This is a genomic window from Enterobacter cloacae complex sp. 6730903 (assembly GCF_048283985.1).
Taxonomy (GTDB): Bacteria; Pseudomonadota; Gammaproteobacteria; order Enterobacterales; family Enterobacteriaceae; genus Enterobacter; species Enterobacter hormaechei_C.
Window position 1 is genome coordinate 1 of the sequence record NZ_JBLVXX010000012.1, and the last position, 56,166, is coordinate 56,166.

The following is a 56,166-nucleotide window of genomic DNA, read 5'->3' on the forward strand; positions in this document are numbered from 1 at the left end:
ATTTTACTTTAAAAACAAAAACCGATAGAGATATGCACTAATTTATAATTACAAATTAGTTAAACATTCTAATTAGATCCATTAATCTGGCAGCTTAAGCCAAATTTTTAAGTAAAACATAGCCATAACAACATCCCAAAAAGATACATACATGTTTTTGATGACTGATTAATGCAATATCAATAATCACACGATCAAACTGTTTTTGGATAACATCCCGCACCTGTCCCGATTCCCTTTCCTGCAAAATGCTGTAAACTGCGAGGTATTGCGACATCTTGCAGGATACTGCGCCAATGCATAAAACCGCCAGACAGAAATATGTACTTGATATCATTACTGAACAAGGCCAGGCCAGCATCACCGAGCTGGCAGAGCGATTGCAGGTTTCGGCGGACACCATCCGACGCGATCTGACCGACCTGGAAAAACAGGGGCTGGCGCAAAAAAACCATGGCGGCGCCATCGCGCTTAATCTCTCGACGATGACCCGAGTAAGCAGGAATACCTTGCTGCCTGAAATCAAGCAGCGGCTGGGTAAACAGGTTGCGCAATGCGTGCCTGCGGGCTCGACGCTTTTTCTGGACGCCGGAAGCACACTGCTGGCCGTTGCCGCTTTCCTTCAGGGGCCGCTGACCATCATCACCCCTTCTCTTGATATCGCCCAACAGGTGAGCGATCGGGAAGGTATCGACCTGATCCTGCTCGGTGGAAAGTGGGATCAGAAACAGCGCCTGTTTGCCGGAAGCGCCACCCTTTCCCTGCTCTCTCGCTACCGGGCGGATATTGCCATCCTTGGCGCATGCGCGATCCATGCCGAACTCGGATTGAGCGCCAGTCAGGAGGCGGATGCCGAGGTAAAGCGTGCCATGCTCACCGCAAGCCAGGCGCACTGGGTAGTCGCCGACCATCTGAAACTCAACCAGTGCGAACCGTATCTGGTGTCTGGGTTATCCGAGATTCATCAACTGTTTTTAGATCGTCCCTGGGCAGAGCTCGGGGACCATAGCGCCTTGCAGGTTACCGTTTGCGCGCATTAACGTGGAGAAGGTCATGAATAAAGTGAAGACAATGAATATTGCGCTGATCGGGTATGGGTTTGTCGGTAAGACGTTCCATGCCCCGCTGATCCAGTCCGTCGACAGCCTGAAGCTGGCGGTGGTCTCATCCCGGGATGAAGAGAAAGTGAAACGCGACCTGCCGGACGTCCTCGTTGTCGCCACGCCGGAAGAGGCCATTCAGCACCCGGATATCGACCTGGTGGTTATCGCCTCCCCTAACGCGACCCATGCGCCGCTGGCCACCCTGGCGCTCAATGCCGGCAAGCATGTGGTAGTGGATAAGCCGTTTACGCTGGATATGCAGGAAGCGCGAGATCTGATTGCGCTGGCGCAAGAAAAACAGCGCCTGCTCTCCGTCTTCCATAACCGCCGCTGGGATAGCGATTTTCTCGGCATTAAGCAGGTGATTGAGCAAGGCCGTATCGGCAAGGTGAAACATTTTGAATCGCATATCGATCGTTTCCGCCCGGAGGTTCGTGTGCGCTGGAGAGAGCAAAACGTGCCCGGCAGCGGCCTGTGGTTCGACTTAGGCCCGCACATGATTGACCAGACGCTACAGCTTTTTGGTCTGCCGCAGTCGGTACAGGGCAACATCGCCACCCTGCGTGACGGCGCGGAGATTAACGACTGGGCGCACGTGGTGCTGAACTATCCGGAACACAAAGTGGTCCTCCATTGCAGCATGCTGGTGGCGGGTGGCGTTGCCCGCTTTACCGTCCACGGCGATAAGGCCAGCGTGGTGAAAGCGCGCATCGATCAGCAGGAAGCCCAGCTGCTGGCAGGCGTCATTCCGGGTAGCGAAAGCTGGGGTGAAGACAGCGACGCTATGGTGCTGTTTAATGCCCAGGGTGAAGCCAGCGCTATCCCTGCGCCAAAAGGCGACCAGCGGCAGTACTATATCAACGTGCGCGATGCCCTGAACGGCAAGATTGACAACCCGGTCCCTCCGGTGGAGGCGCTTGCGGTGATGGCGGTGCTGGAAGCGGCGGTAAAATCGTCGGAAACGGGTACAACTCAGGAACTGGACTTAACGGCGCCGGAGCGCACGCAACTGCAATAAGCCGCAAAAAAAAATGCCCTGCGGGTTCGCAGGGCATTATCGGTTACTGACGCTTTTTCGGCATCATGCGCAGCAGCGTGTTGTCCTTCCAGAAGTAGTGATGCATCAGCGCGGCAAAGGCGTGCAAACCAATCACGAAATACCCCAGATTCGCCAGCGTCACGTGCCACTCCTTTAGCGTATCCACCAGGTCAAAATTCCCCTCCGCCGCATGCGGCATCGTCAGGCCAAACGCAAACCAGTCATTTCCCCGGTTATACATCATCACCATGCCGATCAGCGGCAGCGCAATGAACAGCAGGTAGATTACCAGATGCCCGAGATGGGACAGCCCGGTGATCATCGCTTTTGGTTTCGGTTGAATGGGCGGAGCCGGGAATTTAAGGCGGATAAGCAGGCGCGCCACCATCAGCACCAGGATGCTGATCCCGCAGGAAACGTGGATCATATTAATAAGCGGACGATCGGTTCGCGGGAACCACCCTCTGAACTCCATGGCGCAATAGGCCATAATGACTAACAGAAAAACCAGCCAGTGGATGCTAATTTGCAGCCCCGTATATTTTGTGCGCATGTTGTTTCCCGATAAATAACCATTATCGCGCCAACATAACCACCTTTCCTGAAAATGTGAACCCCCTCGCATGGAGGGGGCTCCTGATTACGACTGCAAATAGACCACCTGCGTCTGCAAATACTCATTCAGACCGTGTTTACCATCCGCCCCGCCGATACCGGATTTACGCCAGCCCGCATGGAAGCCCTGCATCGCTTCAAAGTTTTCACGGTTAATGTAGGTCTCGCCGAACTTAAGCCCCTTAATGGCTTTCATGGCGACGTTCAGGTCCTGCGTATAAACAGACGAGGTTAAACCATAGTCGCTGTCGTTGGCCATGTTCAGCGCCTCTTCCAGGGTGTCGAAAGCCACCACCGGCAGCACCGGGCCAAAGGTCTCTTCGTGCATGATGGCCATATCCTGACGCACGTCCAGCAGCAGCGTTGGGGGATAAAAATACCCTTTGCCTTCTGCCGCTTTACCGCCAAGGACCACTTTAGCCCCCTCCTGCACCGCGCGCGCCACCTTCTGCTCCACGCGCTCCAGCGCGGCGGCGTTGATCAGCGGCCCCATGGCAATGTCCGTTCGCTCAGCCGGATTGCCAAACTGGACGGCTTTCATTGCCTCGCCCAGACGATTCACAAAGCGGTCGTAGATCCCCTTCTGGACATAGACACGTTCCGCGCAGTTACACACCTGTCCGGTATTGATGACGCGTGAATCCACAATGGCCTTCACGGCCAGCTCGAGGTCGGCATCGTCCATCACGATGGCCGGGGCTTTACCGCCCAGCTCCAGCCCCACTTTGGTGATGTTTTTCGCCGCCGCAGCCATGATCTTTTCACCCGCCCCGACGCTGCCGGTCATGCTGACCATCGCCACTTTCGGGTTCCCGGCCAGCTCCTGTCCGACGGTTTCACCCCGTCCCAGCACCAGGTTAAAGACGCCTTTCGGCAGGCCAATCTCATCGACGATTTTGGCAAACGCAATAGCGTTGTTTGGGGTAAATTCGCTCGGTTTGATAACGATGGTGTTGCCGGTGATCAGCGCGGGTGCGAGCTTACGGGCAATCAGGAAGAAGGGAAAGTTCCACGGCAGAATGCCGGTGGTGACGCCAAGGGCGCGCTTAAACACCAGAATATTTTCACCCGGACGGTCGCTCTGAATGATTTCCCCTTCATAGCGGCGCGCCCACTCGGCCATATAGTCGATATAGTCAGCGGTAAAGTTCACTTCCACTTCCGCCAGCTGCTGGATCTTGCCGCCTTCGGCCACAATCAGCGCGCTGATTTCACTGACGCGCTCGCGGATCCCGGCGGAAATTTTGCGTAGCCAGCTGGCGCGTTCAATGGCAGGCAGCGCCTCCCAGCCAGCCTGCGCGCGCTCTGCCGCGTCAATGGCCTTGCGGGCGTCCTCGGCGCTGCCGTCGGGAATACGGGAAATGACCTCTTCCGTGGCCGGATTGATCACGTCAATCCATGCATCACCCTGCCAGGCAACAAACTGTCCATCAATATACATAGGATGTTGTACGGGTACTGTCATAACCTGCTCCTGTAATCACACTGTTTTTAACAAGTAAACTTAATGTTAAAAACTATAATTACCGGGGCAATTGCCTACTCTATGGGTCTGTTTTTGTGAGATATCTCATAAAAGAAACGGGTCAGCCCGTTTCCAAAATCACAAATCGGCAACATAGGATGCCCGTTTGCGTAAAAGATGGCGCAAACGGGCAGAGTATTACAGCAGGGAACGGCTCACCAGCGCGTCGGTGAGAATGACGTCGTTTCGCAAGATCTGCCACGCGGCGTCCACTTCTGCAGGGATATCGACATGGGCAATGAAATCACGTCCCGCCGGACCGTAGCCGTTGATGTCGTCCCTGAGTCGCGGAAATTCACCCAGCACCAGCGACAAGTAGCGCTCTACCGGCCATAACCCCTCGACCGGGCCGCTGAACACCAGACCGTCCTCGCTGTTTTGCAGCACGGGCGTCAGGCCGGGATGACTCACCCATGCGGGCGATGCGGCCTCGTCACGGCATACGCGGGCGAACGTAGCCATTGTGCGACGCTGCATCGTCGGGTCCTGCACCACCAGCACCCGGGCGGCGTTCAGTCCGGCTTGTTTCATCAACGCCCGGCTGAAGCGGGCGTTTTCGCCACAGTTGGTCGACTGATCCTCAACGTGAAGATGCTCGGCCGGAATGTTCCAGAATTCACGGGCGATGTCGGCCAGAATAGCCGCCTCAGCACGCCCGGTGGTGGGTATCCTGTTATAGCGGGGGTGTTTCGCAATCGCGGCGTAGAGGAAGGTCGTCGAGTGACCGATCCCGCCGCTGATGATCAGAGGAACACCCTGTTCAGCCGCGATTTTACAGGCAGCATCAATCGCGGGGATCACCGCGTTACCCGCCAGAATCACCAGATCAACGGGCTGGTTGTCCTGATAGTCGTCCTGAGCAAGCCACGCCCCAACGGTATTCACGGCGTCGAGGGTTATGCCAGGCAGACAGGGGAAAAGTGCCATTGTCATCGTTACCTCCTTACAACATACAGAGCCTTCGATTATCCCCCTTTCTGCGCGTCATGCTATGGCATGAATGCTGAAAAAAGAGGGCCGGAACGTTCTCAAAAAGCACTCACATTTGATTAACATGAGAAAATCGTATTCACTTGAATTATGATTTGCGTCAGCCTTAGAATCATTAGCCCGCTCACAATTCAACTTTTAGAAAGATAAACCACGCTATGCGCCTGCCCCAACGCGACCCTTATGCTCCTCGCGAGTGGCAGCCACACGAGAAACCCGCCCTGCTGGGTTCCCCTTCCACCCCGGAACATCCGACGTCGAAACGGATCGCCTATGGCGTGGTCGGCCTGCTGGTGTGTCTGACCGGGGCGCTGGGTAACGCGGTCGTCACCGCCAATCTGCAAAATCTGCAAGGCACCTTTGGCGCCTGGTCGACTGAAATCGCCTGGTTGCCTGCCGTCTATGTCATGACCAACGTCTCCATCAACCTGCTGCTGGTAAAGTTTCGCCAGCAGTACGGTTTGCGCGCCTTTACGGAAGGCTTCCTGGTGCTGTATGTGCTGGTCACCTTTTTCCACCTGTTTGTGAACGATCTCAGCTCGGCGCTGATGGTACGGGCGGCACACGGGATGGTCGCCGCCGCGCTGAGTTCGCTCGGCATTTATTACCAGATACAGGCCTGGCCCGCGAAGCACCGGCTGAAGGCGCTGACCATCGGCATAACCGGGTCGTCGCTGGCGATCCCGCTGGCGCGGCTGTTCTCCACCGAGCTGTTACAGCTTGACGAGTGGCGCGGGCTGTACTTCTTCGAGCTGGGTCTGGCCCTGATCTCCCTGGCCTGCGTGATGGTGCTCAAGCTGCCGCCGGGCGATCGGCGTAAAGTCTTCGAGAAGAAAGATTTCATCACCTTCTTTTTGCTTGCGCCCGGCATGGCGCTGCTGTGCGCGGTTCTGTCGTTAGGGCGTCTGGACTGGTGGTTTGAAGCGCCGTGGATCGGCTGGGCGCTGGCTCTCTCGCTGGTGCTGATTGTCTCCGCGATCGTGTTTGAACATAACCGCAGCAACCCGCTACTCAATACCCGTTGGCTCTCCAGCGGCAGCATCGTACGCCTGGGGCTGATTATGCTGCTGATCCGCATCGTACTGGCGGAGCAGAACACGGGCGTCATCGGCTGGCTGCAATATGTGGGCCTACAGAATGAACAGATGACCCATCTGGCGTGGGCTATTTTCGCCGGGATCGTCTGCGGTATCGTCACCAGCTGTCTGACGATTAAGCCCACTAAACTGGCCTGGCCGATTATCACCTCGCTGGCGCTGATGATCGTTGCCTCGCTGCTGGACAGCCAGTCCAACAACCTGACCCGGCCGGATCAGCTTATATTCAGCCAGTTCCTGCTGGGCTTCGGCAGCGCGTTCTTCCTTGCGCCTGCGATGCTGGCCGCCATTGGCGGGGTGATCGCCGATCCGCGCAATCTGGTCAGCTTTTCCGTGATGTTTGGCATGAGTCAGAACCTTGGGGGCCTGCTGGGGTCCGCCATCCTCGGCACCTTCCAGACCTGGCGCGAGAAGTACCATTCCAGCCTGCTGGCTGACCAGCTCACCACCCTTAACCCGCTGGTGAACGAACGCATACAGCTTTACACCCAGATGTACAAAAGCCTGATTGGCGACAGTTCCCTGCTGGGAACTCAGGCCATTACCCAGCTCCAGACGGTGACGGCGCTTGAGGCAAACATTCTGGCTTACAACGATACTTATCTCCTGACGGCGAGCATTGCCACTGCCACGCTGGTCTGGATTTTATGGCGCTTGCTACGCCTGCGCATCACCGCCCGTATGGCCCTTAAGAACGCCACTGGCAACAAGTAATGACTATTTATCAGGAGAAGTTATGAGTCAGCAGGATGCCGCCAAAGAGCAGGCCAACACCCGCAAAAATGTGCGCGTCGTTTCCATTTTCACCGCCGCGGCTATCGGCATTGTCGGGGTACTGGTGATCCTTTATGCCTGGCAGCTGCCCCCGTTTACGCGTCATGCCCAGTTTACCGATAACGCCTACGTGCGCGGCCAGACCACGTTCATCAGTCCGCAGGTAAACGGCTACATTACCGAGGTCCATGTTCAGGATTTCGCGCAGGTTAAAAAAGGCGAGCTGCTGTTGCAGATAGATGACCGCATCTATCGCCAGCGCGTCCATCAGGCAGAGGCGCAGCTGGCAATGAAAATTGCAGCCCTGAATAACAACCTGCAACAGCGCAAAAGCGCGGAAGCGGTGATTGCCAAAAACGAGGCGGCGCTGAAAAACGCCCGTGCCCAAAGTCTGAAAACCCAGGCGGATTTGAAACGCGTGAAAGAGCTGACCGCGGACGGCTCCCTCTCCATTCGCGAGCGCGATTCGGCGCTGGCCAGTGCCGCCCAGGGGAGCGCTGATATCGACCAGGCGAAAGCAACGCTTGAGATGTCGCGTCAGGATTTACAAACGGTCATCGTCAATCGCGGTTCGCTGGAAGCGGACGTTGAGAATGCGAAAGCCGCGCTGGAGCTGGCGCAGATCGATCTGCAAAACACCCGCATTGTCGCGCCGCGTGACGGTCAGCTCGGGCAGATTGCGGTGCGTCTGGGGGCGTACGTCACCGCCGGGACGCACCTTACCACGCTGGTCCCGCCGCAGCACTGGGTGATCGCCAACATCAAAGAGACGCAGCTGGCGAATTTACGCGTCGGACAGCCGGTGAAATTCACCGTCGATGCCTTAAACGATAAAGCCTATCAGGGGCGCGTGGAGAGCATATCCCCGGCCACAGGGGTCGAGTTCAGCGCTATCACCCCGGATAACGCCACGGGCAACTTTGTTAAAATCGCCCAGCGCATCCCGGTACGCATTGAGGTACTCGGTGAGCCGGAGGCGTACCGGTTGCTGCGTCCTGGCATGTCGGTGCAGGTGACCATCGACACGCGGGAGGCGAAACAATGACGCTTCGCCCGATAGCTGGCCTGCTGATAATGGCTTTCCTGGCGGGATGCCAGTCGGTAGACGTTGAGCCCGCCAAATCGTCCCTGCACATACCGGCCCAGTGGCGCGCGACGTCGGGGCCAGCCAGCCCGACAGAGCAGCTCTGGTGGCGAAATTTTCACGACAGCAATCTGAATCGCTATGTGGATCAGGCGCTGAAGAATAACAGCGACGTGCTGATTGCCCGCGAGCGGATTAACGAGTACCAGGCCCGGGTGTACGCCGCCGACGGCAGCCTGTTCCCGTCGCTTGACGCGGGCGTGACCGGGACGCGCGCGCGTTCGCAGTCCGCCGTCACGGGGCTTCCGGTATACAGTACGTTGTACAAAGGCAGCCTGACCGCCAGCTACGACGTGGATATCTGGGGCGTCAACCGCAGCACCTCCCGTGCCGCTGAAGCGTCGCTGGAGGCACAAAAGGCGGCGGCCGCGGCGGCTGATCTTACCGTCGCATCCTCGGTGGCCTCCGGGTACGTCACCCTGCTGTCGCTGGACGAACAGCTCCGCGTTACCCGGTCCACGTTGAAGTCGCGTGAAGAGGCGTTCAACCTCGCCAAACGACAGTTTGAGACGGGATACAGCTCTCGCCTTGAGCTGATGCAATCGGATTCTGAGCTGCGCGCCACCCGCGCCCAGGTTCCACTGCTTCAGCACCAGATTGCGCAGCAGGAAAATGCGCTTAGCCTGCTGCTGGGCAGCAACCCGGGTGACGTTGCGCGCGGTGAAAGCTTTGATGCCCTGACGCCGCTGAAACTGCCCTCCCAGCTGCCGTCGACGCTACTGAACCGGCGCCCGGATATCGTCCAGGCTGAACGTCAGCTGATTGCGGCGGACGCGACGCTGGCGGCATCGCGCGCCAGCCTGCTGCCGTCGATCAACCTCACGGCCACGGGATCGGTGCAGGATCGCACGCTGTCGGGATTGCTGGATAACCCCCTCCAGCTCTGGAGCGTGGGCGGCAGTATTCTTGCGCCGCTGCTGAACCGTCAGGCGCTGAATGCTCAGGTAGATATCTCCCAGTCCCAGCGGAATCAGGCGCTGTATAGCTACGAAAAAACCGTGCGTAACGCGTTTGCTGAGGTGAATGACAGCCTTGATGCCATCACCCGCTATCAGGAACAGCTTACCGAGCTGCTGGCACAGCAGACGGTCGCGCAGGAGACGCTGCGGATTGCGCAAAACCGCTACCGCAATGGGTACTCTTCTTACCTGGATGTGCTCGATGCGCAGCGCACGCTGTTCTCGGTGCAGACCAGCGTGGTACAGGTGAAAAACAACCTGCTGCTGGCGCAGATTGATTTGTATAAAGCGCTGGGCGGAGGATGGAATTCCCCCCCCCACACAATTATTTAATAAAATCATTAATGAATTTATTTTATTAAAAATCAATAACTCCAAAGTCTCTTTGCCTGAAGATGTTTCAATGCATGGCTAAAATTTGAATCTGGAACCTTTCGATTTATGCTTATATTCGTTGCAACCAATGGGAAATCTCTAAATATTTCCGTACCCTTGTCTATGGTTACTACAAAATTATCAAAACTAATGAAACGTTCATGCGCATGGTCTCTGAATACAGTATCTGGACAAGAACAAATTTTTATTGTTGCTAGGATCTTTTTTACGTTAGGCTTTTCGACAAAACGCCTCATATAATTTACAAGTTCAGTATGCATAACTGAATCGATAACATCTCCAACAGTAAATATCGTAATGCTATATTTTTTATTTTCATCATTTAGTAACGAAACTATCTTTTCAAGAGTGGTTTTCCTTTTGTTAATATCCTCGCAAATATTTACCCCGAAGTAACGATCTATTATAGTAATAACTTTCGAGTGCTTGGCAAGCTTGCTAAATTGGCGTTTCCAAATTAAATCTATATCATCACCTGGGAAGATCCCCTGCTGGGATAAAGTAAAACTATTAGTTACTGAAGGCGATTCTAAAAAACTATCGATCTTGCATAAATCAAACCCATTGGAAATATTGGGGCAGTCATCATTAATACCTAGATTATTAAAGCATTGAGGAACTAAAACCAAATCAACACCAAATTGTTCATACTGTGTTTTCAAGCCTATCAAAGATGGATAATCATTTATCCTTTGGTATCCAGTTATCATGTTGTTAGTAAGGTTCGTACTTAAAGCTGCTAGCCAGCGCTCCCTATATTTTACTGGGACAAATTCTATCCATTCTTTATAATTTTCTAAATATGCTGATGGATATACTAAGCATCCTCTTTCGAACCAAAATTTCAATAATACTGTATTTACTAAATTTGAGCCATTTGATGTAAGATCATCACAACCTAAAAAATCCTCATCGAAATGAAAGTCAACAATCATTTCAACCTCCAAACAAATCATTTAGACGCTCTTCAAAAAAACCCTCAGGCCAGAGCTCAGTAAAGTCCCCCTCATCATCCAATGGTAAATCAATAATTTTAGAACCTTCAGTATCAGATATAACATAATACACTTTCACTAGACTTTTATTTATTCTTTCTTGCCTTATTCTTTTTTGAATCCGAAGCATCAAAGCCTCACTATGAGTTTCAATGATCCACTGGTTGTTATTTTTCTTCGCATTTACAGAATCAATAAAAAGATCGGCAAGATGTGCCTGAAGTTTTGGATGCAAATGTATTTCTGGTTGTTCAACACATATTGTTGTATTTTTTGAAACTACTGCCTCAGTAATAATAGGCATCACTTGACCAATTCCAAAACCAACATCCACAGGTGTAACTATTGTGTTTGTTCTGGTATCTTGCAACGTAAGCGATACAACGTGTCCTGTAGTATAATCACCCAAATTTGAAACATTTATTATATAAGGTATTTCAAAATTACATAACCAATCATTTAGTTTTTCCACTGTCTCAGGGCCAGATTCATAAATCTCACCGCCAAGATTTGTTTCACCTTTAGTTTCTGAGATAGAATCCTTTGCTGTAGAATAAAAACGTTTAGGATGCGTTCTCAGTGGGCCCAGATATTTTACTTTTGAAAACTCATATTTTATTTCTTCACTAATAGACTGCAATGTTTCATTTGGAATATTTGTCATGAACTCGCTTGCAAGCAATAAAGGAAGTGACAGATCTTTTCTTACCTTATATACACCACTTGATAGCGATTCATAGATCCATTTGTTTATATCATCTGTTGCTTCAGCATAAATCCTACTGTTCTTACGTTCAAAATACCCATAGAATGAGTTTATTGTCTTATCGTCAGCATAATAACTCCAGTCAGATGATTTTGTATAACCACTAGCACCCTTAGCTAAGTTTATATATAATTTTGATTGTTTTGAATTTGGAGTCGCAACTGTATATCTGCACTCACTCAAGACATTATCTACTTTTTCAGAAACATTAATACTTTGGAAAACTAGATCCATAGTTCTAATGTCAGAACTTGCAAATATGGGCTTTTCGGAAAATTCATCCTTATATTGTTCAGCAGTTAAACCAATGGAAAATGAAAATGAAAGTCTCATTTTCTTTGATGAGTCATGGCCATTAACTACAGCTAAAAAACCGCCTAAATCAACATTTTTACCGCAAGAAACAAAATTAGCAGTTCCTGAGGCATTAGCTAATGATTGTTTTAAACCAAGAATAGCTTGTATTATGGAGCTTTTCCCAGAAGAATTTTGCCCAAAAATCAGTGTTATAGGTGCGAATTCTATCTCTTGCATGGAACAAAAGGATTTAAAATTCTCCAGTTTTAATTTTGAAAGCATAACTTCTCTCCTAATACATATAAAAAAATCATTATTGAATCTGCTCCATCGCCTGCAAGATACGCTTATCCGAAATGGGATACGGCGTTCCCAGCTGCTGAGCGAAGAAGCTGACGCGCAGCTCCTCGATCATCCAGCGGATCTCCCGCACGTCGTCGTCATCGCGACGCGCCGGCGGCAGTTTGTTGAGCCACTGCTGCCACGCCTGCTGCACGTTTTCGACTTTCAGCATCTGCGCACGATCGCGATGCGGATCGACCGCCATTTTCTCCAGACGCTTCTCAATCGCCTGCAAATAACGCAGCGTATCGCCCAGACGCTTAAAGCCGTTGCCGGTGACAAAGCCGCGATACACCAGCCCCGCCATCTGCGCCTTGACGTCCGACAGCCCCAGGGCCATGGTCATATCCACCCGCCCCTTCAGGCGCTTGTTGATATTGAACACGGCGGTAAGGATCTGCTCAACCTGTCTGGCAATCTCCACCACGGTGTCGTTCAGCTCCGCGCGCACCTTTTCATGAAGCTGAGCAAAGCCCTCTTCCGTCCAGACCGGACCGCCCGCCTCGTGGATCAGCTTATCCACACCGCAGGAGATGCAGTCGTCGATCAGATCCAGCACCTTACCGTACGGGTTAAAGTAGAGCCCCAGCTTGGCTTTGTTCGGCAGCTTCTCGTGCAGATACTTAATCGGCGACGGGATGTTAAGCAGAAGCAGTCGACGCAGCCCGCGCCACATCATCTGCTGTTGCTCCTGCTGATTGTCAAAGAGCTTAATCGCCACGCTGTCGCGCTCATCCACCAGCGCGGGCCAGGCTTTCACCTTATAGTTCCCGCGCTTCTGCTCGTAGCTTTCCGGAAGCTGACCAAAGCTCCAGATGTGCAGCCCGCTCTGCTCAATGCCGTCATCGGCCACCGCAGAGAGCGTCTCCTGGACTTTACCTTTCAGCGCCTCTTTCAGCTCCGTCAGAGAACGGCCTTCGAGCAGCTTTTTGTTTTTATCGTCCACCACGCGGAATGTGATTTTCAGGTGATCGGGCACCTGATCCCAGTTCCAGTCGTCGCGGTCGATGGTGGTCCCGGTCATGCGGCGGAACTCACGCTCCAGCGCGTCCAGCAGCGGCAGCTCCAGCGGCGTGACGCGGCCTAAAAACGCTTCGGCGTAGTTCGGCGCCGGCACAAAGTTACGCCGCACCGGTTTAGGCAGGGATTTGATTAATGCTATGACCAGCTCACGGCGCAGGCCGGGAATTTGCCACTCAAACCCGCTCTCTTCCACCTGGTTTAACAGCGGCAGCGGAATGTGTACCGTCACACCATCGGCATCCGCGCCCGGCTCAAACTGATAGGTCAGACGCAGCTTGAGGTTGCCCTGATGCCAGAAGTTCGGGTAATCGAGCTTGCTGACCGACTCCGCGCCCTCTTTGATCAGCATGCTCTTTTCAAAGTTGAGCAGGTCCGGGGTCTCTTTGCTGGCTTTCTTCCACCAGCTGTCGAAATGGCGCGCCGAGATCACATCGTGACTGATGCGCTGATCGTAAAACTCAAACAGCGTCTCGTCGTCCACCAGAATGTCGCGACGGCGAGACTTGTGCTCAAGCTCTTCCACCTCGGCGCGCAGCTTCAGGTTTTCGCGGAAGAAGGCATGACGCGTCTGCCAGTCGCCTTCCACCAGCGCGTGGCGGATAAACAGCTCGCGACTCAACGCCGGATCGATCTGGCTGTAGTTAACCTTCCGCGCACCGACCACCGGCAGGCCATAGACGGTGACTTTTTCCGTCGCCATCACCGCGCCCTGCCCGCGCTCCCAGTGCGGCTCGCTGTATGAGCGTTTCAGCAGGTGCTGCGCCACCGGCTCAACCCACTCCGGATCGATACGCGCGGCAATACGCCCCCACAGACGGCTGGTTTCCACCAGCTCGGCGACCATGGTCCACTTCGGCGGCTTCTTAAACAAACCGGAGCCCGGGAAGATGGAGAAACGCGCGTTGCGTGCGCCGGTATATTCCTGCTTATCCGCATCCTTCATCCCGATATGAGACAGCAGGCCGGTCAACAGGGCGATATGAATTTCGCGGTACTCCGCCGGTTCACTGTTTACCGGGATGCCCAGCTCTTTCACCACCTGGCGCAGCTGGGTGTAGATATCCTGCCACTCGCGTACGCGCAGGTAGTTGAGGAAATCCACCCGGCACTGACGGCGGAACTGGTTCGACGAGAGCGCTTTTTGCTGCTCGCCAAGGTAGTTCCACAGGTTCACAAAGGCGAGGAAATCGGACTCTTTATCGTGGAAGCGACGGTGTTTTTCATCCGACGCCTGCTGCTTGTCCATTGGACGCTCGCGCGGATCCTGAATGGAGAGCGCCGAGGTAATGATCATCGCCTCGCGCACGCAGCCGTGTTTTTGCGCCTCCAGCACCATGCGCGCCAGACGCGGGTCGACCGGCAACTGGCTAAGCTGGCGACCCAATGGCGTTAGCTTGTAGGCCGTCGCCTGTTCGTCGGTGGTGATGGCCCCCAGCTCTTCCAGCAGCCGCACCCCGTCCTGAATATTGCGCTTATCCGGCGCTTCCACAAACGGGAAGGCGGCGATATCGCCCAGCCCCAGCGCGGTCATTTGCAGGATAACGGATGCCAGGTTGGTCCGCAGGATCTCCGGATCGGTAAACTCCGGGCGCGACAGGAAATCGTCTTCCGAATAGAGACGAATACAGATCCCTTCCGACACGCGGCCGCAGCGACCCTTACGCTGATTAGCCGACGCCTGCGAAATCGGCTCAATCGGCAGGCGCTGAACTTTGGTTCGGTAGCTGTAGCGGCTGATGCGCGCCGTACCCGGGTCGATCACGTATTTAATACCCGGTACGGTCAGCGAGGTTTCGGCCACGTTAGTCGCCAGCACGATGCGGCGTCCGCTATGGGGCTGGAACACGCGGTTCTGCTCGCTGTTCGACAGGCGCGCGTACAGCGGCAGGATCTCAGTATGGCGCAGATCGCGTTTGCTGAGCGCATCGGCGGTATCACGGATCTCGCGCTCGCCGCTCATGAAGATCAGAATGTCGCCAGAACTCTCGTTGCCCAGCTCGTCGACGGCATCAAAGATGGCCTGAAGCTGGTCGCGCTCGGTATCGTCCGCCTCTTCCACAATCGGGCGATAGCGCACTTCAACCGGGTAGGTGCGGCCTGAGACTTCAATGATCGGCGCATTGTTGAAATGTTTTGAGAAGCGCTCGGGGTCGATGGTCGCGGAGGTGATGATGATTTTCAGATCCGGACGCCGGGGCAGCAGCTCTTTCAGGTAGCCGAGCAGGAAATCGATGTTCATGCTGCGCTCGTGCGCTTCATCAATGATGATGGTGTCGTACTGCATCAGCAGACGATCCTGCTGGATTTCCGCCAGCAGGATACCGTCGGTCATCAGCTTAACCATGGTGTTATCGCTGACGTGATCGCTGAATCGCACCTTGTAGCCGATGCAGCCGCCCGGCTCCGTTTGCAGCTCTTCCGCAATACGGTTCGCCACGGTGCGCGCCGCCAGACGACGCGGCTGGGTGTGACCGATCAGCCCTTTCACCCCGCGGCCCAGCTCCATGCAGATTTTCGGCAGCTGGGTGGTTTTACCTGAACCGGTTTCCCCCGCGACGATCACCACCTGATGGTCGCGTACGGCCTCAAGAATGTCCTGTTTCTTCTGGCTGACGGGCAGATTTTCCGGATAGGTAATCTCCGGACGTGCGGCTTCACGCAGCACAACTTTCCCTGCCGCCTGTTCAATCTCGTTGGCCATCTCCTGGTAAATGGCCTGTTGTGCATCAGGATTTTTAACCTTCTTCACGCCGTGCAGACGGCGCGCAAACCGCTGTTTATCGCGCAGCATCAGCGAATCAAGCTTTTGCATCAGCATCGGGAAGGTCAATTTTTGGTGTTCTGTCATAGCGTTAACGGGCAGTGCACTGCCGGATAAAATCTCTTTTTAATGATTGCTATAGAGTACCACATCAGCGCTTTTCGCGCCTTATTCAAAAAATTCGAACATAGGCTTCGATATATTGCGCTATCCCTGTGGCAGGATTGTGAATAAAGTGTCAACAAGCAACGGGGCAACCCCCTCAATCAAATACAAAACAGGAATTTCCCATGAGCAAAGTATTAGTGTTGAAATCCAGTATTCTGGCAGGGTATTCACAGTCTGGTCAGCTGTCTGACTATTTCGTTGAACAGTGGCGTGAACAGCACAGCGCGGATGAAATCACCGTGCGTGACCTGGCGGCAAACCCAATTCCTGTTCTGGACGGCGAGCTGGTTGGCGCGCTGCGTCCGAGCGATGCGCCTCTTACCCCACGTCAGCAGGAAGCCCTGGCGCTCTCCGACGAGCTGATTGCTGAGTTGCAGGCGCACGACGTTATCGTGATCAACGCCCCAATGTACAACTTCAACATTCCTACCCAGCTGAAGAACTACTTCGACCTGGTGGCGCGCGCTGGTGTAACCTTCCGTTACACCGAGAACGGCCCGGAAGGTCTGGTGAAAGGTAAACGCGCTATCGTCCTGACCAGCCGCGGCGGTATTCACAAAGATACCCCTACCGACCTGGTCGCACCGTACATGACGCTGTTCCTGGGCTTCATCGGCATTACCGACGTGAACTTTGTGTTCGCTGAAGGTATCGCTTACGGCCCGGAAGTGGCCACCAAAGCGCAGACCGACGCGAAAGCCGCTATCGACAGCCTGGTCGCTGCCTAAGTTTTCCCCCTCTCACCGCCCGGTGGGAGGGTTTTTCTTTTCCCCCGTATTTCGTTATCATCCGCACCCACTCTCCAGCCCGGCGGCCTGATGTCTGTCATTATCGATACGTTTATTGCACCACCCTGTCACGACGACATTGAGATCCTCTGGCAGGACGAGCATCTGCTGCTGATCAATAAACCTTCCGGTCTGCTCAGCCTGTCGGGGAAAAATCCGCAAAACCGCGATTCCGTCCACCACCGTCTGGTTCAAACCTTTCCCGGCTGCACGCTGGTGCATCGTCTTGATTTTGGCACTTCGGGTCTGATGGTCATTGCGCGTAACAAAGCGATCAACGCCGCGCTTTGCCACCAGTTCAGCCAGCGCGCCGTGAACAAGGTTTACACCGCCCTGCTGTGCGGACATGTGGAACAGGACGAAGGGACCGTGGATGCGCCGATTGCCAAAGATCCGGCGCTGTTTCCGCTGATGACGATCTGTGCCCGCACCGGTAAGCCCGCTCGCTCCCGCTATCGGGTGGTGGAACGTATTTACCAGGATACGACAATGCCGCTGACGCGGGTTGAGCTTACCCCGGAGACCGGGCGCACCCACCAGCTGCGCATTCACTGCCAGCAGTTAGGCCACCCTATTCTGGGGTGCGATCTGTATGGTGGTCTGGAATGGCCGGGGGCGGAAGAAACGCCCCGGCTGATGCTGCATGCCAGCGCTCTGAATTTTATTCATCCGCTGAGCGGCGAGACGATAAACGCCCGTCACGCCGCGCCGTTCTGAGCGGGGATTACCACATTAAATCGTCAGGGATTTTGAAGTCTGCGTACGGATCGTCTTCGTCCTGCTCTTCCTGACTCAGGGCGCTGTTTAGCACAATGCTGTCCGCATCGCGCTGGGCAATTTTATCCGCCACTACCGCCGGGATAATCGCGTAATCACAGTCACCATTCGCGTTAATCACCAGTCGGGCAATCGCCAGACGGCCGTTGATCAGCTGGGTTTGCGTCTGCTTATCGACCTCGATTTTTTTGATCAGGTTGCCGTCGGTAAAGTTAAAGGTAATGTTGCCCTTCGCCACGGTGATGCGGTTCATCTCAATCAGCTGCTTCACTTGCGCCCTGAACTCTTTTGCCAGCACCGCCTGTTTTTGCTGTTCGCTCAGCTGCTTATCACGCTCCAGCTGGGCTTTCTTGTTCTCTTCAACAGCCTCTCTCGCCTCGCGAGCCTGGACGCGGGATTTTTTCGCCGTGCGCTGGACCTTCGCCATCTTTTTACTGCTGACTAAGCCCGCTTTCAGCATCTGCTCTTGCAGGGTGAGTTTTGTCATGTTCGTTTAAACCGGTTGGAAATGTCGGGGGATTATACCTGAATCGCGCAGTTCATGAAGAACCCTCATGACGCAGTGAAATTAAGTCACTTCCCCTGTGCCAGGGGCTCAGGCATAAATTATGCATTGATAACGTTCCGGCAACATGAACTTAGGATGCATAACCAAATGAGTCAGGCTTTCACATTTACCCTTAAGCGCAGTTGCTTTGATGAAAATTATAACCCGTCAGAAAACACGCGTACCACCACCAACTTCGCCAACCTGGCGCGTGGCGAGAAGCGTCAGGAGAACCTGCGCAATACGCTGGTGATGATCAACAACCGCTTTAACGCGCTGGCGAGCTGGGATAACCCGAAAGCTGACCGCTATGCCGTCGAGCTGGAGATTATTTCAGTCGATATGAATATCGGCGGCGATTTTACTTTCCCGGCCATCGAAATTCTGCAAACGACGATCGTGGATAAAAAAACCCACGAGCGCATCGAAGGCATCGTCGGAAATAACTTCTCATCGTATGTTCGTGACTATGATTTCAGCGTCCTGCTGCTGGAGCATAATAAAGACCGGGCCCGTTTTACCCTCCCCGAGAATTTTGGCGAGCTGCACGGCAATATCTTTAAAAGCTTCGTTCATTCTGCGGAATATCAGGCGAACTTCAAAAAAGCGCCGGTGATCTGCCTGAGCGTCTCCAGCAAAGACACCTATCGTCGTACCGGTAACCACCACCCGGTGCTGGGCTATGAGTACCAGCCGGACGGCGAGTCACTAACGGAACAGTACTTCGCGAAGATGGGCCTGAAGGTTCGCTATTTCATGCCGGAAAACAGCGTCGCGCCTTTTGCCTTCTTCTTCACCGGCGATTTACTGCGTGATTACACCAATCTGGAACTGATCGGCACCATCAGCACCATGGAGACGTTCCAGAAGATCTATCGACCTGAAATTTACAATGCCAATTCCGCTGCGGGACAGTGCTATCAGCCCGACCTGAATCAGCAGGATCACTCATTAACCAAAATCGTCTATGACCGTGAAGAGCGCAGCCGGCTGGCCATTGAACAGGGTAAATATACCGAAGAGCGGTTTATCAAACCCTATAAAACCCTTCTTGAGCAGTGGTCTCAACACTTCACGCTTTAATTTAATACGGATAAAAGGTTCTTTTATGAAAACATTGCTCCCGACATCGACGGCTGGCAGCCTGCCGAAACCCACCTGGCTTGCGCAGCCGGAAACGCTCTGGTCGCCGTGGAAACTCCAGGACGAAGAATTACTGGCAGGGAAACAGGATGCGCTGCGTTTGTCTCTGGATGAACAGATTCGCGCCGGGATTGATATCGTCAGCGACGGGGAACAAACCCGCCAGCATTTTGTCACCACCTTTATTGAACATCTCAGCGGCGTGGATTTTGAGAACCGTCAGACGGTGCGCATCCGTAACCGCTACGATGCGAGCGTGCCGACCGTGGTAGACGCGGTGGCGCGCCAGAAGCCGGTGTTTGTTGACGACGCGAAATACCTGCGCCAACTGACAGATAAGCCGATCAAATGGGCGCTGCCCGGCCCGATGACCATGATCGACACGCTATACGATGCCCACTATAAAAGCCGTGAAAAGCTGGCCTGGGAGTTCGCTAAAATTCTCAATCAGGAGGCCCGCGAGCTGGAAGCGGCTGGCGTGGACATTATTCAGTTCGACGAACCTGCCTTTAACGTCTTTTTCGACGAGGTGAATGACTGGGGTATCGCCGCGCTGGAGCGCGCCATTGAAGGGCTGAAATGCGAAACCGCGGTTCATATCTGTTACGGGTACGGCATCAAAGCCAATACGGACTGGAAAAAGACGCTCGGCTCCGAGTGGCGCCAGTATGAAGAGGCATTTCCAAAGTTGCAGACCTCGAAGATCGATATCATCTCGCTGGAGTGCCACAACTCGCGCGTGCCGATGGATCTGCTGGAGCTTATCCGCGGTAAAAAAGTGATGGTCGGGGCAATTGACGTGGCAACCCAGACCATCGAAACGCCGGAAGAGGTCGCCGATACGCTGCGCAAGGCGTTGCAGTTTGTTGATGCAGACAAGCTCTATCCGTCCATCAACTGCGGTATGGCTCCCCTTTCCCGCCAGGTCGCCAACGGTAAGCTGAAGGCGTTGAGCGCCGGGGCTGACATTATCCGTCGCGAGCTTGCCCGCTAACCTTCAGGTTTGCCAGTACAGTGGCGTACCGAATCGCTCAATATAGTAATCAATCACCGCCCTGACGTTCAGGGGCGGATGACGCGCGTTCGGGTAAATCGCCGCAATCGTCAGTGGCTCCGTATTAATTGAACACTCCATTGCCGGCAGCAGCGCCACCAGCTCACCGCTTTTGAGCCGTTCGCTCACCATCCAGTCCGGGAAAAGCACAACGCCCAGGCCGCCCAGCGCCGCAATCAGGAGCGTTTCCGCGTTATTGGAAGTCATCAGCGGTACGATGGGATAGTGAACCCACGCCTCGCCCGGTTGCCGGATCAGCCAGCGGTTAGGCCCGGACGAACCGCGGTAAACCAGACAGTGGTGACGGCTGAGATCGTCCGGCCCCTCGGGTGCGCCATGTTTTTGCAGATAGTCCGGCGAGGCCGCCAGATGGTAGTACTGCTGCCCGAACACCCGGGCGTGAAACGAGGAGTCCGTCAGCGCGCCGATGCGGAAGATAACGTCTGCGGCGTCACGGTGCGGGTCGATAAAGTCGTCGGTGAGGGTCAGTTCAATGGAGAGACGAGGGTAACGCGCCAGAAGCCCCGGCAGGCCCGGCGCGATGTGCCTCTGTCCGAAAAAGACCGGGCCATTGATACGCAGCGTGCCCGACGGCTCGCGGGCGCGTTCATCCAGCTCGCGTCGCGCGTCCTCCATATTCCCGGCCATCGCCCGGGCATAGCGCACAAAAAGATGCCCGCTCTCTGTGGGCATAATCGCCCGCGTGTTGCGGTAGAAAAGCTGTTGCCCGAGGGCGTCCTCAAGCTGGTGGATCACGCGGGAAACCTGCGACGCAGAAATCCCTTCCCGCCTCGCCACCACGGAAAAATTCTGCGTTTCATAAACGTCGATAAAGATCAGCAGCGCGCGAATGCTGATATGTCCGGCATCCATCATTAATGCATTTCCTGCAAAGGTGTTTCCTGCATTATGGCATTTTTCTCAATGATGTTCAGACGTAATCTTCTCCGCCTGGAAAAAGGAGAAAAAGCGTTATGCACATTATTTTAATTTTACTGGTGATTGCCGGCGGCATGGGGCTGTCCGTGGAAGCCGGACTGCTGGGGCCGCTGGGCGCAGAGGTGGGCGACCTGTGGGCGGCGTTCAGCATATTCAGCGTGGGAACGGGGCTGACGTTTCTGCTGATGCTGTTTTTCAGCCCCCGCAACAGTCCCTCATTTTTTGCGCAGCCTTCATGGCACCTGTTGGGCGGCGTGCTCGGCCCGGTTTACGTCATCATTCTCACCATTGCCACGCCTGCGATCGGCATTGCCATGACGATGATCGGCATTCTGGCAGGCCAGGTTTTTAAAAGCCTGATTATCGACCACTATGGCCTGCTGGGTACGCCGCACCGCAGGATCGATACAAAACGCATTATTGCGCTGGGATTTATCATCGCCGCGCTCATTCTCGTGGCGCAGGGGTAACGTTATGACAGTGATTATGATTATTCTGGCGGTGATTGGCGGCGCAACGCTGAGCATTCAGGCTGCTATTAACGGGCAATTAGGCAGCAGCGTGGGGGTATTTAAAAGCGCGTTTCTGACGTTTTCCGTCGGCGCGCTGGTGACCGCCCTGCTGATCTTCTTTTTTGAGCCGAAACAGGCGGTCAGCCTGATGGATGTGCCCAAATGGCAGCTTCTGGGGGCCCTGTGCGGCGTGCCCTATATCGTGATTATGGTGCTCGCCGTGCAGCGCATCGGGACCGCCGTTGCCACGGTAGCGGTTATCCTGGGCCAGCTGGCCATGAGCATGCTGATTGATAACTTTGGCTGGCTGAACAATGAAGCCATTCCGTTTTCAGTGAGCCGTTTCGGGGCCGTCGTCTGCCTGAGTATTGCGCTCTTCTTCATCTACTCAAGCAGTAAACCTCAGCCCGAAGAGGATTAACCGCCCGCTTTGCGGGTAAAGAACAGCGTCACCGTGGCGACGGTGACGCCAAATTTCTTCATCTCGGTTTTATTAAACAGACGGGTGCTGTCCTGCAAATACATCCAGTCATCAAAGTGCAGCAGCCAGGTTTTGCCGTCCGCCTTCACGTTCATGCTGTAGCGCCAGTTAAGGGCATTGCCCGCCGCCTGGCCTGTCGCCACCCCCTCAATATCCCCCGCCGTGCCTTCGTAGCGATTCTGCCCAACGCGGCGGATATGCCAGACGCGCTGCTGCTTCTCGCCGTCATCGTAGACAAAATGTTCATTCAGGGTCAGCGTATCGCCGATAACATCCCCGGCGATCTCGACGTGAAAACGGCGGATCTGCTTACCGCTGCGATCCTGCACCATCCCCCACGCCTCGGTTTTCCCCTGGAAGTAAGTAAAAATATCAAGCCGTGGCTGCTGCTGACGATACTCCGTCACCTCGGTGCTGCATCCGGCCACCAGCATCGTCAGGGCAAGCGCCATTAACAGGAAACGTTTCATTGTGGTCCTCCGATTAACTGCTGACGCAGTTCAGGATACTCGGTACGGGGATCGAGCCAGATCGCCAGAAAGCGTGAGCTAAACGCTGCCGTCTGGCGTGGCCCGAGTGGCGTAAATTTTTTCTGCGACGCCGTGGGGCGATACCAGAATTGCCCCTGGCCGTTATTAACCACAAACGCGAGCTGCGCGCCGGGCGTGACGTCGGGCCAGAGCGCTTTTAGCATCCTCAGCCAGGCTTCACTCTGCGGCTCCTGCTGCAAAATGCCCTGCGCCTGCCACTGGTCGCGGGTCGCCTCAACCAGGTCGTCACCATCGATGTCGCGGGCATAGGTGATAATCAGCGCATTATCGCCGTCTAACCCTGTATAGCGGCCCTCGGGCGTCAGAAGCTGAGAGCTATAAACGGTAAACGGCCCCCAGGTGAGAGTGGCGTCGCCCACCTTGCGCCAGCTCAGCCAGTCTGCCGCCTGCACGGTACAGGTGAAGACGGACAACGCGAGCATCAGTACCCGCTTTCTCATTGTCGTCTCCCTATTAACAGGTGGAAAAACAGCATCAGCACCAGCCAGCCGGGGAACATCCAGCTGACGACGATAAAGGTCGGCTCCTGAAACGTAATGGCCCCCAGACGCTCGCCGATCAGGTAGGCCACCGGCCCGCCCAGGGTCGCCAGCACCGTCAGCAACCAGCCCGGCAAGGTGGTCGTGCGGGTCAGTTGCGTCCAGACGGTGGCAAACATTAGCCACAGCGCCACCATCCATAGCGGCATCAGAGACGCGCCCGTGAACGCAATCAGCCCCGTCAGCGCCCAGAGGGCGTCCAGCAGCGCGCCCGACGCCGCCAGCACAAGGGCGTATCCCCGGTATGATGGCGGTAACAACAGCCAGGCAAGCACCGCCAGCGCGATCCAGATGACCAGCCCCTGCTCGCGAAACAGCACCACCAGCGTCCAGTAGAGATCAAACCCGATGGCCAGCAGAAATACCTGCCCGTAGCGCTTCATACGCGTTCCGCAGTCAACTGCACCACGCTGATGGTGCGGGCATTAAACCCGGCTTCACAGTAGCCGAGGTAGTACAGCCACATCCGGCGGAAACGGTCATCAAACCCGAGCTTTTCAATCTCCTGCCAGGCGTGAACGAAGCGCTGACGCCAGTGCGCCAGCGTGCGGGCGTAGTCCGGCCCCATATCGAAGAGGTTACGCACCACAAAATCGGTATGGCGGGTCATGAGTTCATTCATGGCGGTAATGCTGGGCAAAAAGCCGCCGGGGAAGATGTAGCGCTGAATAAAATCGACGCTTTTGCTGTAGTCGCGATAGCGCTGATCCTGAATGGTGATGGCCTGAATCGCCATCCGCCCGCCCGGACGCAGACGCGCCTGGCAGGTGCGGAAAAATGTTGGCAGGTAGCGCTGACCGACGGCCTCAATCATCTCCACCGACACCAGCTTGTCGTAAACCCCGGTCAGATCGCGGTAGTCGCAGAGCAACACCTCAACGCGATCCTGCAACCCTGCCCGGGCGATGCGCGCGGTGGCCCAGTGGTACTGCTCCTGCGACAGCGTGGTGGTGGTCACCCGGCAGCCGTAATGACGGGCGGCATATTCCGCCATCGCCCCCCAGCCGGTGCCAATCTCCAGCAGATGATCGTTTGCCGTGAGCGCCAGCTGGTCGCACAGCCTCGCCATTTTCGCCTGCTGAGCCGCGGTCAGATCCTGCTCGTCCCCGTTAAACAGCGCGCTGGAGTACAGGAGGTGCTCATCCAGGAAGTGGGCGTAAAAGGCGTTGCCCAGATCGTAATGGGCGGCAATATTTTCCCGCGCCTGCGCGCGGGAGTTGCGCCGCATCCAGTGCCGCAGCCGTTCCACCGGTTTCCTGAGCAGGCGAAACCCTTTTTCCAGCTTTCCGAGGATTTGGCTATTGCGCGCAATCAGCTCCAGCAGCGGCGTCAGGTGGGGCGTTTCCCAGTCGCCATCCATCCACGCTTGTGCCGCGGCGAGGCTGCCCCCGGTTAAAATGCGCCAGTAGACGCCCGGAGCAAGTACCAGCACCTCAGCGTGAAGCGCGGCGGAGGCGTCGCCGAACTGGAACGTCTGCGCGCCTTCACGCAGCGTCAGCGAGCCACCGCGCAGGCCATTCAGCAGGCGGAAGAGCAGCCATCGCGCGACGCGGACGTTGCGCGGGATATCGGGTTCAAGCGCAAAGACGGGATTGGTCATGAGCGTTCACTCCTGCTGAGGGGATGGTTATGCAGCGGCACGCGCTTCAGCCACAGCCTGAGCGCCTGCCAGTAAATGGCGAAAACGGTTTTGAGGGTCATCAACGGGATCCGCACCAGCAGCGCACGCAGCGCCGTGCGCGTCAGCGGCGCCCGGCGCAGCGTCAGGGTGGCATCAAACACCTTCGTCTCCTGATGGTTTTCGATATGCATGCGCAGCGTGCTGTCCGGGCTGTTGAAGCGCCAGTGATAGATCATATCCATCGGATTAAAGGGCGAGACGTGAAACGCTTTCTCCGTCGGCGGGGCGTCCCGCCCCGCTACCGCGTAGTAATGTCGTTCATTCCACGGCGTGTTACGGACTTCGGCGAGAACCCAGCGCAGGGTGTCTTCCCCGTCATAGCAGTAGTAAAAATTGACCGGGTTGAAATGAAAACCGAAATAGCGCAGCTGGGTCAGAAGCATGACCCGCCCCGCCGGACGTTCGCCGGTCAGATATTCCAGACGCTCAAGGACACGCGCTTTGAGCGGCGTGCCCAGCGGGTAATCCGCATCATAAAATGCCGCGGGCGCAACGCGGTTACGACGCACGCCGACGGAGGGTAGCGCGTCCAGCTCATCCAGATCGAGCCAGGCCATAAACACGCTGTAGGTAAAGTGGTGCGCTTTCGGCGCAAGCCGACGATGGCGCAATGTACCGTGGTATAGGCAGCTGTTCATCTTAGTTGCCCTCCCCGGCCGCGATAGCGTTGACCACGTCCAGCGCACTGCGTACGCCATCTTCGTGGAAGCCGTTGTACCAGTACGCGCCGCAGAACCAGCTCCGCTGGCGACCGTTTATTTCGCCGCGCCGGGCCTGAGCGTGCCAGCTTTTCGGGTTAAAAAGCGGATGCTCATAGACAAAGCGGCGCAGCACGAAGCGTTCCTCCACCGGCGTTTCCGGGTTGAGGGTGACGCAAAACAGCGGGCTGCCCGGCGGCAGTCCCTGCAAGATATTCATGTTGTAGGTGACGCAGGCGCTGGCCCGATCCTGCTCGCTGAGGCGGTAGTTCCAGCTCGCCCACGCGCGTTCGCGTACCGGCAGCCAGTGCGGATCGCGGTGAAGCACCACCTCGTTACGCTGCCAGCCGATATCCCCCAGCACCTCGCGTTCAGCCTGCGTTGGGCTGGCGAGCATCGCCAGCGCCTGAGCGGAGTGGCAGGCGAAGATCACCTGATCAAAGGTGTCTGTTACGCCCTCACGCGCAATATCAACCCCACGATCGTGGCGAATAACCTGCTGGACCGGCGCGTTGAGGTGCAGCGTCAGGCGATCGCCGAGCGTATCCAGCATCGCGCGGATATACTCCCGGGAGCCGCCTGGCACCACGTACCACTGCGGACGATGGGTGATGTCCAGCAGACCATGGTTTTCAAAAAAGCGTAAAAAGAGCGGCAGCGGAAAGCGTTTCATCTCCTGTAGCGACGACGACCAGATAGCCGCCCCCATTGGCAGGATGTAGTGGCGCGCAAAAAAGGGCGTAAAACCGTGCTGGCGCAGGAACGTTTCCAGCGTGGCGGAACCATCGACTTTGCCCCTGAGCGTCTGTTTCGCCAGCCGGTTAAAGCGCACGATCTCCTTCAGCAGCGTCCAGAAGGCCGGGTTGAGTAGATTACGTCGCTGGGCGAAAAGCGACGTCAGCGTGTGCCCGTTGTACTCCAGCCCGCTCTGCGGGTTGTGCACCGAAAAGCTCATCTGCGTTTTTTGCCCGCAGATGCCCAGTTCGCTGAGCAGCCCCATGAAGCGCGGATAGGTGCGGTCGTTGTAGACGATAAAACCGGTGTCGATGGCAAAGGTGCCCTGCGGCGTGTCGACATCCACCGTTGCGGTATGGCCGCCCGGCGTGGCCTGCGCTTCAAACAGCGTAACCTGGTGATGTCCGGCGAGACGCCAGGCACAGGTTAACCCGGCGATGCCGCTGCCGATAATTGCGATTTTCATGGTCGCACCATCCTGCGCAGCAGTGCGCGCTGAAGTACATCGGGCAGGCCGGAAAGCAGGCGCAGCGCCAGGCCGAACCCGGCGGGAAACGCGATGTGATCCTTCCCTTTTGCCAGACCGCGACGAATGGCGTGGACGGCGTGCTCTACGCTGACCCGGCCCGGCATCGGGAAATCGTTTTTGCGGGTCAGCGGCGTGTCGACAAAACCGGGTGAAACGACCGTGACGGCAATCCCTTTCGGTTCCCAGTCGAGGCGCAGCGTGTCGGCAAACCAGGTTAACGCCGCTTTAGAGGCGCCATACGCTTCGGCTCGCGGGAAGTGAAGCCAGTGCGCCATCGAACTGACCAGCACCACGCGGTTGCCGGATACCAGCTGCGGCTGCAACGCCGCAAGGCAGTTTACCGGCCCGATGAAATTGGTGGTCATGACCCGCGCCACCCGCCCGGCATCCACCTCGCCGCGGTCGAGATATTCGCAGGTTCCGGCGCAGAGAATCACCGTGTCGGCAGCACAGTCCGCGAGCGCCTGGCGACAGGCGTCCCTGTCTGTCATATCGAACAGGCGCACCGTAATGTTGGGGCTGTGCTGATGCACGGCTGCCAGACGTTGCGCATCGCGCCCGCAGGCAATCACCCGGTAACCATCGTCGGCAAAAGATTTCGCCAGCCCCGCCCCGATGCCCGAGCTTGCGCCGGTGATCAGAACCGTTTTCATGATTTCACTCTTCGCTTCACGCCGCGCACGGCCCAGCCGAGTATCGGGAGATGTTCGTAAATCATCTCTCCGGCATCGTAGTAATCCCGCTGGCGAACAATGCGATCGTCGTGCATGTCTACCACGGAGCAGCCCGGCAGCTGGCGCATTGCCCCCCCGGCGATACGCGGGTGCGACCAGTGCATCATCCAGGTGACCACAAAGCGATCGCCCTGCTGCAACGGTGCATCGACGGTAAAGCGACAGTGCTGGACGTTAGCCAGCAAGTGGGTGAAATAGCGCTGAATCGCGAACACCCCGCTGTGTTCGCCAAAGGGATCGATAAGCGTGGCATCGGCGCGATAAATCCCCGCCAGCGCCGAAGGTGGCTGGGTATCCAGCGTGGCGTAGTAATCAACGAACCGACTGATGACGGACGGCAACGTGCTCATGGGTCACATCCTGGGTGTAAACAACGTAGCGAAATCGCATAATTTAAACTTACACAATTAACGTTATTTGTCCAAGTTTGCACAGATGTATTTTTTATTCTTATTATTTATCAATTACCTGAGATGTCACCTCGCGCAGCCATTTTGTGCAAAAATTTGAATTTCGCCGCCAGAGTGCCGTTTTTTTAAGGATAACCTTAAGGCAAAGGTGCCATTTATCTTCCAGACTTATCCTTTTAATTCATAAGGATGTCACGCGATGAAACATTTACTGATGACGCTTTTTTCCAGCCCGGAATCCTTGTTGCAGGTCATGAGTCACCAGGAAATTATCGAAGCCGTAGAGGATGGCGACCGCATCATCATCGATCAGGATGGAAACGCCTCGGTTAACTACAAAAGCCATGAGGTGCGGCAGGACTTTCTGCGCCATGTCAACGCGCTGAAGAGGGCCTGAAATGGGAACGGCAATATTCATGGTATTGATGGTATGCGGGTACTGGTACACCAGCCGCGACCTCTCAACACGGTTTAAAATCAAGCGATCCTTTGGCTGGGACGTCTATTTTCTTGTTGCGCTGTATGGCTGTATTTTTGTTCTTCAGGGGGTGATCGCCACCGGCCTGCTGTGGCTGCTGTTGTTCGCCCTCTCCGCCGCCGATAACACGTTCCATTTCACGTCAGCAAAATATGCCGACTGGCAAATTGATTTCATGAACTGGAGCTTCCTGGGGATTCAGGCCCCGGTGGTGGTGATGCTGGCCTTCGCGATCCTGTTTTGTCTCTACCGCTCGAACTGGGCCGGAAGCGCGCGGCTGGACGGTGAAGGCCGGAAAAGATTGTACAAGCGGCTGGCGCAGTCGAGCGGGATTGAACAGCTGCTCTATCAGTGCATGGAGGAAGGTGAACTGGCGCACGTCACGCTGAAATCGCGGCGGATCTATATTGGCATGATCCATACCGCCACGCTGGAGTATGAAAAAACGGCCAATATCGTGCTTATTCCGATGCTGAGCGGCTACCGTGACGGGAAGAACATGCAGCTCTGTATCGAACATAACTACAGCAAATGGTATGCCGAGCATGACATTACGCTCGATTCAGAGCCCAAAAGCGCCATGGATTTTCGCAAAGTGATCATGCTGGATCAGATCGAGAGTATTTCGCTGTTCGATCCCGCAAGCGCCAGCGCGCTGGCGATGCGTGAATGAAAAAAATGGCGCCTTATCGCAATAAGGCGCCAGGATTAACCAGGATGAACGCTAAACTTATGGCGTCACAATATTGAACCAGAAGTCAAACTTATCCATGTAACTCAGCATCTCTTCCAGCTTCGCGCCGTCTCCGCTCACCTTCACGTCACCCTTATCCATCGCCTGCTTCAGCGTCTCTTTCTTAAGGATGATGTTGTTCAGCGTGGTGCGATCCAGGGTGATGGTTGCGTCAGCATCCTTCGCCTGCGCGTTGGCGGTATGGTTCAGCACGCCGTTTTCCAGCTCCAGCTTGTATTTGCCGCCATCCTTACCGAGATCGATGTTAAAGACCGCTTTCGCGTTACCGGCCCGCACCCCGTTGATGTGTACGCCCAGGTAGTCAAAGAACATTTCCGGGGTCATCGCCCGCACGGTATCCGGGCTGGCGGTGTTCGGCGTCGGCAGCTTCTTCACGCCATTACGCAGTTCCTGCGCGCCGGTCAGGTAGAAGTTACGCCACGTGCCCGCTTCCGCCTGGTAACCTAACTGCTCCAGCGCGTCGGCTTCCAGATTACGTGCCGCAGCGTTCTGCGGATCGGCGAAGACGATTTTGCTGGTCACCTGCGCCACCCAGCGGTAATTACCCTGCTGATAATCCGCTTTGGCTTTCTGCATGATGGCATCAGCGCCGCCCATGTACTGCACGAACTTCTTCGCAGCCTGTTCAGGCGGCAGCTCGTCGAGGGTTGCCGGGTTGCCGTCGAACCAGCCGAGATAAAACACGTAGGTGGCTTTGACGTCGTGGCTAACGGAGCCGTAGTAACCGCGGCTCGCCCACTGTTTTTCCAGCGATTCCGGCAGTTTAAACTCGGCGGCGATCTCGTCGCGGGTCAGCCCCTTGTTTGCCATACGCAGGGTCTGGTCGTTGATGTAGCGATACATATCGCGCTGGCCTTTCATCAGCTTGACGATATTCTCGTTGCCCCAGGTCGGCCAGTGGTGCTGCGCAATAATCACTTCCGCGTCCGCGCCCCAGCGCTCAATGGCGGCGTTGATGTACTTAGACCAAGCCAGCGGATCGCGGATTTTCGCGCCGCGCAGGGAGTAGGTGTTGTGCAGGGTATGGGTCACGTCCTCTGCGGCTTCGATCATTTTCTTCTCTTTGACATACCACAGCATTTCGGACGGGGCTTCTGAGCCCGGCGCCATCATAAAGTCGTAGGTCAGCCCGTCGATCACTTCCTGCTGGCCGGTATGGGTAATGTAGTTGGTCGGCGGGATCAGAGTAACCGTACCCGCAGAAGTGGTGGTGCCAAGACCCGCCCCCACCTGGCCTTTTGCATCCGGCTTCAGCAGGTTGCCGTACATATAGCTCGCACGGCGGCTCATCGCATTCCCGGCCATAATGTTTTCGGAAACCGCTTCTTTCATAAAGCCTTCCGGGGCGTAGATCTTCACTTTGCCGGACTTCACGTCGGCTTCGTCAACCACACCGCGCAGGCCGCCGTAGTGGTCGACGTGACTGTGGGTGATCACCACAGCGACGACCGGTTTCTTGCCGCGGTTTGCATAGTAGAGATCCAGCGCTTCTTTCGCCGGTTCAGCGCTTAACAGCGGGTCGATAACGGTGATGCCCTTCTCACCTTCAATGATGGTCATGTTGGAGAGATCGAGATTACGGATCTGATACACGCCGTCGGTGACCTTAAACAGCCCGCCAATGTTGATCAGCTGTGACTGACGCCACAGGCTCGGGTTTACCGTATCCGGGGCTTTTTCACCCTCTTTCACGAAATCATATTTCGCCGGGTTCCAGATAACGTTCCCCTGCTCGCCTTTAATCATGTTTTGCGGCAGCGGGGCGATAAAGCCTTTATGGGCGTTCTCAAAGTCGGTTTTATCGGCAAACGGTAATTTGTTATACAGGGCGTTATTTGCCTGTCGGGTTGTGGCAGTGGCATCCTGCGGCTGTACTTCCGCAAACGCGGAAAGCGACAGCGACGTCAACACACCGGCCAGCGCCAGATGTTTAGCGATTAGAGTTAATTTCATTGAATGGCCTCATAGATTAATTGCGCCGCCTGGATATTTACTGTTGGCGGATAATTTTAATGCGAACTCATTGACGACCATTCTAATCAGAATACTTTCCCATCATAGTCCCATATGGGACTGGTTATTTATGGGTTCGTAATCCGGAGGCTATTGCTGCTATACTCGCTACCACGGCAGACGTTGCGGGGAGAGGCTTAGCGTGAATTTCCAGGATATCCATACCTATTATCAGCAACTCAATATTGGGCAATTCTTTCCGCACATGCTTTGTAAAGGCGAGGCCTTAACCGTTGCCGCAAATAAAAAATTCACCGTCGAGCCTGGCTATATCTATTTTTGTACTGAAGGGTCGCTGACGATATTAATGCCTGATGATGGCCTAAATATTGGCAATACTATCGAGTATATGCCGATAGGGTTAATGGAAAGGTATTGTCCACTGGCGAAGTATGAATATCGCAGCAGTGCGAAGGTGAAGCTGGTGAGAATAGCCTGGGCCGACTTCGACCAGATATTTTTCCAGGGCGGGTCTGAGCGTATGCAGGCGCTGGCCACCATACTGACCTACATGTCCATTTTCACCATCGACCTGCACAATGAACGCAGGCAGGTCACCAGCTACCAGACCATCAAACCGATGCTGTACCGCTATCTCTATCGGCAGGAGACCCACACGGGAGAGAATGAGGGCCTGGCGCTGTTTATCATTAAGCGCACTAACCTGTCACGCACCCATGTCTTTCGCGTGCTGGCAGATCTCAAAGCCGGGGGCTATATCACCATGAAGCGCGGAAAGCTGGTGTCGATTGACCGGCCCCTGCCGGAAGCGTATTAAGCTCATCTTCACGCCTTGAGCAACATGTGGGAACGAACGGCCTTATTTATCCCGGCCAGCCGACTTGGGCCGTAAGTTCTCATCAAAGACCAGCCGTTTGCGTCCGGGCTCTTCTTCCCGCAGCGGCTCCACCTGATGCAGCGTCTGCTTACAGCGCTCCACCAGCACCTGATACTCCCGCGTGCCCTGCTTTTTCCACGCTATTTCCTGCGCGCTTAACTCACGAATCGCTTTCGCCGGACTGCCAAGAATTAAGTGATTCGCAGGCATCTCCGCTTTGGCCTTCACAAACGCCGCCGCCCCGACGATGCTGTTTTCGCCGATCGTCGCCCCGTCCATCACGACCGCATTCATCCCCACCAGCGCATTACGGCGGATAATGCAGCCGTGCAGGATCGCGCTATGGCCGATATGCCCGTCCTCTTCCACCACCGTGTCCTGCTCCGGAAAACCGTGCATCACGCAGTTATCCTGAATGTTCGCGCCGTCTTTCACCACGATCCGGCCAAAATCACCGCGCAGGCTGGCGTTGGGACCCACGTAAACGCCTTTGCCGAGGATCACGTCGCCAATCAGCACCGCGGTCGGGTGAACATAGCTCTCTTCAGGCACGACCGGCGTCAGACCATCAATTTGATAAACAGGCATACCCTCTCCTTATGTGATATTCAGACCACCAAAACGCTGGTGATAAAGCGTGCCGGGAGCGGGCAGCTCGCCCACGGAGGTTTCCCCCTTCTCGCTGACAAACGCCAGGGCTCCCGCCGCCACGCGCTGGTAGATATTAATACACAGCTGTCGCGCGCTCTGGCCCGCCCAGTGCGCAGGGAGTAACTCCTCCGGCAACAGCGGATCTTTCAGCACCACGCGACGATAAAAATGAATGAGTAACAGCTGGATCTGGAAGCAGCGTTCCGGGGTCAAATCCTCAGGCGGCGCCTCTTTCAGCAGCGGCAGCAGCGGACGGAACGAGTTGATAAACGTTTCGTACATCGCGTTTTGTTCGGTCAGCTGCCAGCACTCTTCCACGCGGGATCGTAGCGCCGCGCGTGACAAGGCCAGCGGCGAATGGGCTTCAAAGAAAATGACGTTTTCCGCCACGCCCGCGTCATGCAGCAGAGACTGCACGTCCGCCAGGTTCTGCGACGGCGAGGCCATCAGGCTCGGCGCCAGCGTGCCGAACCCTTGCCAGATGAGCTGTTTTTTCACGTCCGCGAGCGTGGTTTTATCCAGCCCCTCGGAAAGCAGCAGCAGCCATTTACCATCCCACGCCGGCAGTTCCGCACGGTAGATTTTATTTTCCGCGCGGCGGGTCAAACGCAGCCCCTTGTCGCTGAGACGGTAAAAGCTGCGGCGGCCAATGCGGGACACGTCCAGCCAGCCCTCTTTGTTGAGGCGAAACAGCGCGGTGCGCACAAAGCGCTCGCCGAAACCCATCCCTTCCAGCAGAGCCGCCAGGCTGCCGAGCCAGATCTCTCCGCCGCGATGGGAAAGCGCGTCGCCATAAAGCGAGGAGATAAGCGACGTTCCGCTGACGGGAACAGAGCTGACCGCGTGCTGGATAAAGGCATCAAGTTTATTCATGTGATTCATTCTGTTGTTATTTTTTTCCTGGATGAATCATAGCATACGAATCTGGGGTGTACCCTCACCCTAAACCTCTCTCAAAGGGAAAGGGAACTTCATACACCCTCTCCCTTTGGGAGAGGGCTGGGGTGAGGGAAATTCAACCGTTGGCTGCCACTTTACGCAAATCAAACACCCGGCAGGCTTTACCCTCGGAGCGCGGTATACTGCCGCAGTTCACGATCATCACGTCGGTCGAGATCCCTACCATCGATTTAATCCGATGACGCAGCTGATGGCAGACCTGACAGCGCTGTTCATGGGTCAGCGTTAAGCTGCTCTGTTTCAGCTCGACCTTCACCGAAAGTGAATCAAGATGCCCGCGGCGGTTCACCTCCAGCTGATAGTGCGGCGAAAGGTGTTCGAACTTAACGATCTCCTCTTCCAGCTGTGACGGGAAGACGTTAACCCCGCGAATGATGAGCATGTCGTCGCTGCGCCCGCTGATGCGATCCATCCGGCGCATGGTGCGTGCGGTGCCCGGCAGCAGGCGCGTCAGGTCGCGGGTGCGGTAGCGGATCACCGGCAGCGCCTCTTTGGTCAGCGTGGTGAACAGCAGCTCACCCTGCTCGCCGTCGGCCAGCGGCGTGCCGTCATTCGGGTTGACGATCTCCGGGTAGAAGTGATCTTCCCAGATGGTCGGGCCGTCGGCGGTTTCAAGACACTCCATTGCCACGCCCGGCCCCATCACTTCGGAGAGACCATAGATATCCAGCGCGGTAATGCCCAGCCGTTTTTCAATTTCGCGGCGCATCGCCTGCGTCCACGGCTCGGCGCCAAACACGCCGACGCGCAGGGAACAGGCGCTGGCATCGCCGCCCATCTGACGCTCCAGCTCTTCTATCAGGTTCAGGCAGTAAGACGGCGTCACCATGATCATATCCGGCTGGAAATCGCGGATCAGCTGCGCCTGCTTCTCCGTCTGGCCGCCGGACATCGGGATCACCGTCGCTCCCAGACGCTCGGCACCGTAGTGCGCCCCCAGCCCGCCGGTGAAGAGCCCGTAACCGTAGGCGACGTGAATTTTATCCTTCGCGCTGCCCCCGGCGGCGCGCAGGGAACGGGCGACGATATTGGCCCAGTTGTCGATATCATTCTGGGTATACCCCACCACGGTCGGCTTTCCGGTGGTGCCCGACGAGGCGTGGATGCGCACCACCTGCTCCATTGGCACCGCAAAGGTATCGAAGGGGTAGTTGTCGCGCAGATCCTGCTTGGTGGTGCACGGGAATTTTTGCAGGTCCGCCAGCTCGTTGAAGTCGTCAGGGTGAACGCCCGCAGCATCAAACTTGCGTTTGTACATCGGAACGTTGTTGTAGGCGTGGTTCAGCGTCCACTTCAGGCGCGCGGTCTGCAACGCCTGCAATTCATCAATGGACGCGGTTTCGATCGGATCAAGCTTTGTTGTATTTATCATCGCAGGGTACTCACATTATTGTTCGCTCAAACACGCTCAAGGATCATGGCAATGCCCTGACCCACACCGATGCACATCGTACACAGCGCGTAGCGCCCGCCGCGTCGGTGCAATTCATTGCTTGCGGCCAGCGCCAGTCTGGCACCGCTCATTCCCAGCGGATGACCTAGCGCGATCGCCCCGCCGTTCGGGTTGACATGCTCCGCGTCATCCGGCAAGCCCAGCTGACGCAGCACGCCCAGCGCCTGTGCGGCGAAGGCTTCATTAAGCTCAATGACGTCCATATCGGTGATACTGAGTCCGGCACGCTCCAGCACCTTGCGGGTGGCGGGCACCGGGCCTAATCCCATCAGGCGCGGCTCGACGCCCGCTGTCGCCATGGCCACAATGCGGGTGCGCGGGGTTAACCCCTGGGCAAGCGCCATCGGCTCGCTGGCGATAATCAGCGCCGCCGCCCCGTCGTTGACGCCAGAGGCGTTTCCCGCCGTCACCACACCGTTCTTGCGGAACGGGGCTTTCAGCGCGGCAAGCTGTTCCAGGGTGGTTTCGGCGCGCGGATGCTCGTCCACGCTCACTTCCGTTACCGCGCCTTTTTTCCCCGCCACCTGTACCGGGATAATCTCCTGCGCCAGAACGCCATTCTGCTGCGCCCGCGCGGTGCGCTGCTGACTGCGCAGGGCAAATGCGTCCTGATCGGCACGGCTTATATTTAACAATTCCGCTACATTCTCTGCCGTTTCCGGCATGCTGTCAGTTCCGTATTGCTGATGCATGAGCGGATTCACAAATCGCCAGCCGATGGTGGTGTCGAAGATCTCCGCCTGACGCTGAAACGCCGCCGTGGCTTTGCCCATCACGAACGGCGCACGGGACATGGATTCGACGCCACCGGCGATCAGCAGATCGCCATCCCCGGCTCTGATGGCGCGCGCCGCAAAGCCAATGGCATCCAGACCGGAGCCGCACAGACGGTTAATGGTGGTGCCGGATACCGTCTGCGGCAGCCCGGCCAGCAGCGCCGACATGCGCGCCACGTTGCGGTTATCCTCCCCGGCCTGATTCGCGCAGCCGAAGATCACGTCATCTATGCGCTCCAGATCGAGCTGCGGGTAACGCGCCAGCAGCGCACGCAGCGGCACGGCCCCTAAGTCATCGGCACGCACGCTGGATAATCCTCCGCCGTAGCGACCGACCGGGGTACGCACCCCCTCACAAATAAATGCGTCACGCATCAGGCTTCTCCTGTCACACTGCCGCCAGTGCGGTGCGATTTCCCGCGAAAAAGAGCGACGGTTTTCTGTTGTTGGTTCTGAATTTCAATGTCGTAGACGCCGGTCAGTTTGCCCTGATGCTTCACCCGCGCGGTGGCGGTGAGCTTATCTCCGGCAAAGCCCGGACGCAGAAAATCGATGGCGCAGCCTGAGGCCACCGCCGCCAGCCCCTGACTGTTGCAGGCGTAGGCAAAGGCGGTATCGGCCAGCGAGAACAGCTGTCCGCCGTGGCAGGTTTTATGCCCGTTGAGCATCTGCGGGGTGATGGTCATGGTTACCACCGCGTAGCCCTCGCCCATCTCGATAATGTCCATCCCCATCGCCTGCGCGCAGGCGTCCCGTTCGTACATCGCGCGGGCGTTATGCCAGGCGTTATGACTCATAGCTACTCTCCAGAAGCGCACGCTGGCGCAGCAGTGAACAGGGGCGATAGCGTTCCTCGCCGTAGTGACGTTGCAGGTTCTCCAACAGCGTTAACAGACGCTGCCAGCCAAGGCGCTCACCCCAGGCGATGGGGCCGCAGGGATAGTTGACCCCTAAGCGCATGGCGGTATCGATGTCTTGCTCGCTGGCGACCCCTTTTTGCAAAGCGTCCAGCGCTTCGTTGGCAATCATCGCTACCGTGCGCCAGACCAGCAGGCCGGGGTAATCGGCAATCTGTACCACCCGTTTCTCCTGCTGTTGCAACCAGTAAATGGCTTTCTGCGTGGCGGCGTGCGGGTTGCCGGGCGCGGCGGCTATCACGGCCACATCCCGCTCAATGCGGTCGACTACCACCACCGGGCAGCCGTGGCGCAACGCCAGCGATTGCGCGGTTTCACCCTGCGTTTCGATCAGCAACAGATCGTCAATTTCCGTGACACCGTCACTTCTTCGCTGTACTCGCATCGGGCTGAAGCTGTCGCTGACCGGGGCGAGCCAGCTGACGGCGGGTTTCTCCTCCTGCCAGCGGTAAACGCCCTGCCCGCTTTTCTTACCCAGACGCCCGGCCAGCACCAGCTCCTGCTGCACCAGCGACGGCAGAAAACGACGCTCCTGCCAGAAGGCGTTAAACACGGAGCAGGTCACGGCAAAGTTGACGTCCTGACCAATCATGTCCGTCAGCTCAAGCGGCCCCATCGGGAAGCCCCCGCCGTCTCGCAGGGCGGCGTCGATCACCTCGGGCGTTGCCACCTGCTCTTCCAGCGCGCGCCAGGCTTCCGAGTAGAACGGGCGCGCCACGCGGTTGACGATAAACCCCGGCGTGGACTGGCAGCGTACCGGCTGCTTTCCCCAGCTCAGCGCCAGCTCGCACAGCGCATCGGCCACTTCGGGAGAGGTCGCCAGTCCGCTGACCACTTCCACCAGCTTCATCACCGGGGCAGGATTGAAGAAGTGCAGCCCGGCGACGCGTTCAGGGTGGTTTATCTCCGCCGCAATCGCGGTAACGGAAATGGACGAGGTATTGCTGGCAAGCAGCGTCTGCGGCGGGCAGACCTCTGCCAGCTGGGTAAACAGCGCTTTTTTTACCTCAAGCCGCTCGGAGGCCGCCTCGATCACCAGATCGGCTTTCGCCAGAGCACTGATAGTCGTCACCGGCGTCAGGCGGGCGAGGATCTGTTCCCCGGCGTCAGCAGAGAGTTTTCCACGCGCAACGCGTGAGGAGAGCCGCTGGCGAATGCCGTCAACGGCGCGGGAAATCGCCGCTGCGTCAATGTCGTACACCAGAACCGGATGACCGTGGCTGGCTGCCACTTCGGCAATCCCGGCGCCCATGGTGCCGCTGCCAATGACGGCGACCGTATGGATATTCACCATCTTATTTCCCCGTAAAGTTCGGCGCGCGTTTTGCCAGGAACGCGCTGACGCCTTCCCGGTAGTCGTCGCTGCGTCCGGCCAGACGTTGATAGTCGCGCTCCAGATCAAGCTGGGCGTCGAGAGTGTTGGTTTCGGCGGCGTTGATTGCCTGTTTGATCAAGCCCAGGCCAAAGGTCGGCTGCGAGGCAAAATGCAGCGCCATCTGCTGTGCGGTGGCGGAGAGCTGCTCGTCGTCCACCACCTGCCAGATCATTCCCCAGGCCTGTGCCTGCTCGGCGCTGAGCTTATCGCCAAGCAATGCCAGCCCCATGGCGCGGGCGCGTCCGGCCACGCGCGGCAGCAGCCAGGTGCCGCCGCAGTCCGGGACGAGGCCGAGCTTGCTGAAGGCCATCACAAAACTGGCGGAGCGCGCCGCAATCACCATGTCGCAGCCGAGGGCCAGCGTGGCCCCCGCGCCCGCCGCCACGCCGTTAACCGCGCAAATCACCGGCTTCGGCAGTTTTGCCAGGCGGCGCACCAGCGGGTTGTAAAAAGTCTCAACGGACATGCCCAGATCGGGCGCGGGGCCGTTCGGGTCCACGTTACGGTCGTTAAGATCCTGCCCGGCGCAGAAACCGCGTCCTGCCCCGGTGATCAGCAGGCAGCGGATAGCGTCATCGCGCTCGGCCTGCTTCAGGCATTCGGAAAGCTGCTGGTGCATGACGTCGTTAAAGCTGTTCAGGCGCTCCGGGCGGTTCAGCGTAATGGTCATTACGCCCTGCTCAACATGGCTCAGAATAAATTCCACAATTAGCGTCCTTTAAAGTCTGGGGTGCGTTTTTGTAAAAAGGCGTTGATGCCTTCCCGGCGATCGTCGGTGGCCGCGAGCAGCGCAAACAGCTGACGCTCCTGCGCCAGCCCGGCCTGAAGCGGGACTTCCTGCGACTGGCGAAGCGCCTGCTTCGCCGCCTGTAGCGCCAGCGGCGAGTGGCGCGCCATCAGCGCCGCCTGCTTCAGGGCGTACTCCAGCGTCAGCGAGGCCGGGTAGACGTCGCTGACCAGCCCGGCGCTGTGCGCCTGAACCGCCGTGATGCTTTCGCCCGTCAGCACCATTTTGCTGGCCAGCGATTTACCCACGCTGCGGATCAGCCGCTGGGTGCCGCCTGCGCCCGGCATGATCCCGAGGGTGATTTCCGGCAGGCCAAAATGGGCGTTATCGCCGGCAATCACCACATCGCAGAGCAGCGCCAGTTCACAGCCTGCCCCCAGCGCGAAGCCGTTCACGGCGGCAATCATCGGTTTGGTGAAGGCGTTGATCCGCGCCCACAGCTGCGGACGGATATCGTTCAGGGTGGCGGGCAGGTCTTTCTCCGCCATTTCGTTGAGATCGGCCCCGGCGGCAAAGCAGCGTTCGTTGCCGGAAATCACACAGACGGCGATCTCAGCATCCGCGGCGGCGGCCTCAAGCTGCTCCGCGATTTGCAGGAGCAGCGCATTGTTGAGCGCGTTGCGCGCCGCCGGACGGTTAAGCGTCAGCTGCAACACGCGGCCATGACGGGTGACAATCAGTTCGCTCATGCCATCCCCTTCGCATCAAAATCGACGATAACGTCGGCGGTTAACGGCAGCGCCTGACAGCTCAGCACATAGCCTGCGGCCAGCTCGTCCGGCTCCAGGCTGTAGTTGGTCGCCATATCGACTTTTCCGCGCAGCACTTTGCATTTGCAGGTGGCGCATACGCCGCCCTTGCAGGCGTAAGGCAGATCCGCCCCCTGACGCAGGGCGGCATCAAGAATGCTTTCGTCGTCCGCCGTCAGGGTGATTTCACGGTCGCGCCCGTCCTGGCGGACGGTGACCTTCTGCCCGTCGGCCTGCACGCTGACAGTCCGTTTAACGGGTGTACCCGGCGTGTTAAAGCGCTCAAGATGGATCGCTTTTTCCGGCATACCCAGCGCTTTTAGTGCCGCTTCGGCCTCGTCCATCATCGCCGACGGGCCGCAGATGAAGGCTTCATCGTACTGGCGGAAATTCACCAGCGTTTTTGCCAGCGCCTGGAGCTTTTCCCCGTCAATGCGGCCATGGAGCAGATCGCTGTCGAGCGTCTCCTGGCTGAAGATGGCGATCAGCTGCAAACGCTGCGGGTATTTATCTTTCAGGTCCGCCAGCGCCCGGCGGAACATCATGCTCTGGCTGCTGCGGTTGCCGTAAATCAGGGTGAAGTGGCTGTGGGCTTCAGTGGCCAGCGTAGCGGACATAATTGCCAGCATCGGGGTGATCCCGGACCCGGCGGCAATCGCCAGATAATGGCCTTCGCGTTCGGCCTGCGGCTGGTAGCCAAAATGCCCCTGGGGCACCATCACCTCCAGCGCCATGCCCGGTTTGATCTCGTCCCGGGCATAGCGGGAAAAACGTCCGCCCTCGATGGCTTTGACCGCCACGCTGATCTCACCGCACGCGGTGCTCCGGCAGATGGAGTAGCAGCGGCGCAGTTCCTCCCCGCCAGGACTGGCTTTCAGGGTCAGATGCTGACCGGGACGGAAGCGGTACGCCTCCTGTAACGCCTGCGGCACCGCGAAGGTAATGGTCACCGCGTCGCGGGTTTCGGGTTCCACTTTTGCCACTGTTAATGAATGAAACGTTGTCATGGCAGCCTCAAATACATTTGAAATAGTCGAAGGGCTCACGGCAGGTATTGCAGCGGTAGAGCGCTTTGCAGGCCGTGGAACCAAATTCACTGATAAGCGAGGTATCGGTGCTCGCACAGCGCGGGCAGCTCACCTCCGCGGGAACGTGGGCATGGCAGCTATGGCCGACAGGCGGGCTGATGCCATATTCACGCAGGCGCCTGCGGGCATCGTCGGTCATCCAGTCGGTGGTCCAGGCGGGCTCCAGTTGCAGCACAATATGTACCGGGCTAAAGCCGTTCCCGGTCAGAGTTTCGCGGATCGCCCCCAACAGATGCTCCGTTGCCGGACAGCCCGAATAGGTTGGCGTGAAGCCAATGACCCAGCCTTCCCCCTGCGCCTTCACGCTGCGCACCATGCCTAAGTCGGTGATGGTCAGCACCGGCACTTCCGGGTCGGGGATCTGGCTTAACAGCGCCCAAATCTGCGGGATTTGTGCAGGCGCGATGTCGACAAGGCGTTGCATGGCCTCCTCCTTTACCACTGCTGGCCGGGGTAAACGCGCTGGAGATACTGCATCTCTGCCAGCATCGGTCCGAGGTGTTCGGTATGTAGCCCCTTCTTGCCGCCCGTGCGATACGCCACCTCTTCGGGCACGCGGAGGGTGGCTTCCGCCAGGCCAGCAAACACTTCGCGCTCCCACGGGTCCCGCAGGTCGCGCGGATCAACCGCCACGCCGTCATCAATCAGCGCCAGCTCGACGTCGTCTGCGTCGAACAGTTCAGCCGTAAAGCGCCACAGGCTATCCACCGCCTGTTGCATTTTTTGTGCGGAGGTTTCTGTTCCGTCCCCCAGCCGCACCAGCCAGCCGCGGCTAAAGCGCAGGTGATAGCGCGCCTCCTTAATGGCTTTTGCCGCGATGGCGGCAAGCTGACTGTCGCTGCTGTGGATCAGCCGCTCGTAGAGCGCCACGTTCCACGCATCCATCAGATACTGACGGGCAATGGTGTCGGCGAAGCTGCCGTTTGGCTGTTCCACCAGCAGCAGATTGCGGAACTGACGCTCATCGCGGCCATAGGCCAGGGTGTCTTCATCGCCCTTACCCTCCCGTTCAGCGGCGTAGGTCAGGAAATTGCGCGCCTGCCCGAGCAGATCAAGGCCGATATTGGCGAGCGCCAGGTCAATTTCCAGCTCCGGCGCGTGGCCGCACCAGGCGCCCAGACGCTGTGAGAGCACCAGACCGTTGTCGCCCAGACGCAGGGCATAAGCAGATACGTTGTTCATCCCCAACCTCACATATGCTCGATGCCATCAGGGATGGTGTAAAACGTCGGATGGCGGTAGACCTTGCTTTCCGCCGGATCGAAAAACTCCCCGCTCTCTTCCGGCTGGGAAGCGACGATTTCACTCGCCTTCACCACCCAGATGGAACAGCCTTCGCTGCGGCGGGTATAGGCATCGCGCGCGTTTTCCAGCGCCATGCGGTCGTCGGCAGCGTGAAGGCTGCCCACATGCCGATGCGACAGCCCCTGCTTCGAACGGACAAAAACTTCGTATAACGGCCAGTAAACATTGCTCATGGTTGATTCCTCTTATGCGGCCTGGCGGGCGCGTTGTTTTTCCGCGTGGGCCAGAGCGGCTTCACGCACCCATGCGCCGTCGTCCCAGGCTTTACGTTTTGCGGCCAGACGTTCGTGGTTGCAGATCCCGCGCCCGTTGATCACTTCGTCAAATTCCTGCCAGTCGATTTCGCCGAAGCGGTAGTGGCCGCTCGCTTCATCGAAACGCAGGTCGGGGTCCGGCACGGTCATACCGAGCATCTCCACCTGAGGCACCGTGTTGTCCACGAAGCGCTGGCGAAGCTCATCGTTGCCAAAGCGTTTGATCTTCCAGGCCAGACTGCGTGCGCTGTTTGGGGAGTTGTCGTCGTTGGGTCCGAACATCATCAGCGCGGGCCACCAGAAACGGTTGATGGCGTCCTGCAACATCTGCCGCTGGGCTTCGCTGCCCTGCGCCAGCGCCATGCAGGCCTCAAAACCCTGACGCTGGTGGAAGCTCTCTTCTTTACAGATTTTCACCATCGCCCGGGCATACGGGCCGTAAGAGGTACGACACAGCGCCACCTGGTTCACAATGGCCGCCCCGTCCACCAGCCAGCCAATGACCCCGATATCGGCCCAGCTCAGGGTCGGATAGTTGAAGATGGAGGAGTATTTCATCTTGCCGTCGAGCATCTTTTGATAAATGTCCTCCCGGGCGCAGCCCAGCGTTTCCGCCGCGCTGTAGAGGTACAGGCCGTGTCCGGCTTCATCCTGCACCTTCGCCAGCAGAATGGCTTTCCGGCGCAGCGTCGGCGCGCGGGTGATCCAGTTTCCTTCCGGCAGCATGCCGACAATCTCAGAGTGGGCGTGCTGTCCAATCTGGCGGATCAGCGTCTTGCGGTAGGCATCCGGCATCCAGTCCTGCGGCTCGATGGCCGTCTCCTGTGCGATGCGTTGCTCAAAGCGTTGTTCTTGCGTCACATAACCACCTTTGTGATTCGTTAAATCACCACAAATAGCAAAATGGTGAATCATTTGGTTTCTTAAAAGTTACACAAAGGTTAAATATAACCCCAAGAAGCGTTTGTTTATTTTGTGACGACGCTCGCAAGCCTTTTCATGAAAGGCCGATGACACAAGGCTTTCGGGTTGTCAGGCTAAGCAATACAGATCACAACGTTAACAATTCATTAAAACTCAGCTTGATTTTTATGATTCACGATCAAACTATTGATAGTGAAATTACGAAACATCTGGAGAGAAGAAATGCAGCAGTTAGCCAGCTTCTTGTCCGGCACCTGGCAATCGGGCCGGGGCCGCGAGCGCACCATCACCCACGCCATCAGCGGGGAAACGCTATATGAAGTGACCAGCGAAGGGCTGGATATGGCGGCCGCGCGCCGTTACGCCATTGAACACGGCGGAGAAGCGCTCCGCGCAATGAGCTTTATCGAGCGCGCCGCCATGCTGAAGGCGGTGGCCAAACATCTGCTGAGCCAGAAGGATCGCTTTTATGCCCTGTCAGCCCAGACCGGCGCGACGAAGGCCGACAGCTGGGTGGATATTGAAGGCGGTATCGGCACCCTCTTCACCTACGCAAGCCTCGGCAGCCGTGAGCTGCCGGACGATACCCTGTGGCCGGAGGATGAGCTGATCCCGCTATCGAAGGAAGGCGGCTTTGCGGCACGTCACGTGTTAACGTCGAAATCCGGCGTGGCGGTGCATATCAACGCGTTCAACTTCCCGTGCTGGGGGATGCTGGAAAAGCTCGCGCCCACCTGGCTTGCCGGGATGCCCGCCATCATCAAGCCCGCCACCGCCACCGCGCAGGTGACTCAGGCGATGGTGAAAGCGATCGTCGAGAGCGGACTGGTGCCCGACGGCGCCATCAGCCTGATCTGCGGTGGCGCGGGCGATCTGCTGAACCAGCTCGACAGCCAGGACGTGGTAACGTTTACCGGATCGGCCAGCACCGGGCAGAGTCTGCGCGTCCACCCGAATATCGTCGCGCATTCCATTCCATTTACCATGGAAGCAGATTCTCTCAACTGCTGCGTGCTGGGTGAGGACGTGACGCCGGAACACCCGGAGTTTGCACTGTTTATTCGCGAAGTGGTGCGCGAGATGACTGCCAAAGCCGGGCAAAAATGTACCGCCATCCGCCGCATCATCGTGCCGGAAGCGCAGGTTGACGCCGTCAGCCAGGCGCTGATTGCGCGGCTGGAGAAAGTGGTCGTCGGCGATCCGGCCCAGGACGGGGTGAAGATGGGGGCCCTCGTCAACAGTGAGCAACGTGCTGACGTGCAGGAAAAAGTCGATCATCTGCTTGCCGCGGGCTGCCAGATCCGTCTGGGTGGTAAAGCTGATTTGCAGGCGGCTGGCGCATTCTTCCCGCCCACCCTGCTGTTCTGCCCGCAGCCGGACGAAACCCCGGCCGTTCACGCCACCGAAGCCTTTGGCCCCGTCGCCACCCTGATGCCGTACCGCAACACCGAACACGCCATGCAGCTGGCGCGGGCGGGCGGCGGCAGCCTGGCGGGAACGCTGGTTACGGCAGATACCCGCGTGGCGCGGCAGTTTATTGCCGGGGCCGCGCGCGCCCACGGACGTATTCAGATCCTCAACCAGGACTCCTCGAAAGAATCTACCGGCCACGGTTCACCGCTGCCGCAGCTGGTGCACGGTGGTCCGGGACGTGCGGGCGGCGGCGAAGAGCTGGGCGGCCTGCGCGCGGTGAAGCACTATCTTCAGCGCACGGCCATTCAGGGCAGCCCGTCCATGCTCGCCGCGATCGGTAAACAGTGGGTCCGTGGCGCGGAGGTGCAGGAAGATCGCGTTCATCCGTTCCGTAAATACTTCGAGGAGTTACAGCCGGGCGACAGCCTGCTGACCCCGCGTCGTACCCTGACGGAAGCGGATATCGTGAATTTTGCCTGCCTGAGCGGGGATCATTTCTACGCCCATATGGACAAAATTGGCGCGGCGGAGTCGATTTTTGGCGAGCGCGTGGTACACGGTTATTTCCTGATTTCCGCCGCGGCGGGGCTGTTTGTCGATGCCGGGGTTGGGCCGGTTATTGCCAACTACGGCATGGAAAACCTGCGCTTTATCGAGCCGGTCAAGCCGGGCGATACCATTCAGGTGCGCCTGACCTGTAAACGTAAAACGCTCAAGAAACAGCGCACTGCCGAGGAAAAACCCACCGGCGTGGTGGAATGGGCGGTGGAGATCTTCAACCAGCACCAGCAGGCCGTGGCGCTCTACTCCATCCTGACGCTGGTGGCGCGCCAGCAGGGTGACTTTGAATCAAAGCAATGGCATTAACCTTGCTGCCTCGAGTGTTTGAGCGCATCAAAATCAGCGGAAGGTAAAACAGGGACTGGTTGGCTTTGATTAATCAAACCATCCAGTCTGCCTGGTTTGGATAAGTAACAACCGGAAACACTATGCAAATTGACCATGTAGTCAGCATGGTTATTATTTAGCGCCGGGAATATTCCCGCGTTAAATTACATGGATGATTAACAGACTATGGCAATTCCTGTTTACCTTTTCTTAACTGACGATGGTGGCGCAAAAATTACAGGCTCGGTGGATGTTCGTTACCGCGAGGGAAGCATTGAGGTCACTGGCTTTACACACAATCTTCGCCTCCCAACCGATCCATTGACCGGGAAAATTACCAGCAAACGTAACCATGCCCCAGTCGTGTTTCAAAAAGAAATCGATTCCTCCTCCCCTTACCTGATGAAAGCCGTTGCGACTGGCCAAACCCTTAAAACGGCTGAGTTCAGGTGGTATCGCATTAATGACGCCGGGCAGGAAGTAGAATATTACAATATGCGTCTCGATAATATTCGCGTCGTTTCCGTCACGCCATTGATGCATGACATTAAAGACCCGATGAAAGAAAAACATAATCATCTTGAAGTCGTGGAGCTACGCTATGATAAAATAACATGGACATATTGCGATGGTAATATACAGTTTGCAGACTGTTGGGCTGAGCGTTAAATATGCGCACTCCTTCCTATTCAACACCCTATAATATTGCATCCTTTGCACCACCTGGCGTGGACGTGGTTAGCCACATGGTAATAGCGCGATTTCATGGTGGCCCCTCATTAATGACCTACATATGGTTTTATCAAATGGTCAGAAACCATGGTCCCTGGGATTACAAACAAGGCCGTGCAGAGTATGCTAATTTTGGCAATTTTCATTACGGTGCCGTTGGTGCGGCAGCAGGCATTCCTGAGGGAATTTTGCTCCGGGGGGCAGGTACTGCACAGATTCTCGCCGGGACAAGCGATCCTGCCGAGTTTGCAAAATTCCAGAACAATAATAATTACGGTGATGACCCAGTCGATCAGTTATGGATAAGGGCAGGAATAGATTATGCGCGACGTTCGGGTTTTTAACTGGCGAGCTGGTGTCATTATCTTTATTTTTCTTATATTCATTGCATACCCTTTCCGCGATCTGTTTTCCGTGTATGAAAATTTGCAGGAAAAAATCAAGGTTAACGATCGTTTAACTCTTTACATCACCCAGGTTGAGACGGGCTCACTGTCTAAAAACAGGTATCATATTTATCTCGTTGATGCGAAAAAAAGCCCGGAAGACTTCATGTCTAACATTAAAGATATCGATCCCGTCATGATCACCGATGATGATAAAGCTTCTGTGGCAATTAAAAATGGAGACATTTATCTTCGCGTTCGCGGTACGGTTTATTCGTTCACGACGGCAGGTTTCGATGTCCGCATGCATCTCGATAGCTCGCCTTACTGAAGCACACTTTATCTGTCACGGGGGTGTGATTTACCCCCGCTCTTTTTTTAACCTGGCAAGACTGACAAACAACCTGGCAGATGCAGGCAAACGCTTTTCGTGCGCGCCTGTCAGGATAAGGCTAACACAACACAATAAACACAACAAGATGAGGTCTGCGATGGGAAGCAATTCTTCTTTTTCTGCCCGTAGAACGGCACTGGCCATGGCCGTTGCGCTCTGTTGCGCCTGGCAATCCCCTGTTTACGCTCACGGCAGCGAGGCGCATATGGTCCCGATGGACAAAACGCTTCAGGCGTTTGGCGCGGACGTGCAGTGGGATGATTACGCCCAGATGTTCACCATCGTCAAAGACGGTGCCTTTGTGAAGGTCAAACCCGGCGCAAACACCGCCATCGTTAACGGCAAACCGCTGACGCTCCAGGTGCCCGTGGTGATGAAGAACAATAAGGCCTATATCCCGGAGACCTTTATCAACGATGTCTTTCAGTCCGGTCTTGATCAGACATTCCAGGTTGAAAAAAGCCCCCACCCGTTAAACGCGCTGACGGCTGATGAAATCAACCAGGCCGTAGCCATTGTGAAAGCCTCAGCGGATTTTAAACCCAATACCCGCTTTACCCAGATTGCGCTGGCGGAGCCAGAAAAAGCCAAAGTCTGGGACTTCGTCCTTAACGGCACGGCGGTGGATGCGCCCCGCCAGGCCAATATCATCATGCTTGATGGTAAACACATCATCGAAAGCCGGGTGGATCTGAAGGAGAAAAAGATCCTCCGCTGGGAGCCGATCAAAGACGCGCACGGCATGGTGCTGCTGGATGACTTCAATACCGTGCAGCAGATCATCAATGAAAGCCCGGAGTTTGCCGCCGTGCTGAAAAAGCGCGGCATTACCGACCCGAAGAAAGTGATCACCACTCCGCTTACCGTCGGCTTTTTTGACGGCAAGGATGGGCTGAAACAGGAAGACCGCCTGCTGAAAGTGATCAGCTATCTCGACGTGGGCGACGGTAACTACTGGGCGCACCCGATCGAAAACCTGGTTGCGGTGGTGGATCTCGAGCAGAAGAAAATCCAGAAGATTGAGGAAGGCCCGGTCGTGCCGGTGCCGCTCACGCCGCGCCCGTATGATGGCCGCGACCGCGTTGAAATGGTGAAAAAACCGCTGGAGATTATCGAGCCGGAAGGCAAGAACTACACCATCACCGGGGATAGGGTGCACTGGCAGAACTGGGATTTTCATCTGAGCCTGGACTCACGCGTCGGCCCGATAATTTCCACCGTGACCTATAACGACAACGGCAAAAAGCGACAGGTGATGTATCAGGGGTCGCTCGGCGGCATGATTGTGCCGTACGGCGACCCGGATATCGGCTGGTAATTTAAGGCCTACCTGGACTCCGGCGACTACGGCATGGGGACCCTGACCTCCCCGCTGGTGCGCGGCAAGGATGTTCCGTCTAACGCCGTGATGCTCAACGAAACCATCCCGGATTACACCGGCGCGCCAATGGAGATCCCCCGGGCGATCGCCATTTTCGAGCGTTACGCCGGGCCGGAATATAAGCATCAGGAGTTAGGTAAACCCAACGTCAGCACCGAACGCCGCGAGCTGGTGGTGCGCTGGGTCAGCACCGTGGGTAACTACGATTACATCTTCGACTGGGTATTCCACGAAAACGGCACCATCGGCATTGATGCAGGGGCTACGGGCATTGAAGCGGTGAAAGGCGTGCAGACGAAAACCATGCATGATGCCACCGCGAAGGATGACACCCGATACGGAACGCTGATCGACCATAATATTGTCGGTACCACCCACCAGCACATCTACAACTTCCGTCTGGATATGGACGTGGACGGCATCAACAACAAGCTGGTGGCCATGGATCCGGACGTCAAACCGAACACCGCTGGCGGACCGCGCACCAGCACCATGCAGGTGAATCAGTATGATATTGATACCGAACAGCAGGCGGCGCAGAAGTTTGACCCGGGCACCATCCGCCTGATGAGCAACACCAGCAAAGAGAACCGCATGGGCAACCCGGTCTCGTATCAGATCATCCCTTACGCGGGCGGTACGCACCCGGTCGCGTCCGGCGCGAAGTTTGCCCCGGACGAGTGGATTTATCACCGCCTGAGCTTTATGGATAAACAGCTGTGGGTGACGCGTTACCATCCCGTCGAGATGTACCCGGAGGGAAAATACCCGAACCGTTCCACGCACGATACCGGCCTCGGCCAGTACAGCAAAGATAACGAGTCGCTGAACGATCAGGATAACGTCATCTGGATGACCACCGGCACCACCCATGTCGCCCGCGCCGAGGAGTGGCCGATAATGCCGACGGAATGGGTGCACACGTTACTCAAGCCTTGGAATTTCTTTGACGAGACGCCAACGCTCGGCAAGAAAAAAGTCGAGATAAAATAAGCAAACGCCGGGCGCAATGCCCGGTTTTTTTGTGCAGACATTTGAGGAATAATCGAGCCTGTTTATAGTTAATATTACCTGGCTTTAGCGAGCTATCCACCGGACGGGAAGTAAACCATAATGGAAAAAAGACACAACGCAACGCCAGAACCTGCGACATGGCCTACCCGTAAATCAATGGTTGTTCACGGGCTGGCCGTGAACCTGCCGTGGCTCGCCTTTGTGAATGCCAGCTTTGCCCTTATGGTCCTGCTGCGCAATTCGCTGTTCGGCCATATCGATGCCCTGCTGCACATCAGCCCCCCGCTGCGGCAGATGATTGACGCCTCCATGCTGGGCGTGGTGATCCTTTCCGGGGCGCTGGTGATCATGGCCTGGCGCCACATCCGCGGCGTCAGCGCCGTTTTGTTTATGTGCAGCCTGCTGTGGTCGATAAGTTGTTACTGGTTTATCAACGTCTTACATCTTCCGCATCCCTGGCCTATATTCGTTACCCTGCTGATGGCCGGTATGACCGCGCTCTATTTTCACCCGGTGGCGCTGCTCTGCTTCACCGTTCCGCTATGGATAAGCCTGCCCGTTGCCAGCATGCTGCTGAATCAGGAAATTAATTATCGCTTTGCCGGGCTGTGGGTGGTGTTCACGTTCATTCTCGTGTGCGGGCGCTATATCCTGTTGAGCTGGTTTGAAGAGGCGTGGCGTCGCAACCAGCAGAATCAGCGTTTGATTTCACGGCTGGATGCGCTGGCCCATCAGGACCCGCTGACGAAAACGGCCAACCGGCGGGCGATGGAGCTGGTGCTGGAAAACGCCGTGGAGCAAGGCAAACGCTTCGCGGTGCTGATGCTGGATGTCGATTACTTCAAACTGTATAACGACACCTACGGTCACCAGGCCGGAGATGCGTGCCTCGCGCGGGTGGCAGAGGTGCTGAACACCTCGGTGCGCACGCCAGAGGATGTGGTTTCGCGCTACGGTGGTGAGGAGTTTGTGGTGATCCTCTTTGACTGCGAAGAAAGCATTGCTGAGAATGTCGCCGCGCGGATCCAGGCTGGCCTGCGCACCGCAGCCATTCCGCACAGCGCGTCGAAGGTGAGTGAATATGTGACGGCGAGTATGGGCATTGCAGACTATTCCGCAGGACTGGCTGGCCCGGAAATCATCGCCCGCGCCGATGCGGCGCTTTACAGGGCGAAGGAGGCCGGGCGGGATCGGTGGTCGCGTTAAATAATGCCAGGTGGCGGCTACGCCTTACCCGGCCTACGGGATCGGTTTCGTAGGCCGGGTAAGCGCAGCGCCACCCGGCGTTTTTTTAATACCGCACACATACCGACTTAGTTTCACACCAGCCGTCCAGCCAGTCGGGGCCGAAATCGCGCCCGGTGCCGGACTGCTTCATGCCGCCGAACGGCAGGTTGGCGTCTATCAGCGTGTGGCTGTTCACCCACACGGTTCCGGCCTGTAACCTGTCGGTATACGCCAGCGCTTTACTGATATTCTGCGTCCAGACGCTGGCCGTTAAGCCATATTCAGTGTCATTCGCCAGCTGAAGCGCCTCTTCCCCATCGGCTACACGAACAAGGTTCACCACCGGCCCGAAGACCTCTTCACGCGTCAGTCGCAGATGATTATCCGGGTTGACCACCAGCGTTGGCGAAACGTAATAGCCTTTGCCGTCTGGCCCCCGGTTCCCGGCGATCAGCTCCGCATTGTGCGCCTTCGCCTCATCCAGGAACGCCTGAACCTTATCGCAATGGGCGCGCGACACCAGCGGGTTGATAAATGCATCCGGCGACATGCCCGGCCCGACGCTGAGGGATTTCACGGCCTGTTCAAACCCGCTGACCAGCGTGTCAAACAGCGGAGCCTCAATATAAATGCGCGAGCTGGCCGCGCAGACCTGCCCCTGATTCAGGAAGCTGCCGGTCATCAGCCCTTCAATCACCCACGCCGGATCGGCATCTTTCAGCACGATGGCCGGGTTTTTGCCGCCCAGCTCCAGCGTCACACCCGTTAGCGTGTCCGCCGCCGCGCGGGCAATCTGCTTGCCCGTCGCCGTCGAACCGGTAAAGCTCACTTTGGCAATGCGCGGGTGCGAGGTCAGCGCCGCGCCACAGACGGCGCCACTGCCGGTTACCACGTTGAACACGCCCTCCGGGATCCCCGCCTCGCTCGCCAGTTCCGCCACCCGTAACAGGGTGAGCGGCGTGGTTTCCGAGGGTTTGATCACGATGGAGCAACCTGCCGCCAGCGCGGGCATCACTTTCCACATGCCAATCATCAACGGGAAGTTCCACGGCACAATCCCCGCCACGACGCCCACCGGCTCTTTACGCGTCCACGCCTGATAACGCGCGCCCTGCGGCAGTGGAATTGAAAGATCGAGAGTTTTACCGGCAATTTTGGTGGTCAGCCCTGCCGTGTAGCGCATCCAGTTCAGGGTGCAGCCCACCTCGAAGGCGCGGGAAATGTTAATCGATTTCCCCTGCTCCAGGGTTTCGAGCTGTGCCAGCTCTTCGCCATGCTGCTCCACCAGATCCGCAAACCGCAGCAGGATGCGTTCCCGCTCTGCCGGCAGCCGCCCGGCCCAGCTTCGGGCGACAAAGGCACGCCAGCCAGACATCACCGCACGATCGACATCATCGACGCTGGCATCGGCGGTGGAGGCAATAACCTCTCCGGTCGCCGGGTTGTAGACGTTCAGACGCTTTTCGCTATCGGATGCCGCCTGACGCCCTTCGATCCACAGGCCGTGCTGGCGATCTAAAAACTGCTGCACGCCTGGCAGGATGGCGACGTGTGATTCGGACATAGGATACTCCTTCGTTATGCTTCGCAGGGTGTGTATGCAGTCTAAGAGGGGATTCGCATTCCTGCTTTTGTCTGTGTGACATTCGCTTTGCCAGCTGTGACAGGCTCCGCAAATCGTGATAATTCCCGCTTATATCGCTGTAACCGTTGAGTGTTCTTTCCTATAGTCAGCCTCGTAGCCCTGACAAAATGCAACATAAATGCAACAATGCGAAAACAGTGACGGTGCAGCGAGAACATCAATGGCGTGTGCAAGCGAACAGGACAATTTTCAGCAGTGGCTGGCGCAAATTAACCAGGTTTGTGGGCGCTTTGCGGCACGACCGTTAGAGGGGGCGTTTCTCGGCGAGCTGGAAACCAGCTACACCCAAAGTCTGAAGCTGAGCACGGTGACCGCCGCAGGCGTTAACCTGTTTCGCACCCGTCAGGAGATCAAAAACGGCAACGACGCCTGGTTCTACACCGTGTTTCAGCTGGAAGGCAGCGCCGGAATCGAACAGGACGACCAGCGCGCGATGCTGAAAGCCGGGGATATCACGCTGATTGACGCCTCCCGCCCGTGCTCCATTAACTGGCAGGAGCGTTCCCGCCAGATTTCGCTGCTGCTCCCGCGACAAATCATTGAGCAACACGCGCGTTTTCAGGAAGTGAGGTGCGCGCTGCCCCTCTCCCGCAGTCTGCCTACCGTACAGCTGAGCTACCGACTGCTACAGGAGAGCATGGGCAATGCCGATCTCAGCGCCAGTGAAAGCGAAGCGGCGCTTGAGGCGATGGTGTGTCTGCTGCGTCCGGCCTTCCAGCAGCGTGACGAGGAGCTGCCGCGCAAGGAGCGTCAGTTCCGCCACGTTCTGTCCCTGATTGATGATCATATTCAGTCGGAGGCGTTAAGACCGGAGTGGATAGCTTCAGAGAGCGGCATGTCCGTGCGTAGCTTGTACCGCATGTTTGCCGGGAAAGGGCTGGTGGTAGCGCAGTATATTAAGAACCGTCGCCTCGATTTATGCGCTCAGGCGCTGCGTTCCATCAGCGATGACGAAAAGCTGGCGGGGATTGGCTACAGCTGGGGTTTCACCGACCATAGCCATTTTTCCACCGCCTTTAAGCAGCGTTTCGGGGTTTCGCCGGGCGAATACCGTAAGCGTCACCGCTAGCTATTTTTTCAGCCACTTGCCGTTAATTCCCTTCACGTACTCACCCGGCTGCGCGCGGGCCACCAGCTTTTGCCCCGCCATTTTCGCCACCTCGTCGACGGGCAAATTATTGCTGTCAGCCAGCTGCTGGTAACTTTCCGTGCGTGCGGCGTTGATACGGTTCACCAGCGCCAGGGTTTCAGCGTCGTGCTGAACGGGCGCAAGATAGCCGCTCAGGGTTTCCCCTACGCGCCCCTGGGCACGCGCATCGTTGAGCGTAAGCGTGGCGGCATGAACATTCATCCCCAGCGCGAGTAACATCAGAGCTAATCGTTTCATGGCATCCTCAGAACAGATCGCTGCGGGATTTCAGCAGGGCTTCAACGTCTTTATCCACCTTGATATGGATTTCATGCTCGATTTTCACGTTCATGTTGATGGTGATCGGCTCTTTGGGCGCCGCCACTTCAATGCGCGGCGTGCAGCCTGACAGCAGCGCGACGACGGCCACGGTGAGTACACCAGCCCTCTTTTTCATTGTTGTTCCTCACTTTCCTTGCCTGTCGAACCGCGGAGAAGGGGTATCGCCGCATGTTGCTCAAACCATGTTTGCAGATTGTCCCCAAAGCGCAGGCTGCGCCAGAGGGTAAAAATGTTCTCTTCATGGGTGTAATTCAGGTTTACGAAACTGCTTTTGCCTTCGACGCGGCTGGTGCCTTTAATGGCCGCCTGCATGGTTAACACACCCAGATTATCCACATTGAGTTTTGTCCACGACTGCGAAATTTCCATATAGCGGAGCCAGTTGATCGCCGCCCCGGCAACCATATTGTCTTTCACAATGGCATCCGCCGTGTCCTGGTCGATGCGCAGCGTCATCGGCCCCGGGTTAGTCAGCCAGCCATCTTTAATGATCCATTTTTCATTGTCCAGCCAGAACGGCAGCGCGCCGCTCACCGGGCCGGACATGGCAAACTGCTTCGGATTCACCGCGCTTATCAGTTCGCTGGAGGAAATATTATCCACGCGCAGTAAAGCCGGATCGTGCTGCGGCATTCTCAACTGCTGCATGGTGATTTTCCCGCCGAGCGCTTCCACCTTCACGTTGGTGAGCAGGAGCGGGTTCGCTTCGGTCCAGGGATAATCGCCCTGGAGATCCGCGGTGATATTTCGGGCTGTGACCAGGTTTTTCACCTCGTCGATTCGTAACGTTACCGGCCCGCGCGTGCCCAGCGACCAGGTGCCCTGGCTTAAGCGGAACGGCAGAACAAAATCCACGCCGTTGATTTCGTTATCCGGCATCCACGCGCTGCCCGCTTTCAGCACCCCGTGCCCCCCGGCCTCAAACCCCTGATCGGGAGCCGCGGAGAAAGCCAACTGCGCGTACATTTCGCCGCCGCGCAGGGCCATTTTCCAGTCTGGCGGGATCAGCGGCTGAAACACCGTAAGAGACTGTTTTGGCCACCAGGCCTGACCGCGAAGGCGTTCGCCGTCCCAGCGTCCATTCACCTGGACCGGGCCGATGTCGTCCGCATGCAGGTTCCCTTTAAACCGGAACACCGTCGGGTCTGTCCCGTCAACGCTGAAGGTCAAAACGGACGGCGGCAGCACGCTTCCGCCTGAAAAGCTTGTTTGCCCGGCATTGAGCGCGAGCGCGCCGCTAAAGGTGGGGTTCTCCGGGTCCCGCGACCAGCGCACCGGGTGATCCAGCACCAGGCGCGGCTTGCTGACCAGCATCGTGCCGTACTGCAATTTGTCGAACCCCGTGGAAAGATCGGTCAGTTCGATAACGTTGTCGCGCCACTCCCCGGTTCCCCGGACATCCCAGCGCGCGTTCATCGGCGTGAAGTTGCCTTTACCCCAGTAACGCCACTGCCACACACCGTTGTCCGGTAAAAAGTCGTTAGCCTGGCCGTCCAGATGCAGCTCAAAATCGCCCATCTCGTTTTCATGCGCCCGCAGAATGGCTTGCAGGCGGCCGTCCACGCCCTTCTGCGTGAGCTTCACGCCCGCCAGCGGCCAGCGGATCTCATCGATATCCAGCGAGTCGATGATGCGCCCGCGCGAGCGCAATAATGCGCCGGGTTCAAACGTAAGCTGCGGATCGTAAAGGCTGCCGGTCAGCATCGCCGGGAGTCTGGCATACAGGATCAGATCGTTTTGCTTGGCTTCCCCGCTCAGGTGCAGCGGCATAGCGCTGTTTTCCATACTGAGCGAGCCGGGACCGATATTCAGCACCGCGTTGCCCTTACCCGCATCTCCCTCGGTCAGCACGTTGAGCCGCCCTGTGAAGGTGGCTTTCTCCAGCCCCTGCTGCCAGTTATCCACTTTCAGCCCGACGCGACCGCTCATCGGCATACCGGAGGCTGACCAGTTCCAGCGTCCGTCGCTGATGGTCAACTGCTGAGCGGTGATCTGCCACGGTAAATCGAGCAGCGGATCGGGGTTGTCCCGCGCCATGACCACCAGCTGGCCCTGATTGTCCTCCCAGTCCAGATCGGCATCGACCAGCGAGGATAACTGTGGCACGTTAAAGGTCGCGACCGTATGCCCTTTCACCGGCACGCCGTCCGGTACCAGCGGCAGGGTAAATTCACCGACCAG

54 protein-coding genes and 1 pseudogene (1 of these 55 only partly in view) are annotated in these 56,166 nt (G+C 57.0%); 21 read left to right on the top strand and 34 right to left on the bottom strand.

The genetic code is table 11. The annotated features are described in order from the left end of the window. The first annotated feature begins 296 nt into the window (after positions 1-296). Both ACNQ0W_RS08470 and ACNQ0W_RS08475 read left to right on the top strand, forming a co-directional pair. Entirely contained in the window at positions 297-1,040 is a 744-nt protein-coding gene (locus ACNQ0W_RS08470; protein ID WP_062932682.1) for a DeoR/GlpR family DNA-binding transcription regulator, read from the top strand. Between the two features lie 13 nt (positions 1,041-1,053). Continuing rightward, entirely contained in the window at positions 1,054-2,121 is a 1,068-nt protein-coding gene (locus ACNQ0W_RS08475) for an oxidoreductase (RefSeq protein WP_062932681.1), read from the top strand. A 43-nt stretch (positions 2,122-2,164) separates the two neighbouring features. Here ACNQ0W_RS08475 and cybB read toward each other — a convergent pair whose 3' ends face one another. From cybB to ACNQ0W_RS08490, 3 genes are all read right to left on the bottom strand, one after another. After that, on the bottom strand, positions 2,165-2,695 hold the full coding sequence (gene cybB / locus ACNQ0W_RS08480; protein WP_015570570.1) for a cytochrome b561: 531 nt from the start codon (positions 2,693-2,695) through the stop codon (positions 2,165-2,167). 87 nt (positions 2,696-2,782) lie between these two features. Further along, the gene (gene aldA / locus ACNQ0W_RS08485; RefSeq protein WP_062932680.1) at positions 2,783-4,222 is read right to left on the bottom strand and encodes an aldehyde dehydrogenase; all 1,440 of its coding nucleotides are present in this window, start codon (positions 4,220-4,222) and stop codon (positions 2,783-2,785) included. 198 nt (positions 4,223-4,420) lie between these two features. Continuing rightward, positions 4,421-5,215, bottom strand: coding sequence for a YdcF family protein (locus ACNQ0W_RS08490; RefSeq protein WP_062932679.1), 795 nt, complete (start codon positions 5,213-5,215; stop codon positions 4,421-4,423). 215 nt (positions 5,216-5,430) lie between these two features. On the opposite strand from ACNQ0W_RS08490, the gene ACNQ0W_RS08495 reads away from it, so the two are divergent. From ACNQ0W_RS08495 to ACNQ0W_RS08505, 3 genes are read left to right on the top strand one after another with little or no spacing between them, the layout of a single operon-like run. Further along, positions 5,431-7,083, top strand: coding sequence for an MFS transporter (locus ACNQ0W_RS08495; protein WP_062932678.1), 1,653 nt, complete (start codon positions 5,431-5,433; stop codon positions 7,081-7,083). A gap of 22 nt (positions 7,084-7,105) precedes the next feature. Next, positions 7,106-8,188: an HlyD family secretion protein gene (locus ACNQ0W_RS08500; RefSeq protein WP_017693458.1), complete on the top strand. Its 1,083-nt coding sequence runs from the start codon at positions 7,106-7,108 to the stop codon at positions 8,186-8,188. Then, entirely contained in the window at positions 8,185-9,579 is a 1,395-nt protein-coding gene (locus ACNQ0W_RS08505) for an efflux transporter outer membrane subunit (protein WP_062932677.1), read from the top strand. Before ACNQ0W_RS08500 ends, ACNQ0W_RS08505 begins: the two co-directional genes overlap by 4 nt. Positions 9,580-9,611: 32 nt before the next feature. On the opposite strand, the gene ACNQ0W_RS08510 is transcribed toward ACNQ0W_RS08505, so the two are convergent. The 3 genes from ACNQ0W_RS08510 to hrpA are packed head-to-tail and all read right to left on the bottom strand — an operon-like array spanning position 9,612 to position 15,913. Next, positions 9,612-10,577 carry a hypothetical protein gene (locus ACNQ0W_RS08510; protein ID WP_180261511.1) on the bottom strand — a complete coding sequence of 322 codons (966 nt, stop codon included), beginning with the start codon at positions 10,575-10,577 and terminating at the stop codon, positions 9,612-9,614. A gap of 1 nt (position 10,578) precedes the next feature. Next, complete coding sequence (locus ACNQ0W_RS08515) at positions 10,579-11,982, bottom strand: AAA family ATPase (protein WP_062939352.1); 1,404 nt, start codon at positions 11,980-11,982, stop codon at positions 10,579-10,581. A 31-nt stretch (positions 11,983-12,013) separates the two neighbouring features. Then, positions 12,014-15,913 carry an ATP-dependent RNA helicase HrpA gene (gene hrpA, locus ACNQ0W_RS08520; RefSeq protein WP_062932674.1) on the bottom strand — a complete coding sequence of 1,300 codons (3,900 nt, stop codon included), beginning with the start codon at positions 15,911-15,913 and terminating at the stop codon, positions 12,014-12,016. 203 nt (positions 15,914-16,116) lie between these two features. Here hrpA and azoR point away from each other — a divergent pair, with 203 nt between their 5' ends. Together azoR and ACNQ0W_RS08530 are read left to right on the top strand one after the other, a co-directional pair. After that, complete coding sequence (gene azoR, locus ACNQ0W_RS08525; protein ID WP_045622270.1) at positions 16,117-16,722, top strand: FMN-dependent NADH-azoreductase; 606 nt, start codon at positions 16,117-16,119, stop codon at positions 16,720-16,722. 90 nt (positions 16,723-16,812) lie between these two features. After that, complete coding sequence (locus ACNQ0W_RS08530; RefSeq protein WP_062932673.1) at positions 16,813-17,499, top strand: RluA family pseudouridine synthase; 687 nt, start codon at positions 16,813-16,815, stop codon at positions 17,497-17,499. Positions 17,500-17,506: 7 nt separating this feature from the next. On the opposite strand, the gene ACNQ0W_RS08535 is transcribed toward ACNQ0W_RS08530, so the two are convergent. After that, a complete protein-coding gene (locus tag ACNQ0W_RS08535; protein WP_017384500.1) occupies positions 17,507-18,046 on the bottom strand; it encodes a DUF2058 domain-containing protein in 540 nt (179 codons plus the stop codon). Positions 18,047-18,214: 168 nt separating this feature from the next. Between ACNQ0W_RS08535 and ACNQ0W_RS08540 the strand changes: the two genes are divergently transcribed. Together ACNQ0W_RS08540 and ACNQ0W_RS08545 are read left to right on the top strand one after the other, a co-directional pair. Continuing rightward, on the top strand, positions 18,215-19,189 hold the full coding sequence (locus tag ACNQ0W_RS08540; protein WP_062932722.1) for a DUF1852 domain-containing protein: 975 nt from the start codon (positions 18,215-18,217) through the stop codon (positions 19,187-19,189). A gap of 25 nt (positions 19,190-19,214) precedes the next feature. Continuing rightward, positions 19,215-20,243: a methionine synthase gene (locus ACNQ0W_RS08545; RefSeq protein ID WP_417933185.1), complete on the top strand. Its 1,029-nt coding sequence runs from the start codon at positions 19,215-19,217 to the stop codon at positions 20,241-20,243. Between the two features lie 3 nt (positions 20,244-20,246). Here the strand turns inward: ACNQ0W_RS08545 and ACNQ0W_RS08550 are convergent, their stop codons facing one another. Next, entirely contained in the window at positions 20,247-21,179 is a 933-nt protein-coding gene (locus tag ACNQ0W_RS08550) for a LysR family transcriptional regulator (RefSeq protein WP_062932672.1), read from the bottom strand. 98 nt (positions 21,180-21,277) lie between these two features. Here ACNQ0W_RS08550 and ACNQ0W_RS08555 point away from each other — a divergent pair, with 98 nt between their 5' ends. Together ACNQ0W_RS08555 and ACNQ0W_RS08560 are read left to right on the top strand one after the other, a co-directional pair. Beyond that, complete coding sequence (locus tag ACNQ0W_RS08555) at positions 21,278-21,712, top strand: DMT family transporter (protein ID WP_003857304.1); 435 nt, start codon at positions 21,278-21,280, stop codon at positions 21,710-21,712. 4 nt (positions 21,713-21,716) lie between these two features. Further along, positions 21,717-22,175 carry a DMT family transporter gene (locus tag ACNQ0W_RS08560; RefSeq protein ID WP_003857305.1) on the top strand — a complete coding sequence of 153 codons (459 nt, stop codon included), beginning with the start codon at positions 21,717-21,719 and terminating at the stop codon, positions 22,173-22,175. Here ACNQ0W_RS08560 and ACNQ0W_RS08565 read toward each other — a convergent pair. The 8 genes from ACNQ0W_RS08565 to ACNQ0W_RS08600 are packed head-to-tail and all read right to left on the bottom strand — an operon-like array spanning position 22,172 to position 28,052. Further along, positions 22,172-22,705: a DUF3833 domain-containing protein gene (locus ACNQ0W_RS08565; protein ID WP_062932671.1), complete on the bottom strand. Its 534-nt coding sequence runs from the start codon at positions 22,703-22,705 to the stop codon at positions 22,172-22,174. The genes ACNQ0W_RS08560 and ACNQ0W_RS08565 overlap by 4 nt on opposite strands. After that, positions 22,702-23,226 (bottom strand): hypothetical protein, encoded by a 525-nt coding sequence (locus tag ACNQ0W_RS08570; RefSeq protein WP_062932670.1) that lies wholly within the window; start codon positions 23,224-23,226, stop codon positions 22,702-22,704. Before ACNQ0W_RS08570 ends, ACNQ0W_RS08565 begins: the two co-directional genes overlap by 4 nt. Then, positions 23,223-23,708 carry a DUF2878 domain-containing protein gene (locus ACNQ0W_RS08575; RefSeq protein WP_062932669.1) on the bottom strand — a complete coding sequence of 162 codons (486 nt, stop codon included), beginning with the start codon at positions 23,706-23,708 and terminating at the stop codon, positions 23,223-23,225. Before ACNQ0W_RS08575 ends, ACNQ0W_RS08570 begins: the two co-directional genes overlap by 4 nt. After that, a complete protein-coding gene (locus ACNQ0W_RS08580) occupies positions 23,705-24,925 on the bottom strand; it encodes an SAM-dependent methyltransferase (protein ID WP_062932668.1) in 1,221 nt (406 codons plus the stop codon). Before ACNQ0W_RS08580 ends, ACNQ0W_RS08575 begins: the two co-directional genes overlap by 4 nt. Further along, positions 24,922-25,644 carry a DUF1365 domain-containing protein gene (locus ACNQ0W_RS08585; protein WP_049110378.1) on the bottom strand — a complete coding sequence of 241 codons (723 nt, stop codon included), beginning with the start codon at positions 25,642-25,644 and terminating at the stop codon, positions 24,922-24,924. The genes ACNQ0W_RS08580 and ACNQ0W_RS08585 overlap by 4 nt, the downstream gene beginning before the upstream one ends. Before the next feature lies 1 nt (position 25,645). Further along, positions 25,646-26,905, bottom strand: coding sequence for an NAD(P)/FAD-dependent oxidoreductase (locus ACNQ0W_RS08590; protein ID WP_062932667.1), 1,260 nt, complete (start codon positions 26,903-26,905; stop codon positions 25,646-25,648). Next, complete coding sequence (locus ACNQ0W_RS08595; protein ID WP_062932666.1) at positions 26,902-27,621, bottom strand: SDR family NAD(P)-dependent oxidoreductase; 720 nt, start codon at positions 27,619-27,621, stop codon at positions 26,902-26,904. Before ACNQ0W_RS08595 ends, ACNQ0W_RS08590 begins: the two co-directional genes overlap by 4 nt. Continuing rightward, a complete protein-coding gene (locus ACNQ0W_RS08600) occupies positions 27,618-28,052 on the bottom strand; it encodes a nuclear transport factor 2 family protein (RefSeq protein WP_062932665.1) in 435 nt (144 codons plus the stop codon). Before ACNQ0W_RS08600 ends, ACNQ0W_RS08595 begins: the two co-directional genes overlap by 4 nt. Positions 28,053-28,311: 259 nt before the next feature. Between ACNQ0W_RS08600 and ACNQ0W_RS08605 the strand changes: the two genes are divergently transcribed. Further along, a complete protein-coding gene (locus ACNQ0W_RS08605; protein WP_003857318.1) occupies positions 28,312-28,509 on the top strand; it encodes a hypothetical protein in 198 nt (65 codons plus the stop codon). Between the two features lies 1 nt (position 28,510). Continuing rightward, entirely contained in the window at positions 28,511-29,263 is a 753-nt protein-coding gene (locus tag ACNQ0W_RS08610) for a hypothetical protein (RefSeq protein ID WP_062932664.1), read from the top strand. A 57-nt stretch (positions 29,264-29,320) separates the two neighbouring features. Here ACNQ0W_RS08610 and ACNQ0W_RS08615 read toward each other — a convergent pair whose 3' ends face one another. Continuing rightward, positions 29,321-31,297: an alkyl/aryl-sulfatase gene (locus ACNQ0W_RS08615; protein WP_062932663.1), complete on the bottom strand. Its 1,977-nt coding sequence runs from the start codon at positions 31,295-31,297 to the stop codon at positions 29,321-29,323. 202 nt (positions 31,298-31,499) lie between these two features. On the opposite strand from ACNQ0W_RS08615, the gene ACNQ0W_RS08620 reads away from it, so the two are divergent. Beyond that, positions 31,500-32,135 (top strand): helix-turn-helix domain-containing protein, encoded by a 636-nt coding sequence (locus tag ACNQ0W_RS08620; protein WP_417933186.1) that lies wholly within the window; start codon positions 31,500-31,502, stop codon positions 32,133-32,135. Positions 32,136-32,177: 42 nt separating this feature from the next. Here ACNQ0W_RS08620 and paaY read toward each other — a convergent pair whose 3' ends face one another. The 13 genes from paaY to paaA all read right to left on the bottom strand — a co-directional run bounded on the left by paaY (position 32,178) and on the right by paaA (position 43,371). Continuing rightward, positions 32,178-32,783: a phenylacetic acid degradation protein PaaY gene (gene paaY / locus ACNQ0W_RS08625; protein ID WP_062932661.1), complete on the bottom strand. Its 606-nt coding sequence runs from the start codon at positions 32,781-32,783 to the stop codon at positions 32,178-32,180. 9 nt (positions 32,784-32,792) lie between these two features. Further along, on the bottom strand, positions 32,793-33,728 hold the full coding sequence (paaX, locus tag ACNQ0W_RS08630) for a phenylacetic acid degradation operon negative regulatory protein PaaX (RefSeq protein ID WP_032103751.1): 936 nt from the start codon (positions 33,726-33,728) through the stop codon (positions 32,793-32,795). A 133-nt stretch (positions 33,729-33,861) separates the two neighbouring features. After that, a complete protein-coding gene (gene paaK / locus ACNQ0W_RS08635) occupies positions 33,862-35,178 on the bottom strand; it encodes a phenylacetate--CoA ligase PaaK (protein ID WP_022648028.1) in 1,317 nt (438 codons plus the stop codon). A gap of 26 nt (positions 35,179-35,204) precedes the next feature. Further along, positions 35,205-36,410, bottom strand: a complete 1,206-nt coding sequence (gene pcaF / locus ACNQ0W_RS08640; RefSeq protein ID WP_023296563.1) for a 3-oxoadipyl-CoA thiolase — start codon at positions 36,408-36,410, stop codon at positions 35,205-35,207. Further along, positions 36,410-36,832, bottom strand: a complete 423-nt coding sequence (gene paaI / locus ACNQ0W_RS08645) for a hydroxyphenylacetyl-CoA thioesterase PaaI (RefSeq protein ID WP_023300032.1) — start codon at positions 36,830-36,832, stop codon at positions 36,410-36,412. The genes pcaF and paaI overlap by 1 nt, the downstream gene beginning before the upstream one ends. After that, positions 36,822-38,246 carry a 3-hydroxyacyl-CoA dehydrogenase PaaH gene (gene paaH / locus ACNQ0W_RS08650; RefSeq protein ID WP_062932660.1) on the bottom strand — a complete coding sequence of 475 codons (1,425 nt, stop codon included), beginning with the start codon at positions 38,244-38,246 and terminating at the stop codon, positions 36,822-36,824. Before paaH ends, paaI begins: the two co-directional genes overlap by 11 nt. 1 nt (position 38,247) lies before the next feature. Further along, complete coding sequence (gene paaG / locus ACNQ0W_RS08655) at positions 38,248-39,036, bottom strand: 2-(1,2-epoxy-1,2-dihydrophenyl)acetyl-CoA isomerase PaaG (protein ID WP_090278260.1); 789 nt, start codon at positions 39,034-39,036, stop codon at positions 38,248-38,250. After that, positions 39,036-39,803: a 2,3-dehydroadipyl-CoA hydratase PaaF gene (gene paaF / locus ACNQ0W_RS08660; RefSeq protein WP_062932659.1), complete on the bottom strand. Its 768-nt coding sequence runs from the start codon at positions 39,801-39,803 to the stop codon at positions 39,036-39,038. Before paaF ends, paaG begins: the two co-directional genes overlap by 1 nt. Further along, a complete protein-coding gene (gene paaE / locus ACNQ0W_RS08665) occupies positions 39,800-40,870 on the bottom strand; it encodes a 1,2-phenylacetyl-CoA epoxidase subunit PaaE (RefSeq protein WP_062932658.1) in 1,071 nt (356 codons plus the stop codon). Before paaE ends, paaF begins: the two co-directional genes overlap by 4 nt. 7 nt (positions 40,871-40,877) lie before the next feature. Next, positions 40,878-41,375, bottom strand: coding sequence for a 1,2-phenylacetyl-CoA epoxidase subunit PaaD (gene paaD / locus ACNQ0W_RS08670; RefSeq protein ID WP_003857347.1), 498 nt, complete (start codon positions 41,373-41,375; stop codon positions 40,878-40,880). A gap of 11 nt (positions 41,376-41,386) precedes the next feature. After that, positions 41,387-42,133 (bottom strand): 1,2-phenylacetyl-CoA epoxidase subunit PaaC, encoded by a 747-nt coding sequence (paaC, locus tag ACNQ0W_RS08675; RefSeq protein ID WP_015570597.1) that lies wholly within the window; start codon positions 42,131-42,133, stop codon positions 41,387-41,389. An 8-nt stretch (positions 42,134-42,141) separates the two neighbouring features. Next, a complete protein-coding gene (gene paaB / locus ACNQ0W_RS08680) occupies positions 42,142-42,429 on the bottom strand; it encodes a 1,2-phenylacetyl-CoA epoxidase subunit PaaB (protein ID WP_003857353.1) in 288 nt (95 codons plus the stop codon). A 12-nt stretch (positions 42,430-42,441) separates the two neighbouring features. Continuing rightward, positions 42,442-43,371 carry a 1,2-phenylacetyl-CoA epoxidase subunit PaaA gene (gene paaA / locus ACNQ0W_RS08685; protein WP_023296558.1) on the bottom strand — a complete coding sequence of 310 codons (930 nt, stop codon included), beginning with the start codon at positions 43,369-43,371 and terminating at the stop codon, positions 42,442-42,444. A gap of 285 nt (positions 43,372-43,656) precedes the next feature. Here paaA and paaZ point away from each other — a divergent pair, with 285 nt between their 5' ends. The 6 genes and pseudogenes from paaZ (at position 43,657) to ACNQ0W_RS08715 (ending at position 50,848) form a co-directional block, all read left to right on the top strand. Beyond that, complete coding sequence (gene paaZ / locus ACNQ0W_RS08690) at positions 43,657-45,714, top strand: phenylacetic acid degradation bifunctional protein PaaZ (RefSeq protein ID WP_062932657.1); 2,058 nt, start codon at positions 43,657-43,659, stop codon at positions 45,712-45,714. Between the two features lie 207 nt (positions 45,715-45,921). After that, positions 45,922-46,404 carry an Hcp family type VI secretion system effector gene (locus tag ACNQ0W_RS08695; protein ID WP_045334814.1) on the top strand — a complete coding sequence of 161 codons (483 nt, stop codon included), beginning with the start codon at positions 45,922-45,924 and terminating at the stop codon, positions 46,402-46,404. A 113-nt stretch (positions 46,405-46,517) separates the two neighbouring features. Next, a complete protein-coding gene (locus ACNQ0W_RS08700; protein ID WP_223825170.1) occupies positions 46,518-46,811 on the top strand; it encodes a polymorphic toxin type 44 domain-containing protein in 294 nt (97 codons plus the stop codon). Then, on the top strand, positions 46,789-47,184 hold the full coding sequence (locus ACNQ0W_RS08705) for a hypothetical protein (protein WP_062932656.1): 396 nt from the start codon (positions 46,789-46,791) through the stop codon (positions 47,182-47,184). The genes ACNQ0W_RS08700 and ACNQ0W_RS08705 overlap by 23 nt, the downstream gene beginning before the upstream one ends. 160 nt (positions 47,185-47,344) lie before the next feature. After that, positions 47,345-49,621, top strand: a pseudogene (tynA, locus tag ACNQ0W_RS08710) (primary-amine oxidase). A 120-nt stretch (positions 49,622-49,741) separates the two neighbouring features. Next, positions 49,742-50,848, top strand: a complete 1,107-nt coding sequence (locus ACNQ0W_RS08715) for a GGDEF domain-containing protein (protein ID WP_116329986.1) — start codon at positions 49,742-49,744, stop codon at positions 50,846-50,848. A gap of 85 nt (positions 50,849-50,933) precedes the next feature. Here ACNQ0W_RS08715 and ACNQ0W_RS08720 read toward each other — a convergent pair whose 3' ends face one another. After that, on the bottom strand, positions 50,934-52,433 hold the full coding sequence (locus ACNQ0W_RS08720) for an aldehyde dehydrogenase family protein (RefSeq protein ID WP_062932654.1): 1,500 nt from the start codon (positions 52,431-52,433) through the stop codon (positions 50,934-50,936). Positions 52,434-52,674: 241 nt separating this feature from the next. On the opposite strand from ACNQ0W_RS08720, the gene feaR reads away from it, so the two are divergent. Continuing rightward, the gene (gene feaR, locus ACNQ0W_RS08725) at positions 52,675-53,583 is read left to right on the top strand and encodes a transcriptional regulator FeaR (protein ID WP_417933187.1); all 909 of its coding nucleotides are present in this window, start codon (positions 52,675-52,677) and stop codon (positions 53,581-53,583) included. Here feaR and ACNQ0W_RS08730 read toward each other — a convergent pair whose 3' ends face one another. The 3 genes in view from ACNQ0W_RS08730 to ACNQ0W_RS08740 are tightly spaced (at most 7 nt apart) and all read right to left on the bottom strand, a layout consistent with a single transcriptional unit that may run on beyond the window. Continuing rightward, complete coding sequence (locus ACNQ0W_RS08730; RefSeq protein ID WP_006808832.1) at positions 53,584-53,901, bottom strand: YdbL family protein; 318 nt, start codon at positions 53,899-53,901, stop codon at positions 53,584-53,586. 7 nt (positions 53,902-53,908) lie between these two features. After that, entirely contained in the window at positions 53,909-54,100 is a 192-nt protein-coding gene (locus tag ACNQ0W_RS08735; protein ID WP_003857369.1) for a YnbE family lipoprotein, read from the bottom strand. Beyond that, positions 54,097-56,166 carry the 3' portion of a YdbH family protein gene (locus ACNQ0W_RS08740; protein ID WP_116329985.1) on the bottom strand. The gene runs 570 nt beyond the window's last position, so 2,070 of the gene's 2,640 nt are visible here — the last part of the coding sequence; its start codon lies off the right edge, out of view; its stop codon occupies positions 54,097-54,099. Before ACNQ0W_RS08740 ends, ACNQ0W_RS08735 begins: the two co-directional genes overlap by 4 nt.

Excerpts from the sequence above, each read along its gene's own strand:
- paaK (WP_022648028.1), bottom strand. The coding sequence starts at position 35,178 with ATGATAAATACAACAAAGCTTGATCCGATCGAAACCGCGTCCATTGAT.
- feaR (WP_417933187.1), top strand. The coding sequence starts at position 52,675 with ATGGCGTGTGCAAGCGAACAGGACAATTTTCAGCAGTGGCTGGCGCAA.
- ACNQ0W_RS08610 (WP_062932664.1), top strand. The coding sequence starts at position 28,511 with ATGGGAACGGCAATATTCATGGTATTGATGGTATGCGGGTACTGGTAC.
- paaZ (WP_062932657.1), top strand. The coding sequence starts at position 43,657 with ATGCAGCAGTTAGCCAGCTTCTTGTCCGGCACCTGGCAATCGGGCCGG.
- ACNQ0W_RS08510 (WP_180261511.1), bottom strand. The coding sequence starts at position 10,577 with ATGATTGTTGACTTTCATTTCGATGAGGATTTTTTAGGTTGTGATGAT.
- paaF (WP_062932659.1), bottom strand. The coding sequence starts at position 39,803 with ATGAGCGAACTGATTGTCACCCGTCATGGCCGCGTGTTGCAGCTGACG.
- paaD (WP_003857347.1), bottom strand. The coding sequence starts at position 41,375 with ATGCAACGCCTTGTCGACATCGCGCCTGCACAAATCCCGCAGATTTGG.
- paaY (WP_062932661.1), bottom strand. The coding sequence starts at position 32,783 with ATGCCTGTTTATCAAATTGATGGTCTGACGCCGGTCGTGCCTGAAGAG.
- ACNQ0W_RS08505 (WP_062932677.1), top strand. The coding sequence starts at position 8,185 with ATGACGCTTCGCCCGATAGCTGGCCTGCTGATAATGGCTTTCCTGGCG.
- ACNQ0W_RS08540 (WP_062932722.1), top strand. The coding sequence starts at position 18,215 with ATGAGTCAGGCTTTCACATTTACCCTTAAGCGCAGTTGCTTTGATGAA.
- ACNQ0W_RS08590 (WP_062932667.1), bottom strand. The coding sequence starts at position 26,905 with ATGAAAATCGCAATTATCGGCAGCGGCATCGCCGGGTTAACCTGTGCC.
- aldA (WP_062932680.1), bottom strand. The coding sequence starts at position 4,222 with ATGACAGTACCCGTACAACATCCTATGTATATTGATGGACAGTTTGTT.
- ACNQ0W_RS08720 (WP_062932654.1), bottom strand. The coding sequence starts at position 52,433 with ATGTCCGAATCACACGTCGCCATCCTGCCAGGCGTGCAGCAGTTTTTA.
- ACNQ0W_RS08715 (WP_116329986.1), top strand. The coding sequence starts at position 49,742 with ATGGAAAAAAGACACAACGCAACGCCAGAACCTGCGACATGGCCTACC.
- paaB (WP_003857353.1), bottom strand. The coding sequence starts at position 42,429 with ATGAGCAATGTTTACTGGCCGTTATACGAAGTTTTTGTCCGTTCGAAG.
- ACNQ0W_RS08570 (WP_062932670.1), bottom strand. The coding sequence starts at position 23,226 with ATGAGAAAGCGGGTACTGATGCTCGCGTTGTCCGTCTTCACCTGTACC.
- azoR (WP_045622270.1), top strand. The coding sequence starts at position 16,117 with ATGAGCAAAGTATTAGTGTTGAAATCCAGTATTCTGGCAGGGTATTCA.
- ACNQ0W_RS08585 (WP_049110378.1), bottom strand. The coding sequence starts at position 25,644 with ATGAACAGCTGCCTATACCACGGTACATTGCGCCATCGTCGGCTTGCG.
- ACNQ0W_RS08500 (WP_017693458.1), top strand. The coding sequence starts at position 7,106 with ATGAGTCAGCAGGATGCCGCCAAAGAGCAGGCCAACACCCGCAAAAAT.
- cybB (WP_015570570.1), bottom strand. The coding sequence starts at position 2,695 with ATGCGCACAAAATATACGGGGCTGCAAATTAGCATCCACTGGCTGGTT.
- pcaF (WP_023296563.1), bottom strand. The coding sequence starts at position 36,410 with ATGCGTGACGCATTTATTTGTGAGGGGGTGCGTACCCCGGTCGGTCGC.
- ACNQ0W_RS08470 (WP_062932682.1), top strand. The coding sequence starts at position 297 with ATGCATAAAACCGCCAGACAGAAATATGTACTTGATATCATTACTGAA.
- paaI (WP_023300032.1), bottom strand. The coding sequence starts at position 36,832 with ATGAGTCATAACGCCTGGCATAACGCCCGCGCGATGTACGAACGGGAC.
- ACNQ0W_RS08535 (WP_017384500.1), bottom strand. The coding sequence starts at position 18,046 with ATGACAAAACTCACCCTGCAAGAGCAGATGCTGAAAGCGGGCTTAGTC.
- ACNQ0W_RS08695 (WP_045334814.1), top strand. The coding sequence starts at position 45,922 with ATGGCAATTCCTGTTTACCTTTTCTTAACTGACGATGGTGGCGCAAAA.
- paaE (WP_062932658.1), bottom strand. The coding sequence starts at position 40,870 with ATGACAACGTTTCATTCATTAACAGTGGCAAAAGTGGAACCCGAAACC.
- ACNQ0W_RS08700 (WP_223825170.1), top strand. The coding sequence starts at position 46,518 with ATGACCTACATATGGTTTTATCAAATGGTCAGAAACCATGGTCCCTGG.
- ACNQ0W_RS08495 (WP_062932678.1), top strand. The coding sequence starts at position 5,431 with ATGCGCCTGCCCCAACGCGACCCTTATGCTCCTCGCGAGTGGCAGCCA.
- paaH (WP_062932660.1), bottom strand. The coding sequence starts at position 38,246 with ATGGTGAATATCCATACGGTCGCCGTCATTGGCAGCGGCACCATGGGC.
- ACNQ0W_RS08730 (WP_006808832.1), bottom strand. The coding sequence starts at position 53,901 with ATGAAACGATTAGCTCTGATGTTACTCGCGCTGGGGATGAATGTTCAT.
- ACNQ0W_RS08575 (WP_062932669.1), bottom strand. The coding sequence starts at position 23,708 with ATGAAGCGCTACGGGCAGGTATTTCTGCTGGCCATCGGGTTTGATCTC.
- ACNQ0W_RS08560 (WP_003857305.1), top strand. The coding sequence starts at position 21,717 with ATGACAGTGATTATGATTATTCTGGCGGTGATTGGCGGCGCAACGCTG.
- ACNQ0W_RS08565 (WP_062932671.1), bottom strand. The coding sequence starts at position 22,705 with ATGAAACGTTTCCTGTTAATGGCGCTTGCCCTGACGATGCTGGTGGCC.
- ACNQ0W_RS08555 (WP_003857304.1), top strand. The coding sequence starts at position 21,278 with ATGCACATTATTTTAATTTTACTGGTGATTGCCGGCGGCATGGGGCTG.
- paaX (WP_032103751.1), bottom strand. The coding sequence starts at position 33,728 with ATGAATCACATGAATAAACTTGATGCCTTTATCCAGCACGCGGTCAGC.
- ACNQ0W_RS08735 (WP_003857369.1), bottom strand. The coding sequence starts at position 54,100 with ATGAAAAAGAGGGCTGGTGTACTCACCGTGGCCGTCGTCGCGCTGCTG.
- ACNQ0W_RS08600 (WP_062932665.1), bottom strand. The coding sequence starts at position 28,052 with ATGAGCACGTTGCCGTCCGTCATCAGTCGGTTCGTTGATTACTACGCC.
- hrpA (WP_062932674.1), bottom strand. The coding sequence starts at position 15,913 with ATGACAGAACACCAAAAATTGACCTTCCCGATGCTGATGCAAAAGCTT.
- ACNQ0W_RS08490 (WP_062932679.1), bottom strand. The coding sequence starts at position 5,215 with ATGACAATGGCACTTTTCCCCTGTCTGCCTGGCATAACCCTCGACGCC.
- ACNQ0W_RS08475 (WP_062932681.1), top strand. The coding sequence starts at position 1,054 with ATGAATAAAGTGAAGACAATGAATATTGCGCTGATCGGGTATGGGTTT.
- ACNQ0W_RS08545 (WP_417933185.1), top strand. The coding sequence starts at position 19,215 with ATGAAAACATTGCTCCCGACATCGACGGCTGGCAGCCTGCCGAAACCC.
- ACNQ0W_RS08580 (WP_062932668.1), bottom strand. The coding sequence starts at position 24,925 with ATGACCAATCCCGTCTTTGCGCTTGAACCCGATATCCCGCGCAACGTC.
- ACNQ0W_RS08530 (WP_062932673.1), top strand. The coding sequence starts at position 16,813 with ATGTCTGTCATTATCGATACGTTTATTGCACCACCCTGTCACGACGAC.
- ACNQ0W_RS08615 (WP_062932663.1), bottom strand. The coding sequence starts at position 31,297 with ATGAAATTAACTCTAATCGCTAAACATCTGGCGCTGGCCGGTGTGTTG.
- ACNQ0W_RS08515 (WP_062939352.1), bottom strand. The coding sequence starts at position 11,982 with ATGCTTTCAAAATTAAAACTGGAGAATTTTAAATCCTTTTGTTCCATG.
- ACNQ0W_RS08595 (WP_062932666.1), bottom strand. The coding sequence starts at position 27,621 with ATGAAAACGGTTCTGATCACCGGCGCAAGCTCGGGCATCGGGGCGGGG.
- ACNQ0W_RS08550 (WP_062932672.1), bottom strand. The coding sequence starts at position 21,179 with ATGATGGATGCCGGACATATCAGCATTCGCGCGCTGCTGATCTTTATC.
- ACNQ0W_RS08705 (WP_062932656.1), top strand. The coding sequence starts at position 46,789 with ATGCGCGACGTTCGGGTTTTTAACTGGCGAGCTGGTGTCATTATCTTT.
- paaC (WP_015570597.1), bottom strand. The coding sequence starts at position 42,133 with ATGAACAACGTATCTGCTTATGCCCTGCGTCTGGGCGACAACGGTCTG.
- ACNQ0W_RS08605 (WP_003857318.1), top strand. The coding sequence starts at position 28,312 with ATGAAACATTTACTGATGACGCTTTTTTCCAGCCCGGAATCCTTGTTG.